Source organism: Chryseobacterium taeanense (genome assembly GCF_900099685.1).
GTDB classification, from domain to species: Bacteria; Bacteroidota; Bacteroidia; order Flavobacteriales; family Weeksellaceae; genus Chryseobacterium; species Chryseobacterium taeanense.
Window position 1 is genome coordinate 230686 of sequence record NZ_FNDW01000005.1, and the last position, 57671, is coordinate 288356.

General features: G+C 33.8%; 20 protein-coding genes (2 of these 20 only partly in view). 19 read left to right on the forward strand and 1 reads right to left on the reverse strand.

Annotated elements, in window-relative coordinates:
- The 7 genes from BLR30_RS09505 to BLR30_RS09535 all read left to right on the forward strand — a co-directional run.
- On the forward strand, positions 1-806 hold the 3' portion of the coding sequence (locus tag BLR30_RS09505) for a sensor histidine kinase (protein ID WP_089857549.1). The gene continues 286 nt to the left of window position 1, outside the view; the window shows 806 of its 1092 coding nt (coding positions 287-1092); its start codon lies beyond the left edge, outside the window; the stop codon is at positions 804-806.
- Positions 793-1557, forward strand: a complete 765-nt coding sequence (locus tag BLR30_RS09510; RefSeq protein WP_089857551.1) for a LytR/AlgR family response regulator transcription factor — start codon at positions 793-795, stop codon at positions 1555-1557. The genes BLR30_RS09505 and BLR30_RS09510 overlap by 14 nt, the downstream gene beginning before the upstream one ends.
- Before the next feature lie 9 nt (positions 1558-1566).
- Positions 1567-1932 carry a DMT family transporter gene (locus BLR30_RS09515; protein ID WP_139164613.1) on the forward strand — a complete coding sequence of 122 codons (366 nt, stop codon included), beginning with the start codon at positions 1567-1569 and terminating at the stop codon, positions 1930-1932.
- Between the two features lie 193 nt (positions 1933-2125).
- Positions 2126-3241 (forward strand): efflux RND transporter periplasmic adaptor subunit, encoded by a 1116-nt coding sequence (locus BLR30_RS09520; RefSeq protein ID WP_089857553.1) that lies wholly within the window; start codon positions 2126-2128, stop codon positions 3239-3241.
- Between the two features lie 25 nt (positions 3242-3266).
- A complete protein-coding gene (locus BLR30_RS09525) occupies positions 3267-6428 on the forward strand; it encodes an efflux RND transporter permease subunit (RefSeq protein WP_089857555.1) in 3162 nt (1053 codons plus the stop codon).
- Positions 6415-7830, forward strand: a complete 1416-nt coding sequence (locus tag BLR30_RS09530; protein WP_089857607.1) for an efflux transporter outer membrane subunit — start codon at positions 6415-6417, stop codon at positions 7828-7830. The genes BLR30_RS09525 and BLR30_RS09530 overlap by 14 nt, the downstream gene beginning before the upstream one ends.
- 1038 nt (positions 7831-8868) lie before the next feature.
- Positions 8869-9618, forward strand: coding sequence for a ThiF family adenylyltransferase (locus tag BLR30_RS09535; protein ID WP_089857557.1), 750 nt, complete (start codon positions 8869-8871; stop codon positions 9616-9618).
- Between the two features lie 6 nt (positions 9619-9624).
- Here BLR30_RS09535 and BLR30_RS09540 read toward each other — a convergent pair whose 3' ends face one another.
- The gene (locus BLR30_RS09540) at positions 9625-10389 is read right to left on the reverse strand and encodes a response regulator transcription factor (protein WP_089857559.1); all 765 of its coding nucleotides are present in this window, start codon (positions 10387-10389) and stop codon (positions 9625-9627) included.
- A gap of 244 nt (positions 10390-10633) precedes the next feature.
- Here BLR30_RS09540 and BLR30_RS09545 point away from each other — a divergent pair, with 244 nt between their 5' ends.
- The 12 genes from BLR30_RS09545 to BLR30_RS09600 all read left to right on the forward strand — a co-directional run.
- Positions 10634-11272: a hypothetical protein gene (locus BLR30_RS09545; RefSeq protein ID WP_089857562.1), complete on the forward strand. Its 639-nt coding sequence runs from the start codon at positions 10634-10636 to the stop codon at positions 11270-11272.
- Between the two features lie 4 nt (positions 11273-11276).
- Positions 11277-11531 carry a hypothetical protein gene (locus tag BLR30_RS09550; RefSeq protein WP_089857564.1) on the forward strand — a complete coding sequence of 85 codons (255 nt, stop codon included), beginning with the start codon at positions 11277-11279 and terminating at the stop codon, positions 11529-11531.
- A 353-nt stretch (positions 11532-11884) separates the two neighbouring features.
- The gene (locus BLR30_RS09555) at positions 11885-14104 is read left to right on the forward strand and encodes a TonB-dependent receptor domain-containing protein (RefSeq protein WP_089857566.1); all 2220 of its coding nucleotides are present in this window, start codon (positions 11885-11887) and stop codon (positions 14102-14104) included.
- Positions 14105-14324: 220 nt separating this feature from the next.
- Entirely contained in the window at positions 14325-20765 is a 6441-nt protein-coding gene (locus BLR30_RS09560; RefSeq protein WP_089857568.1) for a non-ribosomal peptide synthetase, read from the forward strand.
- 51 nt (positions 20766-20816) lie between these two features.
- Complete coding sequence (locus BLR30_RS09565; protein WP_089857570.1) at positions 20817-21773, forward strand: TauD/TfdA family dioxygenase; 957 nt, start codon at positions 20817-20819, stop codon at positions 21771-21773.
- Positions 21774-21863: 90 nt separating this feature from the next.
- A complete protein-coding gene (locus BLR30_RS09570) occupies positions 21864-29561 on the forward strand; it encodes a non-ribosomal peptide synthetase (RefSeq protein ID WP_089857572.1) in 7698 nt (2565 codons plus the stop codon).
- 6 nt (positions 29562-29567) lie between these two features.
- Positions 29568-39899, forward strand: coding sequence for a hybrid non-ribosomal peptide synthetase/type I polyketide synthase (locus BLR30_RS09575; RefSeq protein WP_089857575.1), 10332 nt, complete (start codon positions 29568-29570; stop codon positions 39897-39899).
- A 268-nt stretch (positions 39900-40167) separates the two neighbouring features.
- Positions 40168-40374, forward strand: a complete 207-nt coding sequence (locus BLR30_RS09580) for a hypothetical protein (protein WP_089857578.1) — start codon at positions 40168-40170, stop codon at positions 40372-40374.
- 52 nt (positions 40375-40426) lie between these two features.
- Entirely contained in the window at positions 40427-46546 is a 6120-nt protein-coding gene (locus tag BLR30_RS09585; protein WP_089857580.1) for a non-ribosomal peptide synthetase, read from the forward strand.
- Between the two features lie 15 nt (positions 46547-46561).
- The gene (locus tag BLR30_RS09590; protein WP_089857581.1) at positions 46562-55447 is read left to right on the forward strand and encodes a hybrid non-ribosomal peptide synthetase/type I polyketide synthase; all 8886 of its coding nucleotides are present in this window, start codon (positions 46562-46564) and stop codon (positions 55445-55447) included.
- A gap of 63 nt (positions 55448-55510) precedes the next feature.
- A complete protein-coding gene (gene asnB / locus BLR30_RS09595) occupies positions 55511-57409 on the forward strand; it encodes an asparagine synthase (glutamine-hydrolyzing) (protein WP_089857583.1) in 1899 nt (632 codons plus the stop codon).
- Positions 57410-57447: 38 nt separating this feature from the next.
- On the forward strand, positions 57448-57671 hold the beginning of the coding sequence (locus BLR30_RS09600) for a non-ribosomal peptide synthetase (protein ID WP_089857585.1). It continues 2887 nt past the right edge of the window; only the first 224 of its 3111 coding nucleotides appear in the window; the start codon lies at positions 57448-57450; the stop codon falls past the right edge of the window.

The window sequence follows — 57671 nt, forward strand, 5'->3', positions numbered from 1 at the left end:
TCATCGGGAGTGTCGCAGTAGTTATTCTTATTAATTTTATTTTTGAAAGTTTTTCAGATTCAACCAATGTTGATTACCGAAAAGAAATTGTACTCATTTCACAGTGGATTGCTACCAACATCGTCGTTTCATTATTGATAAGTGCCATCAATACAGGAAATTTTCTTTTAGAAAACTGGAAAAAAACTGCCTTGGAAGCCGCTCATCATAAGTTAAAATCTTCCGAACATAAAAGAGCTGCAATGGCAGCCGAACTTCAGGCATTAAAACTTCAGATTGACCCTCATTTTATATTTAATAATTTAAGCGTTTTGTCTGAGTTGATTCTGGAAGACCAGCAACTAGGTTACGAATATTCTGAGAGTTTTGCAAAAGTTTACCGTTACCTTCTCGTCAATTCAAAAAAAGATATAATTACGCTTGAGGAAGAACTGAAATTTTTGAATTCCTACATTTATTTAACTCAAAAAAGAATTGGCGAAGGAGTGCATTTCGATATTTCTATAAATGAAAATTACAAGCAGTTCGTGCTTCCGCCTTTATCGCTTCAGTTTTTGGTAGAAAATGCATTGAAGCATAACCAGACATCAAAATCAAATCCTTTAAAGATTAACATTTCAACTACAAATGATAAGTATTTATTAGTGTATAATACATTAGTGCCATTAATTAATAATAGTAAATCTGCTGGTTTAGGAATAAAAAATATAATTAATCGTTTTGAATTTTTAGGAGACAGAAAACCAATTATTCTGAAGACTGATAAGGATTTCATTGCTAAAATTCCATTATATGAAAATCAATAAGATATTGATCGTTGAAGACGAAAAACCGAATGCAGACCGGCTTAAAAGATTACTGCTGAAACTTCGTCCTTCGGTAGAAATTCTTTCCGTGGAAGATTCTGTTTCTTCAGCGGTAAAATGGCTGGAAAATAACATTACTCCCGATATCATCATGATGGATATTCGTCTTTCAGATGGTTTGAGTTTTGAAATATTCAATCGGTTTGAAGTGAAAAGTCCGGTTATTTTTACGACCGCTTATGATGAATATGCGGTGAAAGCTTTCAAGTATAACAGTGTGGATTATTTGCTGAAGCCGATCGAAGAAGAAGAGCTTGAAGGTGCCTTAAAAAAGTATGAAAGCTTAGTTGAAACTTCTCCTTCGTATTCCAATGCCATCGAAGGTTTGCTTAATTATATTCAACCTAAAGAATACAGAAAGCGTTTTCTTCTGGCGCATCGTGATGGTTATAAAACGGTTTTGACAGAAGATGTTTTGTATTTTTACACAGAACACGGTGTCAGCAAAACAATGCTTAAAACAGGAATTATAGAAACCGTTCCGCAAACTTTGGAAGAACTCGAAAAACAACTTGACCCGAAAGTCTTTTTCAGAGCCAACCGCCAGTTTATCATTCACATCGATTCTGTACAGCAGGTTTTTAATCATTTTAACGGAAAACTGAAACTCGAACTCAAAAAACATCCTGAGATAGACATTATTGTAAGCCGTGAAAAAGCTTCTGTATTTAAAACCTGGATGGATTATTAATAATATGATATGAAAAATTACATATTCTTGGCATTTGCCATACTTTGCGAATCTGTGGCGACATCGTTTTTAAAAGCTTCGGAAGGTTTCACAAAACCTTTACAGACCATAATTTTCGTGGTTGCAATGTCGGCTTCGTTTTATCTTCTCACACACGCCATCAAAGTTATTCCGATAGGAATTGCTTATGCAATCTGGTCTGCCGTAGGAATTGTTCTGATCTCTCTAATCGGATATTTTGTATATAAACAGACTTTAGACCTTCCTGCAATTTTAGGAATTGTATTGATTGTGATTGGTGTTATTGTGATAAATGTTTCTCGAAATCAACCTCCCATTAAAATATTGCTGAAGAGCAATTTATACTTCGTTTAAAAATGAATGCCTCTGTAAAAATCTATAGAGGCCTTCTGTTTTAGTCAAAATTCTGTCTTGTTAATAAAGATACAAATTTTCATTTTGAATATGCTACGTTTCATGTACAAATAATTCCGTTTCACTTTAATTGTTGATTAAACGAGCTGTTTTGTAAAGTTATTTTGCAGACGAAAAGCAGTAAACAATTATTATGAAATATAAAACAGGTTATTTAGCATTGTCAATTTCCCTGGCTGTGATAATGTATTCCTGCAATTCGGGAAATGCACAGGACAATCAAATTCAAACTACAGCAATACCGACAGATTTTATTCAGTTAAAATCAGGAAATGCTGATGTTTCCACAGGTTATCCAGGAAGTATTGAAGGTCAGGATAACGTAGAAATTAAAGCGCAGGTTACAGGTTATCTGGATGCAGTTTACGTTAAAGAAGGTCAATATGTGAATAAAGGACAGGCTTTGTTTAAAATAAATCCTTCCGTTTACAACGAACAGGTCAACAACAGCGAAGCAGCTCTGAAAGCCGCTTTGGCAAGTCAGGCAACCGCAAAACTGGAAGTTGATAAATTAAAACCTTTGGTGGCGGGAAATGTAGTTTCTGATATGCAGCTTAAAACGGCTGAGGCAAATTATCAGTCAGCTTCAGCGCAGGTTGCACAGGCAAGATCCGCTTTAGGTTCATCTAAAATAAATGCTAATTTCACTTATATTAAAGCTCCTGTAAGTGGTTATTTGGGTAGAATTCCCAACAGAATCGGAAACCTGATTTCGCCGTCAGACACTTCGCCTTTAACCACCCTTTCAAATATTAATTTGGTGAATGTTTATTTCACGATGAGCGAGGCCGATTTTATCACATACAGCAAAATGTCAGCCTCAGAACATCACACAGGAAACATAGATCTCCTTCTTGCAGACGGTTCCATTTACAATTACAAAGGGAAATTAGAAAACGCAAGCGGAAATTTCGACAGAACAACAGGAAGTATTCAGATGAAGGCTGTTTTTCAAAATCCTGACAAACTTTTGAGAGCCGGAGGAAGCGCAAGAGTGTTGATTCATAGAAATGTAGATGGCGTTTTAAAAATTCCGAAAACTGCTGTAAAAGATATTCAGGATAAATTTTTCGTCTATAAGCTCAATGGTAAAAAAGTACAGATGATTCCCATTGAAGTTTCACAAACAACGCCGCAGGATTACTTCGTTTCATCTGGAATAAAGTCGGGTGACAAGATTGCTGTCAATAGGATTGATGCACTGACAGATGGTGCGGATGTCGTTCCAAAAGTTGTTTATGCAAAATAATTAATCATTAACAAAGAAATTTAAGATGTTAAAAAAAATAATAGACCGTCCTGTCTTAGCGACTGTAATTTCCCTTATTATTGTGATATTGGGAATTATCGGGCTTAATCAGTTGGCGGTAACCCGTTTTCCGGACATTTCACCGCCTACGATTACCGTTTCCGGGTCTTATCCGGGTGGAAACAGTGAAACGGTGATTCGTTCAGTTGTAACACCGCTTGAGGAACAGATTAATGGTGTTGAAGATATGGTTTACATCAAATCAAATGCGAGCAATGATGGCTCTTTTTCGATTTCCATTATCTTTAAACAAGGTGTCAATGCAGACCAGGCCGCGGTCAATGTACAGAACAGAGTTCAGCAGGCAACACCAATTCTTCCGCAAGAGGTTGTGAGAACTGGTTTAACGACCTCGAAGCAACAAAACAGTATGGTGATGATTTTCAATATCTATACTGATGATAATAAAAAATATGATGAGACCTTTCTTCAGAATTATGCCAATATCAATCTGATTCCTCAGGTGAAAAGGGTGAAAGGTGTTGGTCAGGCTCAGGTTTTCGGGATGAAAGATTACTCGATGAGAATCTGGCTGAATCCTCAGAAAATATCTTCTTACGGTCTTGAACCGGCTGATATTTCCAATGCCATTGCCGACCACAGTTTAGAATCTGCACCCGGAAAACTGGGTGAAGAATCTGACGCCGCTCTGGAATATGTAATCCGGTACAAAGGAAAAAAGAACAAACCCGAAGAATATGAAAACATCATTGTAAAAAATAATGGGAATCAATTAATCAGGCTGAAAGATGTTGCAAGGGTAGAATTCGGTTCGATTTCTTATAGTGGAGATAATCTTTCCAACGGTCAAAATGCGGTTACCATTGCGATTTTGCAGACCACAGGTTCCAATGCCAATGAAATCGAAATCGGTATCGATAAGACCATTGAACAGCTCTCAAAATCATTTCCTCCGGGCATAAAGTTCACTAAAGTGATGAGTACTAAGGACAAACTGGATGAAGCAACCGGTCAGGTAAAATCAACATTGGTTGAGGCATTTATCTTAGTTTTTATTGTCGTTTTACTATTCCTCCAGGATTTCAGGTCGACGATCATTCCTGCGATTGCTGTTCCTGTTGCGATTATCGGGACATTCTTTTTCCTTTTGATCTTAGGATTTACCATTAATGTTCTGACGCTTTTCGCATTGGTTTTGGCCATCGGAATTGTCGTGGATGATGCAATTGTGGTCGTTGAAGCCGTTCACAGCAATATGGAAGGAACCAATCTTTCCGGAAAAGAAGCGACGCATAAAGCCATGAACGAAATTACGGGAGCGGTCATATCGATCACCTTGGTCATGTCAGCGGTATTTATTCCGATTGGATTTATGTCGGGTTCAGCTGGATTATTTTACAAACAATTTGCCTATACTTTAGCGATTGCCATTATTATTTCGGCTGTCAATGCATTGACTTTAACGCCAGCTTTATGTGCTGTTTTTCTTAAAAATAATCATCCCGGAGAGCATCATGAAACTCCAAAAAATTTTACGAAAAGGTTTTCAATCGCTTTCAATGCAGGTTTTAACAATATGACCAACCGTTATATTGGCGGATTAAGATTTTTGGTAAAAAGAAAATGGATTGCCGCAGGTTTGGTTGCAGGAGTTATTGGTGTGTCAGCCTGGTTGATGACTAGCACACCGCGAAGTTTTGTTCCGATGGAAGACGATGGATTTATGATGTATTCCCTGAGTATGCCTCCAGGAACAGGTTTGACAAAAACTACCGAAGTTACCAATCGTGTCAATACTATTTTTAAAAGCATTGAGGCTGTTGAAACCAATACATCCATCAGTGGTTTTAATCTTCTAAGCAACGGTTCCGGTCCTGCTTATGCAATGGGATTTGTAAAGCTTAAACCTAAAAAAGAGCGTGGCAAAATTCAGGATATTGATGAGGTGATGAACCTTATCAATGACAAATTATCTGTAAGCAAAGAAGGCAGTATTATGACATTCAGAATGCCTCCGGTAGAAGGTTATGGCGTAACCAATGATGCAGAAATTGTTTTGCAGGACAGAATGGGAAGAGATCCACAGGTTCTGAAGGCAAAAGCTGATGAATTAATCGGACAACTGATGCAATTGCCGGAAGTCGGCTCTGCCTATACAACATTCCGTGCAGATTATCCTCAACTTGAACTTGAAGTGAATGAAGATAAGGCGAAACAGTTGGGCGTAAGTATTTCAGGATTATTGGGAACAGTTCAGACTTATTTTTCGGGAGACCAGTCGCAGAATTTTTCACGATTTGGTAAATTTTATAGGGTCAATATCAAAGCAGACGGAATTTTCAGAATGGATGAAACGGCTTTCAACGATATTTTTGTGAAGAACAATAAAGGCGAAATGGTTCCTGCAAGTACTTTGGTAACACTTAAAAAAGTCTATGGACCTGAATCGGTTGAAAGATACAACCTATACAACTCTCTCAATATTTTGATTACCCCGAAACCGGGAGTCAGCAACGGAGAGTTATTAGGAAAACTTGAAAAAACCTTGGACAAATTACCATCAGACTACAGTTATGAATGGACAGGTTTAAGCTTGGAAGAAAAATCCTCAGGAAATCAGACGATCGCTATTTTCGGGTTGTGCCTGTTGTTCGTTTATCTTTTATTGGCAGGACAATATGAAAGTTACATCCTTCCTTTGGCGGTAATGCTTTCCATCCCAACCGGAGTTGTCGGTGCATTCTTAGGAATTAAAGCCATTGGACTGGACAATAATATCTATGTGCAGGTCGGTTTGATTATGCTTATCGGACTTTTGGCTAAAAATGCGATTCTGATTGTAGAATTTGCCGTTCAGAGACGAAAATCAGGATTATCCATTGTTGAATCGGCCTTGGAAGGTGCGAAAGCAAGATTGCGTCCGATTATTATGACCTCATTAGCATTTATCGTTGGAATGATTCCTTTAATGCTCTCGGCAGGCGGAATGGCTTCAGGAAACAAATCCATCAGTGTAAGTGCGGCAATGGGAATGTTCAGCGGAGTCATTCTGGGAATTTTTGTCATTCCGGTTTTGTACATGTTTTTTCAATATTTAGATGAGAAGATTTCATCAAAAAAAACTCCTTTCACACCTCAAAATCAACTTTCAAATGAAAATGTTTAATATCAAACAAATTCTTTTTGCAGGTGCGGTGACATCAGTTTTGGTGTCATGCGCCATCCAAAAAGATTATACAAGACCGGAACTCAACATCCCTGAAAATTATAAACAGCAGGTTCAGGTTACAGGCGACACCATCGTTTTGCCGTGGAAAACATTTTTTAAAGATCCGAAATTGGTTGCTTTAATTGAAAAAGCGTTAGATAAAAATAATGAAATCAATGTTGCCTTAAAAAATATAGAGCAGCTCGATTTAGCTTATAAACAGGCAAAAAATACATTGATGCCGACTTTGAATTTTAACGCAGGAGCCAATAGAACCTGGGCCTCCAAGAACAGTTTGAATGGTTCACTGAATGAGCAGTTTACCGGTACAAAATATCTGGATGATTTTAATGCTAATTTGAGTTTGTCTTGGGAAGTTGATATCTGGGGTAAAGCAAAAATGCAGAAAGAGTCTGCGGCAGCCGAATATTTTGCTCAAAAACAAAATAGAGATGTTGTAAAAAGCCGAATTATTGTGGAAGTTGCCAAAGCTTATTACAATTTATTAAGTTTAGATGAACAGTTGAAAATTGCCCGGCAAAATATTGAGTTGAGTGATAAAACACTCACAATGATGAAATTGCAATACACTGCCGGACAAATCAATTCTTTGGCGATACAACAATCTGAAGCACAGAAGAAAACGGCAGAACTTCTGGTTCCTTTGGCTCAGCAAAATATTTCTGTTCAGGAAAATACATTGAGTATTCTTTGTGGAGAATATCCAGGTTCTGTAGAAAGAGCTGGGAATTTTGGAACTTTAGTTATTGATAATAAAATATCTTCCGGAATTCCGGCTCAATTATTAAGCCGAAGACCAGATTTAAAAGCGGCAGAATTAAATATTGTAAGCCTGAATGCGAAAACAGGACTGGCAAAAGCAGCAATGTATCCGAGTATAAGTTTGTCGCCATCAATAGGTGTTAATTCAAATAAGGTTAATACCTGGTTTGACCTTCCTGGCTCTATTACAAAAACGTTGGCAGCCAATTTAACAATCCCTCTTCTGAACAAAAGACGACTGAAAACAGGCTATGAAACGGCAATTATTGAACAGGAAAAAGCCGTCATTAACTTTAAGCAGACTTTATTGACAGCGGTTGGTGAAGTTTCTGATGCAATGGCAAAATCCCAGGGAAGCAGCGAAAGATTAAGTCTTCTGGAACAACGGACAGCCATTTTGGAAAAGGGAATCAATGATGCGATGAAACTTTATAAAAGCGGAATGGCAACTTATCTTGAAGTGATTACCGCCCAGAATAATAAGTTGCAGAATGATTTGGAATACGTCAATGCCAAAATTGAAAAACTTAATTCAGATATTGACCTTTATAGAGCTTTGGGTGGAGGGATTGAGTAAAACAAAAACTTTTTAAAATTTTTCCCTTGTTAAATTGCAGTTTTCATATAAGTCTAGTGAAAAGATTTTAATAATTCCTTCATCGATTTGTCTTTCATTAAGAGTCTTGAAAGGTTGAAAATGAATATACAGGAAATATCAAAAACTATTAATTGATTATGTGATAAATGTTTTTTGTATTGAAAATAATTTGTCTTGTAAAGCTAATTACAACTGAGAATAAATAAAAAATTGGCGCCAACTGAATACAGTTAGCGCCTTATGGCTTGTTTGTGACCTTGACGAGCGTATCTTCAAACACTTTTATTGATGATTTACTTCGATTAAGCCAAATTAAACAAGAATTGGCAATTCCGAATCGAAGAATTAATTTCTTAAAGTTTTGAAGTTTTCGTCAAATTAATTTTAAGCATTTGAAGTACTCAAAATTAGAAAAGTTTGACATTATTTTACTTCGATTGTCTTCTAACTTTTCATAAATATTTTGCTAAGAATATTTACTTTGTATGTAATTAAAATGGTTTATATAACGAGGAAACTTGGTATAATAAAGTATTTCTTATTTACTTATAATCATATAATATACCTAAACTATCATCCAACTTTTCTGTTGTAATATTCTTTTCAGGAAGTATATCCAAAATTTCCTGATGTATATCTCTTTTCTCAAATTTTTTTTTAAGGACATTCAATAATGTTACCCGAGTTGTCTAAAAATCAATCCTCGACATGAAATTTAATACGAGATTCTCTGGACGAATATTTGCAAAGAATTGCCAAACTTGCAAAAATAAGGAGAATGTAAAATGCATATTTCAAGATATAAATTTGAGAGTATTTCAGATGATGAAATTTCTTTGTAAATGCTTTAAAAATTATCCTGCCGCTACTGTATTACTAATGGGATAAATTAGAAAATGAACTTCATTAGCAAAGAATTAAATGATAATATGCTAGATTTTGTGAATGATTTTATAAATATGCAGAACTACACTTTTGTGTAGTTTTTAGTTTGTCTCGATTAATTAAATTTGTTATATGGAGAAACGTTACAGTAGAAATAGACTTTATTTAACAAGTGATGATCAGGATTTACTTAAAAATTATCCAATTTTTTTAGGAGGTGCCGGAATAGGTAGTATAATTGCAGAAACTCTACTTAGATTTGGTTTTGAAACTATTACCATCGTTGACGGAGATACCGTTGAATTATCAAATCTGAATAGACAAAATTATACCGAAAAAGATATTGCAAAACCCAAAGTTGAGGCCTTAAAAAAAAGATTGCTTTCAATCAATAGTCATGCAAAAATTTCTATCCATAATTGCTTTATCAATTCGAATAATTTGCATGAGCTTATAAAAGGGCATAAAATAGCTATTAATGCATTAGATTTTTCTTCTGACATCCCTTTGTTATTTGACCAAGTGTGTCAGGAAAACGGAATTCCTGTTTTACATCCTTATAATTTAGGCTGGGGAGCTTTAGTAATGGTAATTTCTGAAAATTTAGGGCTGGATTCTCTAAAAAAAGAGAAAGTTATTTTTAATGAAGTAAATGTGGTACAATATGTTTCTAGTCATATGAGATATTGGGGTAATCCTCAAAAATGGTTAGAAGATATCATTGATAAATATGTAAATGAAAATAAACAACTTCCACCTCCTCAATTGTCAATTGCTTCTTTTATGGCTGCTGCAATATGTACTAAAATAGCTTTCAATATTGCTACAAACCAACCAGTCAAAAAATTTCCTGAGTTTTATTTAACAACTTTAGACCTTTAGATTTTGTTATATTAATTTATTATTCACAGCATAGGAAATTGCTTCTGTAATGTTGCCTACCTCTAATCTTTCAAATAATTTTCTGCGATGGAACTTTACAGTATCGGGAGAAACAAATATAGTTTCTGCTATTTCATTAATAGTAAAACCTCTTGCGCAGAGTCTTAATATTTCGAGTTCTCTTTTAGATAAAGTTACTTTTTGTTCAGCCTCCCAAATATCTCTTTCTAATCTATAGTGATAGACTTTATTCTCCCCATTCCTATATATTTTAATATTTCCGGCTTCTTTCTCAGAAGAAAGTGAAATTAGGCATATTGCCTTCCATATTTTTCCTTCCTTGTTTAAAAGCAAAGGAGTCAACTTTTGATTAATTAATATTTTATTTCCCTCTTTGTTGATGAGGTGAAAGTCATACGAAATGGTATACTCCAAACGATTTTCTAAGGGAATGGTCTCATAAAAACTAAATCCAGCATCATTTATTTTTAGTAAAAGCTGTAAATCTTTTTCCGGAACATTTTTAAAATAAAAGGCATACCCCATATCCAATACCTGTTCCGGCGTGTTTCCGCTTAAAAACAATGGATTATCAGATACATATTCAAATCCCTGTTTTATGTAATCTATCACATAAATACTTGTATAAGTTGCTCTTGAAAAAGCCTTTATGGAATCTAAATAACTGAATTTTTGTTGACTTTCTTCCTCAGATATGTCATTAATAATATTTCTGTGATCAAAGAAAGAATTTACATCATCTTTACTCATTTATCAATTTTGTACAAATATAATATAAAAGCAATATAACTCAAACAATTTGTGATATATACGTTTAATAGATTTGTAATTTCTCTCAATTGTGAATAATATTAAATATTAATAGATTCTATTTTCATTACAAATCAGTAAACTACACAAAAGTGTAGTTTGCTGATTTACAATGAAATACTACAATTTAGGGTAGCGTGAATGATAATCTTGCCAAGTAGTTTTGTAAAAAAAATAACCCGATATGAGAATCACACAAAATTACTTAGAACAACTGGAGCTAAACCAACTTTCGGAGCTTGCAAAATTCGTAGTAGAAGAAAATTTCAATCATCATTGTGATGAGGATATTGCAGCGATACACAGTTTTAATCAAGATATATTGAATACATATTATGAAGAACTAAGTTATTTTGAAGATTCTAAAACTTTTGTTTCCAAGGATGAAGGCGGAAATTTTTACGGATCAATCAGGCTGATTAAATGGAATTATAAAATACAACTTCCAATACAAAAATTATTCAATATTAATTTATTGGAAATCATAAAGCAAAAAAGTATTTCTTCCGTATGGCATATCGGTAGGTTTGCAACAAGTAAGAATAATTCAGATCGCTTTTTATTTAAAAAACTGATGATGTATGCTATAGCGCCTATATGTACATCCAGTAATAGTATTGGATTTGCAGAATGTGACAATAAACTTTTAAGAGCAATGAACTTAATGGGAATACAAACAGAAACTTTAGGTAATTCTATTACCTACTTGGGATCGGAAACCATTCCAATATCAATTGAAAAAGAAGGTGTAATAGATTTTTTTAATACAAATTATAATTTACTAGACACTAACTATTTGGATCAACTGACGAGAAATCAATAATATAATGAAACTTACTGAAGAACAAAGAAAGGGACAAAGGATATTATTTAAAATAATACGCGAAGCATGGGAAAATGAGAGCTTTAAGAAAGCACTTATTGATAATCCAGAAGAAACAATATCAAAGTTTTTAGGACAAAAAATACCTTTTAGAAAAAAAATAATAGTTACCGATCAGTCTAATCAAGATTATTTATATATAAATATTCCAATCAAACCAAATGATAAGGATGTTGATGACCATTTATTTAATGAATAGATGATTATAAAAAGAGCTAAATAAAGTGTATTTATATATAATCATACTAAACCACTAATTTGTGTAGCAGTTGTGATATTTTAAGTAAATATCTTTGGATTGTGAAAGTTAATGAAATTTAGCTGTTTAAAAGAAGCTTAGATAACTTAAAAAATTAAATTGAAATGAATATCCTTTTTTATAAAATGAGAAAAAACTAAAAGAATATCATTGTGTTGATGATTAAACACTTTTAAGATTATTTCTTTAAATATAAAATTCGTAAAATTTTTTCAATAAACTGATTTTTTAAAATTCATAAAAATATTGCCTACTAAAAATTAATAATTATACAATTAAGATTCCAAGTTAACATGAAAATACAAAAAACACAGCTTATTCTTCTTTTTCTTACTTTGGGTACAATTACGTATGCACAAAAAGCTAAGAAAGATACTATAGAAAGTATCCAGGAAGTTACATTAATTAAAAGAGCATTTGTAAAGAAAAATGATAGATATGTTTTTGATGTTGCACAATCTCCATTAGCAAAGGGAAACAATGGTTTTGATCTACTCAAAAGTTCTCCAATGGTTTCCAGTATTGATAATAAAAACTTAACAATTTTAGGTAAATCTAACGCTGTCATCTATATTAATGGTAAAAAATCGCAACTAAACGGTGAGTCCTTATTAGAATTACTTAAAAATACACCAGGTGAAAATATTTCGAAGATTGAAATAATAACTGTTCCTGGAAGTGAGTTTAACGTTGGTGCAAATGATGGAATCATCAATGTAGTGATGAAAAAAAGAACTTCAGACGGAATAAACGGAACATTGAGAATGACAAATAATCAAGGTTATTATAACAACCCATCTTCCAGCGTATCTGTGAATTACAGAAAAAATAAGCTTGGTATTAATGTCAATACAAATTATTCTCAATATACTTTAAGACAGGCTTTTGTGTTTTCTAACGGAAATCAACAAAACTTTACAACATCGGAAGGTTATATTATGGTTCCTACCAAAAGCTTCGGAGGAAATTTTGATGTTAATTATGACCTAAACGATCATCACTTTCTGTCCCTCTCTTTTGATTCGCGCGAAGGAAACAGAAACGGACAGATTACAGATCTCGTTAATAATGAGTACAGCTTCAATGGAAGTGGTTTTAATCTTAACAGAAACAGAACTTTATCCAATACAGATGAAACCTCTGCAAGTAATTCGGCTAACCTGAACTATGAGTGGAAAACTGATGATAATGGCAGTAATTTTAATGCCAATATAGCTTACCTTCATTATACAAATAAAAATCATGCATACAATAACATTTATTCCATTAATGATCAGAATGAAAATATTACACGTATAAAAGCTTTTAATCAGTCAATCCCTCAAATTATCGATAACTTTTCAGGAACATTAGATTATGCAAAAAAGTTTAAAGATGAGCTTTCTCTTTCTGTAGGTGGAAATTTTAATTCTACAAAAACAGATAATGATACTCGTTTTACTGATTTTGTAAGTGGGAATTTTGTAGAAAACCAGCAGCAGTCTAATCATTTTATTTATAATGAAAAAATAACGGGGCTTTATGCAACTTTGGCAAAGACATTTAATGAGAAATTCTCAGGGAAAATAGGTTCAAGAATAGAGTTTACCAATGCAACAGGTGATGTGGTGAATAAAAATGAGAGTTTTACAAATAACTACAGTAATATTTTGCCTTATCTGAATTTCAATTATGAGATTAATAAAGATCACAATATTTCATATACTTTTTCAAGCAGGGTAAGCAGACCTTCTTTCTGGGCAATTAATCCTACAAGAATTTATCTTACACAAAATAATTACGCTCAGAATAACCCGTTCATAAAAGCATCATCTTACTATAGTCAGGAATTGAATTATATGTATAAAAGTGCTTATTTTCTGACATTGGATTATATGTATGTAAAAGATGCTCAAGGACAGGTTCCTCTACAGAGAACTTTACCGGATGGCACGGTGCAGATTCGATATCTTGGTACAAATTACGGAGACCACACACAGTTGACAGCAACAGTGGGATTACAAAAACAGTTTTTCAAAAATATATGGAATGTAAACGGATATTTTAATTTCTATTATGTTACATACAAAGGAAATGTAGACACAGATCCTACAACCGGGGATGTTTTTTCTCCTTATATTTTAGATCTTAAAAAAACATACGCATTTTTTCAGATTAATAACAGTATAAGACTTTCTTCCAAAAAAGACTGGTTTGTAGATGTCAATTACTTTTATCAGACACGAAGACAAATAGAATACGGAAAGCAGATTAAATTATCTTCATTGGATATTGGAATAAAGAAAATATGGGATGACTGGACGGTTATGATTAAAGCCAGCGATATCTTTAGAAACTTCATTTTTGCAATTGATAATCTTCAGACCAATACGGGATCTTTTAATAATGTTTATCAGAATCAATATAACAGACAGGTTACTTTAACAGTAACTTACAATTTCGGAAATCAGAAAGTAAAGAGGATAAGAGATGTTGAAAGTGCTGATAATTCTATAAAATCCAGAACAAAATAATTTCAACGATAAAGTGATCTTAAAGCTGCATTCTTTATTGTAGCCAGGGATTTTTGTGCCATATTTTTTAAAAAAAACCTGAATTTTAAGTATTTAAATTATTGATAATTAGTTGCTTGTAATAATTCATTGTTTTTCGCTGGAAAATAGATTGTTCTTTTAAAATTACAGTTTCTGCTTAAGGAAATTCTAAAAACTAACCCATTCAAAAAACACCAATATGCTATCAGAAAGAATATTGCCTAATATTAAAACACTAATTCAATTATTAGAAATAAGAAAAAAATCATATTCATTAGGTATTACATGTATCGAAGGTGGAGATGAAGAGAATTTTCTGTCATATCATGAATTGTATGATCAAGCACTTAAAGCACTTCATTACCTGCAAAGCAAAGGCTTAAAGCCTGGAAGTGAGCTTGTTTTTCAGATTGATAATAATCAGATTTTTGTTACTGTTTTTTGGGCATGTATTTTAGGAGGTATTTATCCGGTTCCTCTTACAGTAGGTACTAATGAAGATCATAAAAATAAATTATTAAACATTTGGCCTGTCTTAAATGATCCTTTTCTTATAATCTCCGAACATAATTTTAAAAAATCAGATCTGCTGTCAAAAACGGACATATTAGGAGATATTGAGGAAAAGATAGTTTATCAGGAAAATATAATGTCTTCAGAAGATTTCGGTTCTGTTCACAACGTAGAGGAAGATGATATTGCATTTATACAGTTTTCTTCCGGTTCTACAGGAAATCCAAAAGGAGTAATGCTTACTCATAAAAATTTAATAACCAACGTAAGAGCAATCAGTGAGGCTTCAGGATACTCAGATGCAGACAAAATGATAAGCTGGATGCCTCTTACTCATGATATGGGACTTATTGGCTTTCATATCAATCCATTATTTATTGGGATGTCTCAATATCTTATTCCTACAAATGTTTTTGTAAGAAGACCTTCTTTGTGGTTGCAAAAAGCAGATGAACATCAATGTACTATTTTGTGTTCTCCCAATTTTGGATATAATTATACTTTAAAGCATTTTAACCGCGATAATGATACTTTGGATCTTTCTTCCGTAAGGTTGATTTATAATGGAGCAGAACCTGTATCTATAAATATCATCCAGGAGTTTCTGGAAGTATTTTGCCAATACGGATTGGATGAAAATGCGATACGTCCTGTTTATGGTTTGGCTGAAGCGAGTCTTGCAGTATCGATTCCTGATATGAATGATAAGATTACCTACTTCAGTTTTTCCAGAGATCACCTGAATTTCGGAGATAAAGTAGTAATCACCCAAGAAAATGAAAATTCTCTTTCTTTTGTAAATGTGGGAAAAGCAATCAATTATTGTCAGGTAAGAATTACAGATGAGTACAATAATCCTGTTGATGAAGAAATTATAGGTGAAATACAGATTAAAGGTGATAACGTTACAGGCGGATATTATAATAATGTATCAGAAACCGAAAATATTATTACTTCTGATAAGTGGGCGAGAACAGGTGATTTAGGATTCATTAAAAACGGATCTTTGTACGTAACCGGAAGAATGAAAGATATTATTTTCATTAACGGGCAAAACTATTATCCGCATGATATTGAAAGAGTAGCTGAAGCAGTTGAAAGTATAGAACTTAATAAGATTGTTGCAGTAGGTCATTACAATGAAACAGCGCAGAAAGAAGAGATCATCACTTTTGTATTTCACAGAGGAAACCTGGAAAACTTTATTCCAATTGCTAAGGAATTAAAATCAAAGATAAATATTGAAATGGGAATTGATATAGACAGGGTTATTCCTGTAAAAGATATTCCCCGTACAACAAGTGGTAAACTTCAGAGGTTTAAATTGTTGAATGACTTCAAAAAAGGAAAATTTGAAGAAATACAAAACCGCTTCGCCGAAGTAATAAGTAAGATAAAGACGGAAGAAAAAGAAGAACCGGCAAATGAAACTGAACAATATATATTAGATATCTGGAAAAAGATTCTTAAGCAAGAATCTTTAGGAGTTACCGACAAGTTTTTTGAATCGGGAGGTAATTCACTTAAGGCTGCAGAATTATCCATGATTTTATTTAAAGAACTGCAGGCTGAACTTCCTATTAGTACACTTTATACATATCAGACTGTAAAAGAACTAGCAGCCATTATACAAAAACTTGAAAAGAAAGCTTATATAAGCATTCCTAAAATTGAATCTGAACTGTATCCATTGGCTTCGACGCAAAAGAGACTGTATTATGCTTGGGAAATGGATCAGCAATCTACCGCATACAATACTCCTTTAGCATTAAAGATTAAAGGGAATATAGATATTCTTAAATTGAATAAAGCTGTGGGGCAAATCATCAAAAAGCATGATGCTTTAAGAATAACATTTGAGAACCATTCCGAGCCTGCTTTTAAGATCAATGAAATAATAATCCCTGAAATCGTACAGCATGACAATGTCTCATTAGAAATAAATTCTTTATTAAGAGACAGTGTACGTCCGTTTGATCTTATTAATGGACCTTTATTCAGAATAGAAATTTTTAAAGATGAAACTGAAACAATATTATTTTTAGATTTTCATCATATCATCTCAGATGGTTTATCCATTTACAATTTTCTTAATGAATTGATGATAGCATATGATGGCAAAGAACCTGAACAGTACTCTGTAGGTTACGGTGATTTTTCTTATTGGGAAAAAGATTATCTGAAGTCTGATACTCTGAATGAGCAGAAAGAATTTTGGATGAAAGAGCTGGAAGGAGAATTACCTGTGCTGGATTTTCCTTTAGATTTTCCACGTCCTTCTTTACTTGATTATAACGGACAAAGGTTAGAGTTTGTTATTGATAAGAAAAAATCTGACCAACTGAAGAAAATTGCTCTTGAACATAAATGTACATTACATGTTCTGCTTTTTTCAATATACAATATTCTTGTTGCCAAATATACCGGGAAACAAGATATTATTGTAGGAATTCCTGTAGCAGGACGTAAACATCCCGATTTACAAACAACTCAGGGAATGTTCGTGAACAATCTTGCGGTAATCAATACAATTGATCCGGCTGAAACTTTAGAATCTTTCCTGAAGAAAGTTAATAGTAAAGTTGAAAAAGTTCTTCTTAATCAGGAATACCCTTTTTCTTCATTATTGGAAGAGTTGGATTATCAGAGAGACAGCAGCAGAAATCCTATTTTTGATACAATGTTTGTTTATCAGAATATGGGCTTTCCTGATTATACTCCAAATGATTTTTCTTTTTCAAGATATTTCTTTGATTCAGGAACATCAAAGTTTGATATCTCAATGGAAGTATTTGATTATGAAGAATCTCTTAAATATTATATAGAATATGCTACTCATCTTTTCAGAAAAGAAACTATTCTTGAATTTCAGAAACATTTTGAAATACTGACAAATAAGATCATTTCAGATTCGCAGTGTCGATTACAAGATATCATTTTGCTTAGCGAAGAAGATTACAAACAACATATTATTGATTTTAATGATACGAAATTAGCATATCCTAAGCAAAAAACAGTTGTAGATTATATTGAAGAACAGGCACAGAATAAACCAGATAAAATAGCTTTACGATTTGAAAATCAAAATATTAATTATTCTGAACTTAATACAAAAGCAGATCAGTTATCCTGTCTTCTGGATTATAAAGGAATCAAAGAAGGGGACATCATAGGAATTCTGATGAAAAGATCTCCGGAATTTATAATTTCCATGTTGGCAATTCTAAAATCGGGAGCTACTTTCCTTCCTCTGGATAGTGATTTGCCGGAAGACAGATTACATTTTATCTTGCAAAATAGCGGAAGTGTAATGGTTATCACTGATCAGAATCACAAAATCCTTATTCCGGATGATATTCAGACTTTAATATATGAAGAAGCAATTTGTCATCAGAATGAAATAAAAAAAAATAAAAAGCTGTATAATTCTGAATCAACAGCTTACGTAATTTACACTTCGGGTACAACAGGCAAACCAAAAGGAGTAATGATCTCTCAAAAATCATTACTTAATTATACACTTTGGGCTGCAGAAAAGTATATTAATGAAAGAGAAGTAAGTTTTCCATTTTTTACTTCTGTTTCCTTTGATCTTACGATTACATCTTTGTTTACTCCGCTTATAACGGGAAATACAGTTATTGTCTATCAGGAAGACCCGCACAATATGCTCATCGAAAAAGTAATTTTCGAAAATCAGTCGGATATCATTAAACTTACTCCTTCGCATCTTAAGATAGTTGATCAGCTGGATCTTAAATCTTTAAACGAAATCTCTGTCAAAACATTTATTGTAGGAGGTGAAGAATTAGAACAATCGCTTGCTCAGAGAATTTCTACAAAATTCGGATCTAAAATAGAAATTTATAATGAATATGGTCCTACAGAAGCTACAGTCGGATGTATGATTTATCAGTTTAATCCTCAGGATTCTTATATGACGGTTCCAATTGGTGTTCCTATTTATAATACACAGATTTATCTTCTTGATGAATACCTGAAACCTGTTCCTGCTGGCGTAAAAGGAGATCTTTATATCGCAGGAGACGGATTAGCGCAAGGATATCTGAATAATGAAGCTTTAACTCAGGAAAGATTTATTGATAATCCTTTTGTTGAGAGTACAAAAATGTATAGATCAGGAGATACAGCCAGAAGACTTTCGGATAATATGCTGGAATATATCAATCGTACAGATAATCAGGTTAAGATAAACGGATACAGAGTTGAGCTTTTAGAAATCGAAAACAGTATTAAACAGAACACTCAGATAAAACATGTTGTTGTGATATGTAACAATACGAATGGTGGTTCAAAGAAACTGGAAGCGTATTATTTATCACCTTCTGATCTACACATAGATTCTCAGGCTTTAAAAAACATACTTTCCGCGGTATTACCTCATTATATGATACCTGCAGTCTTTGTTGCGGTGGATGAAATACCGTTGACAAAAAACGGTAAGGTAGATCACTCAAAACTTATACAGTTGGGTTCTGCAAAAGCGGTTGTAAATAAAACAATCCCTGCCAACAAAATGCAGGAAATTTGTGCAGAAATATGGATGCAGCTCTTTAATGAAGAAAATATTTCCATTACCGACAATTTTTACGAATTGGGAGGAGACTCTATCAAAGCTGTGCAGATATCATCAAGATTATTGGAAAGAGGAATCGTTCTGAAGGCAAAAGACATACTTCAATATCCTACCATTGAATTATCTTCATCTTATGCCAAAGTTCAGGAGTCAGAAACTCAGTATGAGCAAGGTTTAGTTGTTGGTAAAAAAGGATTTACATCTATAGAATCTTGGTTTTTCGAAAATAAATTTGAAAATCCCAATTACTTTAATCAGTCTTTGGTTCTTACGGTAAAAAAAGATGTTACTATTTCATATTTAAGACTTGCTTTTGAAAAACTTATTCAGCATCACGATGGATTAAGATTGAAATATAATGCTGATGAAAATATTTTGTTTGTCGACGAGTATCATGCAGATAGTTTTTCTTTAAGTGAATATTCTGCTCAGTCACAGAAAGAATTCGAATCTTTCGCTGCACAAATGAAAAATAGTCTTAATCTTTCAAATGGACTATTAATCAAAGCTGGTATAATCTATCAGGAAGGCAAAGATCCTTTGTTATTAATTACAGCTCATCATTTAGTGATGGATGGTTTTTCCTGGAGAGTATTACTTGAAGATCTTTTTACATCTTATTCTGCAATAGAAGAAGGTAGAGAGATTGCCTTACCAAAAAAGACCATTTCTTTAATAGAATGGAAAAAGGAGATAGATTATTATAGTAAACTTCAAAACTCCCAATTACAAGAAGAATACTGGAGAAATACAGAATCTTCAAATACTAAACTTCCTCAGGATTTTGCTGAAGAAAACATATTTATCCGAGATGCAAATAAAATTTCAGAGGAATTATCAGAAGAAAAAACAGATTTCTTATTGAAAGTTCAAAATGCTTATAAAGTTGATGTAAATACAGTAGTGATAACCGCTTTAACACTTTCTTTAAAAGAATGGACAGGTAAAAATGATTTCGTAATAGAACTTGAAAATCATGGAAGACATCTTGAGAATGCAGATGCTTCGAGAACGATTGGCTGGTTCACGGCGATGTATCCTGCAAAAATTGAAATAGCAGACAATAATATCGGAGCGAATATTATTGCCGTAAAAGAACAGCTTTCAAAAATTCCTGACTCGGGAATAGGATACGGAATTAATAGATACATGAACCAGTCTCTAAATAACGGAAGAGAATATATACCGGAAATAAGATTCAATTATCTTGGACAGTTTGGTCAGGAGCTATCTAATTCTCTGTTTTCTTACTCCGCTATTCAACACGGGATGGAGTCTGATCCGGATAACAGAATGACAGCCAAAATAGAGATTAATATGTTCGTCATCAAAGGGAAGTTCTGCACAGAGATTATCTATAATTCAATGCAGTACCATAAAAAAACAATGTCATGGCTTCTGAGTTCATTCTTTAAAAATATCATTAACATAATAGAGTACGTCAAAACTGAAAACAATGTCTATTTAACTCCGTCAGATTTCGATTCTGTAGAGTTAGATCAACAGGAACTAAACTCTCTGTTTTTCTAGGACTTATCTATTTATCATATACAATATTATTAACATCATAAAATACAAAATATGAATCTTCAAGATTTGCAATTAGTTGGAAATAAAAAAATGTTATTCGAAGTAAAAGATAACAACAGTGATTATTTCAAATGGTTATATGAGAATAAATCAGCAATTGATGATTTTATCTCTAAAGAAGGCGCACTACTTCTACGTGGTCTTCCTGTACAAAATGACGGAGAATTTGCTAAAATTTTAGAGATTCTTTTTGGTGAAGATCTTGTGAATTATACCTATAGATCGACCCCAAGAAAACAGATTAACAATAATAATGTTTATACAGCTACAGAATATCATGCATCGGAAATTATTCCTCAACATAATGAAAATGCTTATTCTAATAAGTGGCCTATGAGAATAGGATTCTTGTGTGTAACTCCTGCTTCCAAAATGGGCAATACTCCTATTTCAGACAGCCGTGTTGCTTATCAGCAAATTCCTTTGGAAATCCGTGAAGAGTTTGAAGCAAAAAAAATCATGTATGTAAGAAACTACTCTGAAATAGATTTGCCTTGGGAAGAAGTATTTCAGACAGATAATGAAAAAGAGGTTGAAAAGTTCTGTACAGATAATGATATTATGTACGAATGGACAGATAACGGGTTAAGAACAAAGCAGATTAACCAGGCAACTATGATACATCCTGTTACAAAAGAGAAAATATGGTTTAATCAGGCTCATCTTTTTCATTCCAGCAGTTTAGGAAAGGAAGTTGAAGAAAGTCTGATAGATCTTATAGGTGAAGAAAATCTTCCCAGAAATACATTCTTCGGTGACGGAACTCCTATTAATTTAGAATATCTGGATATTATCCGCGATGTTTTTGAGAAAACCAAATTTTCTTTCGATTGGCAGAAAAATGACGTTTTACTGTTGGATAATATGCTATATACCCATGGAAGAGACCCTTATGAAGGAGAAAGAAAAGTCTTGGTAGGAATGGCAAGACCATTTCAGGAAAATTAATTATATCCTCTGTATTCAAAGACAGATCTTGAAATCTGTTATACATAAACTAATATCATCATATCTCATCTATTGCTAAAAAATACTCAGATGGACACTAAGCTAGACAAAAGGAATGTACAGGATATTTTTGAACTGAGTATGGTTCAAAAGGGAATGCTGTTCCATTATCTTAACGAAGATAATAATATATATAATGCACAATTAAGCCTTAAAATAGAAGGAATATTAGAAGTTGATATTCTAAGGACAGCTTTTAATACTCTTCAATCTAATAATGAGGTTTTAAGATCTGTTTTCAAATGGGAAGGACTTAGTAAGCCTTTGCAGATTGTACTTCATGAGTCTCCTGTAAATTTTATTTATCATGACATCTCTTCTAAAAGTGATAGCGAAATATTACAGCTTGTCTCAGAATATGCTCAAAATGACTTTAATAAAAGATTTTCTTTGTCAGAAGTTCCGTTTAGAATCAGCATTATAAAGACAGATAATACATCTTTTACACTTTTTATCACTCATCATCATATATTATATGACGGATGGAGTACGGGAATTCTTTTGAAAGAATTATTTGGTTATTACCAATATTTGCTGGAATCCGGCCCCAATCCTAAACTTTTAGTAAAGCCAGGGTATAAAGAATATATTAATGGCTTAACGAAGAAGGAAAATGCAGAAAGCGAAGAATCATATTGGAAAAATTATCTTAATGATTTTGAACTGCAATCTGTTTCTGTAAGCAGCCATAATAACGCTTCTGAAAATATAGTTACCAAAATAACTTCTTTGCTGGATGCTAAATCTCTTGAAGAGTTCTCTGTAAAATATCAGGTAACAAAAGCAGCAATTGTATATGCAGCTTTGGGAATTCTTCTTCAGAAACTAAAAGGAGAATCGGATGTTGTAATCGGAACAACCGTTTCAGATCGTGACTCCTCTGTAACAGGTTCTGAAAATATAATAGGGAATTTTATCAATACCGTTCCGTTAAGAGTTATTTCTGAAGAAGCTGAATCTTTTTTAGATATAGTAAGAAAGATACATTCTGATATTATCAATAGAAGTCAGTATAAAACTTCATACTATGAGGTGAAAAAGATCATGAAGCTTAAAGCATCCGAAGAGTTGTTTGATACTTTGGTGGTTGTAGAAAATTATCCCATAGATGAAGAAGCCATTAATTCTCATAATGCGTTTTCCGTAAAGTTGAATTCCGTACATGAAAATACGGGAATTCCAATGGTTGTTACTGTTTTTTTTAAAGAACAGCTGGAAATAGAAGTTATTTATCAAAATCATATGGTTGATAAAAATTACGCTGAAACATTTTTGGATCATATTCCTGCTTTTTTAAAGACACTTATTGCGAATCCTGATCATTCTTCAGACCGTCTCTCGTTTCTTTCTGAAACTGAAAAAGAGAAAATACTGATTGATTTTAATAATACAGCTACTAATTTTAAAACTGAAGAAACGATATTGTCGCGTTTTGAAAAAATAGTTAGTACTCATCCTGAAAAAATTGCGGTTATATGTGGAAATGAATCTATCTCGTATAAACTTTTGGATGAAGAATCCAATAAAATAGCTGCCTATCTTCGACAAAAGAAAGGAGTGAAGAAAGGAGATCTTGTTGGACTTTTACTAAACAGAGATCGAAATATCATATCCGTAATTCTTGGAGTTTTAAAAGCAGGGGCGTGTTATGTTCCTATAGATCCGGCTTATCCATCAGACAGAATTCAATACATTATAGAAAGTAGCAATTTATCCGCAACGATAGCACATAATAAATCTGAAACTGTTCAGAATGCCATTCTGATCGAGGAGATTTTTAATGAAAACGAAATATTACCTTTATCTTCAGAGGTTGAACAGGATGATCTTGCTTATATTATATTCACATCGGGTTCTACAGGCAATCCGAAAGGAGTAATGATTTCTCACGGTGCACTGATGAATTACATCGGTTGGGCGTCAGAAAAATATGTTGGAAATGATACGACTGCATTCCCGCTATATTCTTCTATTTCTTTTGATCTTACGATAACCTCAATATTTACTCCTTTAGTTACAGGAAATACTATTGTTGTCTATGAAGATGATGATTCTGTTACTTTGATTGAAAAAGTTTTAAAAGACAATCAGGTAGACATCATAAAACTTACTCCTTCACATCTGAGAATTATCAATGATAACGGATTGCTTGAAAAATATGAAAGCAAACTGAAAAAAATGATTGTAGGAGGAGAAGATCTTGATTACAATCTTGCGCAGGATATCTGGAATAAATTTAACGGAAAGCTTACAATCTATAACGAATATGGTCCTACAGAAGCTACAGTTGGATGTATGATATATACTTTTGATCCTTCTTGCAAATTCCACTCTGTACCATTAGGAAAGCCTATTTCCAATACTCAGATCTATATCCTTGATAAATATCTGAATCCTGTTGCTTTCGGAGTAAAAGGAGAAATATATATAGCCGGAGATAGTTTGGCTAATGGATATTTAGGCAGAGAAGACCTTACCGCCGAAAGATTTTGCAGTAATCCATTCATACATGATAAAAAAATGTATAAAACCGGAGATTATGCAATACGACAAAAAGACGGAAACATTATCTTCTCGGGAAGAATTGATGAGCAGGTGAAAATTTCAGGTTTTAGAATAGAACTGAAAGAAATAGAGCATCAGTTAAATAGCCATATTGATATTACCGGAAGTGTTGTAACAGTAAAACAAAAAAACGGAAGCAAATTCTTAGCAGGATATTATATTGCTGATAATGAAATTGATTCTTTATCATTAAGAAACTATGTATCCGGTAAGTTACCGCAATATATGGTGCCATCTTATTATGTGAAAATTGATGCATTTCCATTGTCTGCCAACGGAAAGCTTAATCTAAAAGCTTTACCTGATCCGGAAATTAAGATCAATGAACAATACGAAGAACCAAATACAAAGGAAGAATATCTTTTGGCAGAGCATTTTGCAAATGTTCTTGGTCTTTCAAAAGTAGGAATTACAGATAATTACTTTTCTATCGGCGGAGATTCAATCAAATCTATACAAATTAGCTCCAGAATGCGTAATGCGGGTTACCAGGTATCTGTTCAGGATATTTTCAAAAATCCGACGATTAAACAATTAGCATTAAAAATAAAACCTCTGGTTATTCATACAGGTCAGATGGTGATAGAAGGAAAAATAGAGCCAACTCCTATACAGAAATGGTTTTTTGAAAACTCAAATGTAGACCGTCATCACTTCAATCAGTCTGCAATGTTACATTTTAATACCGGAATTTCCTCAGAATCAGTAAAGAGAATATTCGCTAAAATCATTGAGCATCATGATGCATTGCGTATAATATTTACAAATGAGGAAGGAGAGATAACTTCTTATAATAAAGGACTAGTTTTTCCTGTTTCGTTGGAAGAACATTATATTGATGAATATGAAACTGATCTGTTATCTGATCTTAGCAACAGAATTCAGGCAGCGATCAGTTTGGAGAATGGACCGTTAATCAAATTGGGCTTATTTCATAGCAGCGGAAGCAGCAGATTGTTGATTGTTATTCACCATCTTGTTGTTGATGGTATTTCCTGGAGAATACTTCTTGAAGATGTTAAGAACTTATATGATCAGGATATCCAGGGAAAAAATTTAGCTCTTCCTTTAAAAACCGATTCATTTAAAGACTGGTCTGAAAAACTCACTGATTATTCTAAAGGAAAATCATTTGAAAATTCAGTTTCTTACTGGGATTCTACATTTGCTCATAATGCGGTCGTTTCATTAAAGAGAGATCATGAAAATGAAGAAAATAGATTCTCTGATCAACAGGAAAAATCATTTAGATTAAATAAAAACTACACTGGAAAACTACAGGGAGAAGTTCATGAAAGATTCGGTACGCAGATTAATGATATTCTTTTAACCTCATTAATACTTAGTTTTCAGGAAACTTTCGGCATAGATGGTATTGCTTTGGATCTGGAAGGTCATGGTAGAGAAGAATTTATCAAAAATGTTAATATTAACAGAACTGTAGGTTGGTTTACCTCAATATATCCTGTTTTTTTAAATTATAAAGGAAATTTAAGAGATACGATCAGACACGTAAAAGAGACACTGAGAAATATTCCAAATAATGGAGCAGATTATCTTCTTTATAAATACAACAGTAAAAATAATTCCTCAGATAAAGCAAACAATATCCCTTTAAGCTTTAATTATTTAGGAGAATTTGAAACTGAAAACCAATCATTCTTAATTGTAAATGAAGGAAAAGGTGAAGATGTTTCTCCAAAAATGATTCAGCATTACGACTGGAATGTTATTGGAATGATTACTGACGGATTTTTGCAGATTAGTTTAAGATACAGCAATAAACAATACGAAGCTTCTACAATAGATCGTTTTATTGAGGTCTATCACCAAAATCTTCAGAATCTTATTGATTATTGTATTGAATATCCTGTGAACGAAATGACTCCTTCCGATCTGATCTTTAAAGAAATATCTCAAGCAAAGTTAGACGAATTCCAGAAGAATTACCAGATTGAAGACATTTATCCGCTTTCTTCTATGCAGGAAGGTATGTTATTTCATTCAGTCTTGGGATCTGATCATTCGGCTTATTTGGAACAGAAAGTTCTGAGTCTTCAGGGAAATGTGAAGCCGGATGCAGTAGAAAAAAGTATGAATGAACTTTTGAAAAGATATGATCTTTTCAGAGCTGTGTTTCATCATCAAGGGTTGGAAAGACCTGTTCAGATTATTCTGAATGAAAGATTGGTAAAGTTTACATTTAAAGATATTAGACAGGAGTGTTTTGAGGAAACAGAAACTGAAGTAATAGAGTGGTACAGGAATCAGGATGCATCAGAACCTTTTGATCTTCAGAAAGATGTTCTTATGCGCATAATGCTTCTGCAGACGGGAGAAGAAAGATTTGTGCTTATCTGGTCTCATCATCATATTCTTATGGATGGGTGGTGTACAAGCATTATCTGGAATGATTTCAAGTCACTTTATATAAATAATATCAATGACGAAAAAGTTGTTTTAACACCCGCAAAAAGGTATTCAGATTATCTTCAATGGATGGAAAGCCTGGATCAGCAACCTTCCGCAGAATATTGGAAAAATTATCTGAATGGATATACTATTCCGGCAAAAATTCCGGAAAAGAGCGCTTATTCTTCACAGAAAGAAATGTCGGGCTTATTGTCAGAAGAATTTACAATAGAGAAGGACGTATTTCAAAAATTGAAAAATATCTCCGAATCACATCAGATCACCCTTAACACAATTATTCAGACAGCTTGGGGAATGGTGTTAAGCAGATATAACAATACCAATGATGTAATCTTTGGTTCTGTATTATCGGGGAGAAGTTCTGAAGTAGACGGAATTGAGCACATGGTCGGGCTATTCATCAATACTGTACCTGTAAGATTAAAATATGAAAGTGAAGAACCTCTTCTTGAAATATTAAAGAGAGCTCAGGAAGATGCCTTGAAAATCAATGAACACCAATATTTTTCATTATCAGATATTCAGGGACTTAGTGAGCTTGGAAACAGGTTGTTTGATCATATCATGATTTTTGAAAATTATCCGATCTCTGATAAACTGGTTATTCCTGAAGATAAGGAAACTGTCGGTTTCACAGTCGAAGATATTCAGGTTTATGAAAAGACCAACTATGATTTGGTTATACTTATTATTCCGGGAGATAATATCAGAATTCAGGCAGATTATAATCCGGGCAAATATTCTCGTAAGATGATTGTGCAAATGATGGATCATTTGAAAAATACAATAAATTCAATACTTGAAGACTGTACTATTCCTTCGAAAGAACTGAATTTTATCAGCGAAACAGAAAGCATAAAGCTTCTGAATCAATTTAATAAAAAAGAAGTAACATATCCTTCGGATAAAACCATTATCGATTTATTTGAAGAGCAGGTTTTACGTACACCGGATGTTGTAGCGGTACAATGTGAGGATCAGCAAATTACTTATTCTCAATTACATAAAAGAAGTTCGGAAATTGCACTTGTACTAAGAGAAAGAGGAACAGGAAGAGACAGCATCGTAGGATTGCTTATGCATAAAAATATTGATACGGTGATAGGTATGTTGGCTATTTTAAAGGCAGGCGGAGCTTATCTTCCGATAGATATAAATTATCCTGAAGCAAGAAAAGATTATATTATTGAAAACAGCGGCCTAAAGATTATTCTTACAACATCTGAGTTGCAGCCGATGAGAAAAGACAATATACAATCTGTACTCATTGATGATATACCTTCTTCAGAAAGCCTACCTGAAATTTCTTACATAAATACACCTACAGATCTTTGTTATGTAATTTATACATCAGGAACTACAGGAAATCCGAAAGGAGTGATGATCGAGCATAAAAATGTCGTGAGATTATTGTTTAATAATGATTTTCAGTATAGTTTCTCTGCCAGTGATGTCTGGACAATGTTTCATAGCCATTGCTTTGATGTCAGTGTCTGGGAAATGTACGGAGCTTTATTATATGGCGCAAAGCTGATTATCATTCCGCCAATGTTGGCAAAAGATACCAAAGCGTTCCTACATCTTTTGAATGAAGAAAAAGTAAGCGTACTCAGCCAGACTCCAAGCGCATTTTATAATCTTATACTTGCTGATTCGGGACACTGTTACGGTGAAAGCATCCGTTATGTTATTCTGGCCGGTGAATCCGTAAGTCCTATAAAACTTAAAGAATGGACTTCGAAATATCCTGATGTAAAGATCATAAATATGTACGGGATTACAGAAACTACAGTACATAATACCTATAAGGAGCTTGGTACTTTTGAAGTTGAGAATAACATAGCAAACATAGGAACTCCTATTCCCACACTTTCCATGATTCTTTTAGATGAAAATAAAAAACTGGTTCCTAATGGAGTGGAAGGAGAAATATATGTAGGTGGTCAAGGTGTAGCAAGAGGATATCTTAATAATGAAGAGCTTACGAGTCAAAGATTTATAGCTCATCCTTATTCACCGTCGGAAAGATTGTACAGATCAGGTGATTTAGCGGTAGTAAATGAAATAGGCGAGCTGGAATACAAAACAAGAATGGATCATCAGGTTCAGTTAAGAGGATTCAGGGTTGAACTTGAAGAAATACAATATCAGTTGTTACAGTTTGAAGGAATAAAAGAGGTAAATGTTCTGGCAAAAGAAATTAATGGAGAAGCCTGTCTGATAGCTTATTATATAAGTTCTGAAGCAATTGAGACAGCCTTGCTAAGAAAATATCTGCTAAACAGATTGCCGGATTATATGGTGCCAAGTTATTTCATAGCTATGGAAAGCTTTCCTCTCACCTCAAATGGAAAACTCGATAAAAGGGCATTGCCTGAACCTCAGCTTGAAAGTGTGGAAATATCTGCACGACCAACAAACCAGATACAGAAAGAACTGATTGCGATCTGGGCAGAAATGTTCATGATCAGTGAAGATAAAATAGGAATTAATACAAATTTCTTTGAAATAGGCGGAAACTCGCTTAAGCTTATGAAAATGGTAGATAAAATTAATCAGCATTTTAATACTGATATAACGGTTGCAAAAGTATTTGCATATCCTGTCATCTCATCACTTTCAGTATTCTTGAGTGACGACAATAATAAAGAATCTGAAGAAGCAGATATGCAGCTTGATACAGATTTGGAACAAATGAATGATACAATGAACCTTTTAAACCTGATTTAATTGGAAATGGAAAAATATACAGGATTAGAAATAGCAATAATCGGAATGGCGGGACGATTTCCGGAAGCAGATAACATTACACAATATTGGAATAATTTGCAGAACGGAAAAGACTGTATAAGCGATTTTACGGAAGAAGAAATTATTCTAGAAGGAGAGCCGGAAAGTCTTGTAAAATCTTCGGCTTACGTCAAATCCAATGCTTATATCAAAACTAAGAAATACTTTGATTCGGAATTTTTCGGATATACTCCACATGAAGCAGAGTTGATGGATCCTCAGGTAAGAATCTATCACGAATGTTGTTGGGAAGCATTGGAAGATAGTGGTTATACATTCTCTGCTAATGATAAAGTAGGAGTTTTTTCTGCTGCATCACCAAGTGTGGCATGGCAATTATTTTCTACCAAAAACAATCAGGATAATTTTGTTGACGGGTTTACGGCTTCACATTTGAGAGATGCGACTTTTCTAAGTTCCAGAATTTCATATAAATTTAATCTCAAAGGTCCGGCTATTCTTGTACATACAGCCTGTTCATCTTCATTGGTGTCTATTCATCAGGCTTGCAGCAGCCTTCTTTTGGGAGAATGTAATATTGCAGTTGCAGGAGGGGTTAATATTGTCAATTATTCAAAAAAAGGGTATCTGTATCAGGAAGGAATGATCCATTCAAAAGATGGAAGATGCAGACCTTTTGATGCAGAGTCAAGTGGAACTGTTGGTGGTGAAGGAGCCGGTGTTGTAATTTTGAAAAGGCTTAAAGATGCTATAAAAGATAGAGATAATATTTATGCTATTGTCAAAGGAAGCGCCATAAATAATGATGGAAGTAACAAAGTAGGATATACTGCACCGAGTGTAAAAGGTCAGGCTGAAGTAATCAGAAAGGCTCATAAAATGGCAAGAATTGAGCAGTCAACAATAGGATATATTGAAACCCACGGAACAGCAACTTCGTTGGGAGATTCCATTGAAGTGGAAGCTTTAAATGAAGTATTTGGAAGTTGTGCTCTTAATAGTTGTGCAATAGGTTCTGTGAAGTCTAATATAGGGCATTTGGATACAGCCGCCGGTGTCGCAGGATTTATAAAAGCTGTTTTAGCAATTAAAAATAAAAAGATACCTGCAAATTTACATTTTGAGCAGCCTAATCCAAGAGTTGACTTCAAAGGAGGTCCTTTCTATGTAAATAATAAACTGAAAGACTGGAATGGTAACGAACCATTAAGAGCAGGAGTAAGCTCATTCGGAATCGGTGGAACCAATGCTCATATTGTTTTGCAGGAAGCTCCTGAAACTGCTGTTTCTTCGGAGAGCCGTAAAGACCAGCTTTTGGTATTATCTGCCAAAACGCCCAACAGTCTTAATGAAAATATTATTCGTCTTAATGAATTTCTGAAGAATAATAAAAATATAAATCTTGCAGATGCAGCTTTTAGCCTTCAGAAAGGAAGAGAAAGATTCAAATACAGAAAGACTGTAATATGCAGCAATATAGAAGATGCTTCTGATAAATTGGCAGAAAGTCTTTCTTATAACAGTGTAGAAGCTCATGCTAAAGAAGATGTACAAAATATCATTTTTATGTTTCCTGGTCAGGGAACGCAATACAGTGATATGTGCAAAGATCTTTATCATTCTGAAAAGACTTTCAGAAATAAGGTGGATGAATGTCTTGCCATTGCTTCTCAGTATTCATCAGAAGATTTTTGTGGAATTTTATTTCCGGACGGAGCTTCTGAAAAAAATATCAATAATACTGAAGTTGCACAGCCGCTTTTATTCATTATTGAATATGCTCTTGCTCATTTACTGCAGGAATGGGGAATAAAACCGGATTACATGATTGGACACAGCATCGGAGAATATGTAGCGGCTTGTGTGAGTGGTGTTTTTACACTAAATGATGCTATAAGGCTTGTTATCAAAAGGGGAGAACTCATGGCAAAAGCCGAAAAAGGAAGCATGTTGAGCATCGAAATAGAAAGTGATAAGCTGAATTTACCTTCTGGTATTGATATAGCGGTTATTAACAGCGAAAAATCTACAGTTGTTTCAGGAACGGAACAGGATATAGAAGAGTTCAGCAATGAGCTTAGAAAAAAAGGAATTACTAATAAAAAAATTCATACATCACACGCTTTTCATTCTTATATGATGGATTCTATTTTGGACGAGTTTGAAAAAGAGTTCAGTCATATCAGTATCCAGAAATCACAGATTCCATATATTTCTAATATCACCGGAGATTTTGTGGATGATCATCAAATTTCTCAACCTTCATATTGGAGCAGACATTTAAGAAATACGGTCAATTTCTTTAAGGGAACAGAAACTCTGCTTAAAACCGGAGGAGCTTGTTTTATTGAAGTAGGTCCCGGAAGAAGTTTGAGTAATTATGTTTCTGACAGCAGTTCAATGGATGAATCTCATGTTATCATTAATATGGTAAGACATGCGAAGCAGACAATCGGTGATCAGAAATACATATTGGGAAAATTGGGAAGTCTTTGGGAGCATGGTGTGAACATCAATTGGGATCAGTTTTATTGTGGAGAAGAAAGAAATAAAGTCTCTTTGCCTACTTATGCGTTTGAGAAGTTAGAATATGTTACTGATTTTAATCTTAATAAATTACTTAATACCCAATTAAAGCAAGATAATTTTTCAGAATCATTTACTAATATCGAAGAATATATTAATGTTCCTTATTGGAAGCGTTCTGTACTGCCAAACAAAGCTGTTGAACTTTCAGAATCTTCATCTACATTTTTAGTGTTTTCAGGAGATAAAGAAAAATTCAGTGATTCAATAATTAAGAATTTACGCTCTTACGGACAAAACGTTATTGAAATACAAAAAGGTGAAGGATTTTCAGAAGTTAATCAGAATACTTTTAAACTTAATATTGGTTCTTCGGAAGAGGTCTCAGAATTATGGAAGCATTTCAGACAAAAAGAAATAATTCCAAATCAGATTATTTATTGTCTTACACTGGATGAAGAATATCAGAAAGGAATTTATGATGCAATTGATAAAAAGATCAATGACGGATATTTAGGATTGTGTAATATAGTCCAATCTATTGCGGGAAGCGGACAATCAGAAAAAATCAGCATTAGTGTAGTGGGAAATCATCTTGCTCAGGTAACACAGCAGGACGAAATAGATCCTTTAAAAGCAATGATTTATTCACCCGTACAGATTATTCCTTCGGAGATCAGCAATGTACGGTGTAAAATCATAGATCTACCATATCCTTTCCAAAATGAAAATGAAGAGGATGAATATATTTTAAAAATTGAAAATGAGGTTTTCTATGAAGTTTCCGAGTCACCATGCGTTGCCTATAGATATAATGAAAGATGGGTACAGACTTATGAACAACTTCAGAACAACCCTAAAACGAATTCTGATGTTAAAATTACTGAAAAAGGTGTTTATTTAATTATAGGCGGAACCGGAGGTATAGGATTATCTATTGCCGAAAAACTGGCGGAAGATCACTGTGCAGATATTATTCTTGTTCACAGATCAGAATTTCCGGAAAAGAAAGAGTGGAATGATCTTTTAAAATCAGAAGAAACAGATGAGGCTCTTCGAAGAAAGATTCAGAAAATTAAGAATATAGAAAATTCCGGAAGCCAGGTAAAATTATATCGTTCTGACATTACGGATGAAAAACAAGTTCAGGAACTTACACTGAAAATAAAGGATGAATATTCTTCTGTAAACGGAATTATCTGGGGTGCAGGTGAAGTGGATTACGGAGGTATCATTCTGAACAGAGCTAAAGAAGATTTTATATCCTACAGTTCTGCAAAAGTACATGGCTTACTTCTTTTAGAAAAATATTTTGATTTCAGTCAACTTGATTTCTTAGCTCTGTTTTCTTCTGTAGGAAATGCTATTTATCAGGTTAAATTCGGACAAATAGCCTATAATGCAGGAAACGAATTTCTTGAACATTATGCGTATGCAGCAAGAAAATCCGGCATCAATGCCATTACAATCAATTGGTGCGACTGGTTTGATACAGGACTGACTTATAATTCGGTAAGAAAAGCAGAAAATATTCAGGAAAGAGATCTTATAAATTCAAAAATCCATAATGGGATCTATCCAGAAAAAGGAATAGAGATTTTCTTTAAATGTCTTCAGAATAAAGGAACGGTTTACACTATTTATCCTCAAGATCTTAACAGGAATATTGATCAGCAAAGAAAGAAACTTGCCGATACTCAACAGGAAATTTTCAGTGTAACAGATTATAATCAAGAAGAGGGATTGATAAATTTGGAGGACGTGCTTGTTGATCTTTTCTCTGCTTTCTTCGGTAAAAAAGTGAACCGAGAGAACAACTTTTTTGAACTTGGAGGAGATTCTTTGAAGGCAATGAATCTGATTGCAAGAGTCAACCAGAAAATCAGCTCAAATCTTACGATTAGCGATATTTATAAGTGTCCTACTGTAAAAGAACTTACAGAAATGTTGGGAGATCTTAATCCATCTGAACAGGATAACAGAATTCCGCAAGCTCCTGTACAGAAATACTATAAGACTTCTGCAGAACAAAAAAGAATGTATTTTTTACAGGCGATTGATGAGCAGAGCACTTTATATAACGAAACGGAGGTATTAAGAATCTTTGGTAAAATAGATAAGCTTAAAGTTGAAAATATTTTCAAAAAGATCATTACCAGACATGAAAGCCTCAGAACTTCATTAACGGTTGTAGACGGAGAATTGATGCAAGAGATTCTCACCAATTTTTCTTTCAGGCTGGAAATTCTTCCATATGAAGAAAATAGGGAACATGAGACAATCCAGTCTTTTGTCAGACCCTTTGATTTACAGAATGCTCCTTTAATTCGTGTAGGATTAATAGAAAAAAATTCCGAAGAGTGTATTATGGTGATCGATTCGCATCATATTGTTCTAGATGGAGTATCAAGATTTGTTCTGAGAGAGGAGTTTAATATTCTTTATAACGGTGGAGAACCGGAACCGATGGTTTTGCAGTACAAAGACTATGCAGAATGGCAAAATACTCCTGCTCAGAGAGAGAAACTGGATAGCCAGAAAAAGTTTTGGATCAATGAATTTTCAGAAGAAGTTCATCCTCTGGAACTGCCTACAGATTTTCCAAGACCTTTTGAAAGAACGAATGAAGGAGATTTTGTAAAATTTATAATCGGAAAAGAAGATTCAGGAGCATTACGAAAAATGGCATCCGAAGTCGGTGGTACAATGTACACTGCATTATTGGCTGTACTCAATATTTTCTTAGGCAAACTTGGGAATCAGGAAGATGTTGTAATCGGGACACCTGTTTCAGGAAGACAAAATGCTGATCTGGAAAATCTTATAGGAATGTTTGTAAATACAGTTTGTTTAAGAAACTATCCTAAAGGAGAAAATACTTTCAGAGATTTTCTGTCTGAAGTAAAAGAAAAAACTTTAATAAGTCTGGAAAATCAATCCTATCAGTTTGAAGAGCTGGTAAATGATCTGAAAATAGAACGTGACGAGAGAAGAAATCCTCTTTTTGATACAATGTTTGTATATCAGAATTATGAAGAATCTAAACAGGTAACCAACGGATTAGTGATAAAACCGGAGAATTTTAAGATTAATTTTTCCAGATTTGATTTAACGTTATTGGTAATCGATGAGAATGAAGAGCTTCATTTGAGACTGATTTATTCTACAGAAATATTTAAGAGAGAAACGGCAGAAAGATTTGTCAATTATTTCAGAGAGATAATAAAGCAGATTACCGAAAACCAATCTGTAACGGTATCAGAAATTACGATAATTCCAGCGGAAGAGAAACAAAAATTACTGTTTGATTTTAATAATACTGCGGTTGAATATCACGGAGAAAAAAATGTTCTTGATCTTTTTTTAAGAAACGTAGAAAAAATTCCTGATGCTACTGCTCTTATACATGGAGACGAAGAGGTAAGTTTCTCTGAGCTGAATGAAAAAGCGGATGCTATTGCATTTAAAATAAATACAAAGCTGGAAGGTACAGATCATAAAATAGGATTGATTTTTAAACAGTCTGTAGAAATGATTGCTACCATATTGGCTGTTATTAAATCAGGAAATACTTATATTCCTTTATCTCCCGAAGATCCTGCAGAAAGGAAGAAATATATTTTGGAGGATTGTCAGGCGGATATATTGATTATTCAGGATATTCTTAAAGATGAGAACCGGGGAATAATTTCAGAAGAAAAAATCTTGGTGGTACAACCGAATGAAGAAAAGATTACAGAGCAATACCCTAAAGTTACTGTTTCTCCGGAATCTCTGCTGTATATCATTTATACATCAGGAACTACAGGAAAACCAAAAGGTGTTGAGATCAGACACAGAAATCTGGTTAATTATGCACTATGGAATATAGATTGTCACAATTTATCTTCAAATGATGTAGGTCTTCAGTTATTGTCATATCATTTTGACGGTTTCTGTCATACATTTTATGCATCACTGTTATCGGGCGCGGCAATGGTAACTTTACCAGCAGAACACCGTATGAACACTCAATACATTGCTGATTTAATCGTAAAACATGAAGTTACTTTCTTTGGTCTTCTTCCTGCTCTATATAGTATTATTTTGGACGAATTTGCTTCAAAAGATATTAAAACAGCTTTGCGTTTTGTAGTTTTAGCAGGAGAAAAAACGCCGAAAAGCCTACTTTCTAAAAGTAAAAATATCTTTCCCGAAGTACATCTGGAGAATGAGTACGGACCGACTGAAGCTACTGTGGGATGTATCCATAATCAAAATCTTTCAGAAAACAATATATCATTGATAGGGAAACCGATATCAAATACTTCGGTCTATATTCTTGGAGATCAGCAGCAGCTTCTACCTATAGGAGTAAGTGGAGAAATATGTATTTCCGGGGAAGGCGTTGCAAAAGGATATGTAAATAATCCTCTTCTTACTTCTGAAAGATTTCTAAAAAATCCATATTCTTCTCACGAAACAATGTACAGAACCGGAGATGTAGGAAAATGGCATTCAGACGGAACTATCGAAATTCTTGAAAGAATAGACGACCAGATCAAAATAAGAGGATACAGAGTAGAATTGGAAGAAATCGCCGGGGAAATAATGAATTACGGTTCTGTTGCTAAATGTGTGGTTTTACCAATATATAAAAACGGGACACCTCAACTTACAGCTTATTTTACTTCGGAAACAGAAATTAATACAGACGATCTTCAAAGCTTTCTTGCTCTGAGAATCCCTAATTATATGATTCCGGTATTTTACGTAAGAATGTATGAGTTTCCTTATACAATTAACGGGAAACTGGACAAAAGAGCATTACCGGAACCTATTGAACAGGATTTTGGTAAAGCAGAGCCTAAAACAGAAAAAGAAAGACTGATTTTAGACATTTGGCGACAAGTTTTAGTTTCTGATGAAATAGGAGTTACGGACAATTTCTTTTCTGTCGGAGGAGATTCTATCAAATCAATACAGGTAAGTTCAAGGTTAAGAGCTAAAGGATATGAAGCTTCTGTAAAAGATATTCTGAAAAGTAAAAATATCAGAGCATTGGCAGATAAATTGGATATTGTAAAAACGAAATCCGATCAGGGAGAAATAGTAGGTGAGATACCTTTAAGCCCAATTCAAAAATGGTTTTTCTCAAATACAGGACCGGAGGAAAATTATTTTAATCAATCGGTAATGATTAATTTTCCTGAAGGAATTGAAAAAGAAACGGTTGAAACGATCTTTAATGCTTTACAGGTTCATCATGATGCTTTAAGAATGACTTATAGCATAGAAAACGGAAGCTTTTCGCAAAGAGCTAACCCTGCATCTGGATTTCCTGTTTCTTTAAGAGAATTTGATTTAAAGGGAGAAGAGAATAGAGAAGAAATATTATTGACCGAAAGTGAGAAAATACAATCTTCTATTGACCTTAAAAACGGACCATTGGTAAATCTGGGCTTATTCCATATGAATAACGGAAGCAGATTACTTATTGTGATCCATCATTTGGTGATTGACGGGGTTTCATGGCGTATTTTGTTTGAAGATATTGAAACTCTTTATCAGCAGACTTTAAAAAATGAAAAATTTGTTCTACCGTTAAAAACAGATTCTTTCAAGAGCTGGATCGAAAATCTTAAAGCGTATCAACAAACTAAAAATTACAAAGAAGGTTCTCTGTATTGGGATAATATTCTGCAAAGACCTGTAAAACATATTAAAAGGGATTATCCGGAAGGAAGCAATTTATATAAAATAAAAGCGACCGAAGTTTTTAATCTTGATAAAGAAATTACATCAAAATTGCTTACAGAAGTACATTTCCCTTTCAATACGCAGATAAATGATATATTACTGACAGCTTTTCTTCTTTCTGTAGAAAAAGTATATGAACAGAATCATATATTTTTAGATCTGGAAAGCCACGGCAGACATTATTTAGGACAAAATGAAAATGTAGATCGTACAATTGGATGGTTTACAGGTTTCTATCCTGTTTTGTTGGAAAAAGAGGATGTAAGTACAGCAGCTATTATTAAAAATGTAAAAGAAACGCTCTGTAATATTCCTAATCAAGGGATTGATTATATATTGAAAAAATACTACTCGGAAGCAGAAACAGAAAGTCATTCAGAAAATACTCCTCGTATTAGTTTTAATTATTTGGGACAATTTGATGCTGAATTTGATAAAAGTTCATTTGGTATCGCGAATGAAGAGAAAGGTGAAGACATATCCGGTAATAAACGAAGAGACTATGATTGGGATATATCCGGAATTATAACAGACGGAAAACTTTCCCTGTCTATTATATATAGTAAAGAGCAATATACTCCTGAAACGATACAAAAGCTTATGTTGTCTTATCAGGAAAAGATATTTGAGATTGTAGAGTATTGCTGTAATTATCAAAAAAGAGAGCTTACTCCTTCTGATCTTTCTATTAAAAACATTTCTCAACAATATCTTTCAGACTTACAGGAGAAATATAATATTCAGGATGTCTATTCTTTGTCTCCGATGCAGGAAGGAATATTGTTTCATTCCGTTTACGAATCGGGTTCCACAAGTTATTTCGGACAAATGACTTTCGAGATTGAAAAAGAATTGGATTTTGAAAACTTTGAAGACAGTGTGAATGAACTTGTTGCAAGACATGATATATTCAGGACAGTATTTTTACATGAAGTATATGATAAGCCACTTCAGCTGTTACTGAAAAGCAGAGCTGTAAAAGTGGAGTTGAATGATGTAAGAAACGAAATGCATCATAAGAGCATTCCGGAAATTATCGAAAAGTATAAAGAGTTTGAAAAAAACAAAGGATTTGATCTTCAGTCTGATATATTGATGCGTTTCAGAATATTACAGACAAACGAAAATCATTATGCGGTTATCTGGAGCTATCATCATATACTTATGGATGGATGGTGTACAGCAGTGATATTGGATGAATTCAGGCAGATTTATTCTAAGAAAATAAGAAAACAACCTCTACAATTACCACCTGTTAATCCTTATCTGAATTATATTCAATGGTTTGAAAACAGAGACAAAGCAGATTCTGAAATCTATTGGAAAGAAAAGCTAAGTGATTATACTCATGCTGTTTCCATGCCTAAAAAAGATCTTTTTGAAAACGAAAAGCAGGAATATATATATGATTACCAAAGTTCTGTAATAAGCTCGGAAGATGCCGAAATATTAAATGAAATGGCATCTCAGTACGGCGTTACGCTGAATACAATCATACAGTTTACATGGGGAATGCTTCTTGCCAAATATAACGGAACGGATGATGTAGTTTTTGGAACAGTGGTATCCGGAAGACCTTCTGATATTCAGGGTATTGAAAGTATGATAGGATTGTTTATTAATACGATACCTGTAAGAATTAAATATTCTTCAGAAGATAATCTGGAAAATATTCTGCAAAAGATCCAGGCAGATGCTATTGAGACAAACGACCATCAGTATCATCCGTTATCTGAAATTCAGGTTTTAAGTCCGTTGGGAAGAAATTTACTTGATCATATTGTGATAGTAGAAAATTATCCGGTATTGGATGAATCTGATATTTCTGAGAATGCATTGAATTGCAGACATGATTTTCCTGTTAAAAATGTTGAAATGTATGTGGAATCCAACTATGATTTGATGTTGGTAGTATCACCTCACAAAGAGATTGAAGTAAAGCTGGAGTATAATTCCAGGGTGTATGATCCTGAAACTATTGAGACTATTCTAGTGCATTTTAATCAGATTATTCAGCAGGTCGTACTACAAAATGTAAGACAAACGGTATAAACTAATAATATCCCGGAAATTCTCCGGCACATTTTACAAAATCATAATAAATATTGAAGATCTAAGAATTCTAAAAACAGGAACGGCTTAAATAGATTCGTAATTTATCTCTATTGTAAATAATATTAAATATTAATAGGTTCCTTTTTCCATTATAAATCAGCAAACTACACAAAAGTGTAGTTTGCTGATTTATAATGGTATACTACAATTTAGGGTAGCGTAAAAGATAATCTTGGCGAGTAGTTTTGTATAAAAATAATCCGAGATGAGAATCACACAAAATTATTTACAACAACTGGAGCTAAACCAACTTTTGGAGTTTGCAAACTCACAAACTCACAAAGAGATTGAAGTAAAGCTGGAGTATAATTCCGGTATGTATGATACTGAAACTATTGAGACTATTCTAATGCATTTTAATGAGATTACTCAGCAGGTCGTACTACAAAATGTAAAACAGCAAACTGTATAAACTAATAATATCCGGGAAATTTCCCGGTACATTTTACAAAAACATAATAAATATGGAAGAACCTAAGAATTCTAAAGTTGATATTAAAGATCAATTTTTCAATATTGATTTATTATCAGGCGCAGAAAAAAATAAATACTTATACGAATTTAATGATACAGCATGCGATTATCCTAAGGATAAAACTATAATAGAGCTTTTTCAAAAGCAGGTTATAGAAAATCCGGATAATATTGCTTATCAGTCGGATTCCTTTTCCGTTACCTACAAGGAACTGGATGAAAAGTCGAATCAGTTTGCATTATTCATTACTGATAAATACAATGTAAAACAAGGAGATATTGTAGGAATACTTCTTGATCGTGAAGAATATCTTATACCTGTTATTTTAGGAATTCTAAAAATAGGAGGTGCTTATTTACCTATCGATACCATATATCCTTTAGACAGAATTATAGATATCGTTGAAGACTCACAAATGAAACTTCTTGTTTCAAGAGGAGTACAGAGCGTAACTGAAAAAGTACAGTGCAGCTATGTAGATCTTAATCAATCAGAAAAAGATATTGAAGATCAATCAGGAGCTTTTGTAATACAGCAACCAGATAGTGATAATTTGGCTTATGTTATTTACACATCAGGTTCCACAGGAAAACCGAAAGGGGTAATGATCCGTCATTATAATCTGATCAATTATATTTTCTGGGCAATCAGACAATATGCAGAGAATGGCAAAATAATAATGCCTTTATACTCTTCTATTTCTTTTGACCTTACTATTACTTCCATTTTTGTTCCGCTTTTATCTGGGAATAAGATTGTTTTATACAAAGAAAATGATGATGTATTACCTATTGAAAAAGTAATACAGGACAACCTTTGTGATACCATAAAACTTACTCCTTCACATCTTACGATCCTTAAAGACAGCGAAATACTGAGAGAAAATATTTTGTCGGGAACAAATATTAAGAGCTTTATTGTAGGTGGTGAAAATTTCCCTTCAGCTCTTGCAAAATCAATTCATGATCTATTTGGAGGTAACATCAAAATATACAACGAATATGGACCCACTGAAGTTACTGTAGGATGTATGATTTATACATTCAATCCAGAGGACGGCAGTTCTTCCGTACCTGTAGGTGTGCCGATAAGCAATACGCAGATTTATCTGCTGGATGAGTTTCTTAAACCTGTTCCGAAAGGAGTGTTGGGAGAGCTTTATTTATCTGGTGACAGTTTAGGATTAGGATACCTTAATAATGAAATCCTTACTAATAATGCATTTGTTTCCAATCCTTTTATTGAAGGTAAGAAAATGTATAAAACAGGAGATTTCGCTAAACGTAATAACGATGGAAATCTGGTGTATGCGGGAAGAAAAGACGAACAGGTGAAAATCAATTCGTTCCGTATAGAACTTGGAGATATAGAAGCCAAAGTTTTGCAGCATGAAAATATTATTGAATGTATTGCAACTGTATATGAAAAGAATGATGACAAACATTTGACAGTATATTACAGATCAGACAATACAATAGAACCATCAGAAATAAAATCATTCTTATCAGGCAGACTTCCGAAATATATGATTCCTGCATTTTTCGTGAGAGTGGAAACAATGCCATTAACATCAAACGGAAAGATTGATAAAAAGAAATTACCTGATCCGATCATGAATGCTGATGAAAGCTATGTAAAACCAACAACTCTAACCGAAGAAAAGTTATTGGAAGTATGGGCTGAAGTTTTAAATACGGATCATGATAAAATCAGTACAACAGCAGATTTTATGGATATGGGAGGGCATTCTATAAAGATTATGCATATGCTTAACAAAGTTTTCAGAGAATTCAATGTTAAGATTTCAATCCATACTGCTTTTGATTATCTTACCATCAAAAAGCTTGCGGCTTACATCGATACTCTGAAAAAAGATAATGTCTTTGTTGCTATTAAACAGGCTGATCATAAAGATCACTATTCACTTTCTTCATTACAAAACAGAATGTACTTTCTGCATGAATTTAATCCGGATTTGCTTATTTATAACCTTCCTAAAGTCTTAAAAATAAAAGGTAAAGTAGATATGGACAGAATGCAGTCTGCAATTTCTCTCCTTATACAACGACACGAGTCTTTACGCACATCTTTTCATTTAGTTAATCAAAGTCCGGTACAAAAAATTACTGATGAAGTAGATTATAAAATAGAAAGATTCCGTTCTTACGAATCTGATGCGAAAGATATTGTAAACAATTTCATTCGTACTTTTGATTTATCTGTTGCTCCTTTAACGAGAGCCGGTATTATTGAAATGGAAAATGATGAATATATTCTAATCTTCGATCAGCACCATATTATAACAGACGGAGTTTCGGAAAGTATTTTGATAAAAGAATTCCTTTCTTTATATGCAGGAGAAGAATTGTTACCTGTTAAATTACAATATAGAGATTATGTAGAATGGCAATATTCCGAAGCTCAACAACAGGAACTTAGCAGACAAAAAGACTTTTGGATTTCAGAATTTAAAAATGAAATATCAACGCTTGATCTTCCTTCAGACTATCCAAGACCGTTGATTAATGCACAGGAAGGAGCTGCCGTTGAGTTTGAAATAAATGGTGCAGTAACATCTGATTTACGCCAGCTAGCCAAAAAAGAAGGTGCTACATTATACATGGTAATGTTGTCAGTATTTAATATTCTTTTATCTAAATTAAGCAATGAGGAAGATATCGTTGTAGGAACTCCGGTTGCTGGAAGACAGCATGTGGATCTGGAGAATGTGATAGGAGCATTTGTAAATGTTTTGCCTGTGAGAAATTTTCCTGAAAGCAAGCTGAAATTCAACGAATTTTTACAGAATACAAAATCAAAAACTCTTGGAGTTTTCAATAATCAGGATTATCCTTATGAGCAGTTAATTGACGATCTTGAAGTAGTGAGAGATACAAGTCATAATGCGCTTTTCGATGTTATGTTTGCTTATCAGAATTTTGATAATGTACAATTTGAGATTCCGGGATTACAGATTACAGGATATCCTTTAGAAACGAAAGTATCAAGGCTGGATTTGAGTTTACAAATATTTGAAAATGGAGATAAGCTTCAGTTACAGTTTGAATATTCTACTTTATTATTTAAAAAAGAGACAGTAGACAGATTCATTTCTTATTTTAATAAGATCATTTCAAGCATTCTTGAAAATAAATATATCAGACTTGCAGACATTGAAATTATTTCACAGGATGAAAAAAATATGTTGTTGGAAAAATTTAATGCAACTTCCGGAGACTATCCTAAAAATGCGACAATTGTAAGCTTATTTGAACAACAGGTTCAAAAATCACCTGAAAAAGTCGCGATCGTATATGAAGGGACAGCTTTAACTTATCACGAGCTTAATAATAAAGCTAATCAGCTGGCTCATTTACTTAAGAACAAATACAATGTAAAAACTGGTGATGTTGTAGGAGTTATTGCAGAACGCTCGGAAAAATTAATCTTTGCTTTACTGGGAATACTTAAATCAGGAGCTGCTTATTTGCCTATAGATCCTGCTTATCCTAAAGAAAGAACATCTTTCATTTTGGAAGAAAGCAATGCAGATATTGTAATTGTTGATATCTCTGAAAATGTCCAGTTTGAAGGTACTGTTATAAAATTTAATGATGCAGAAAACGAAGAAATATCTAATCTTGTTTCTGCCCCTCAATCAGATGATCTTTGTTACATGATCTATACTTCGGGTTCTACAGGTATGCCGAAAGGAGTAAAAATATCCCATCAGAATGTGGTGAACTTTATGTACGGAATGAATCAGAATTTAACTGCAACTGAAAATGATTGTATGCTTGCTGTAACGAGTACTTCATTTGATATTTCGGTTTTAGAAATTTTCTGGACTCTTTGCAATGGTATCGAAGTAGTGTTGCATCCCGGAGATATTGCTTTGACGGGACTAGACAGGTATCTTGTAGATGAAGATCAGTCTGTAGATTTCAGTTTATTTTTCTTCTCGAGTTATAACAACAGAGAAAATAATAAATACGATCTGTTGCTGGAGTCGGTAAAATATGCAGATCAGGCAGGATTCAACGCAGTCTGGACACCTGAAAGACATTTCCATGAATTTGGAGGACTGTATCCTAATCCGTCAGTAATGAGTTCTGCTTTGGCTATGATAACCAAACAGATCGAACTAAGAAGCGGAAGTATAGTGTCTCCTTTACATGATCCTATAAGAATAGTAGAAGAATGGTCTGTTGTAGATAATTTATCCAACGGGCGTGTTGGATTATCATTTGCTTCAGGTTGGAATGCTAATGACTTCACTCTGAATCCAGGCTTATTTTCCGATCGACATTCAATAATGTACAGTCAGATTGATGTCATGAAAAAGCTCTGGAGGGGAGAACCTGTAAAAAGAAAGAATGGACTTGGAGAAGAAATAGACGTTAAAGTTTATCCAAGACCTGTACAAGAAGAAATGCCTGTATGGATCACATCCAGCGGTAACGAGGAAACCTTCAGAAGTGCCGGTGAAATTGGCGCGAATCTGCTTACTCACCTTCTTGGTCAGAGTATTGAACAACTTAAAGATAAAATTCAGATATACAAAGATGCGAGAGAGCTAAACGGGCACGGAAGAAATTCTGGTAAAATTGCAATAATGCTGCATGCATTTATTGGTGAAGATATCGATGAGGTTGAGAGAATAGTGGAGGAGCCTTTTACAGAATATTTAAAATCTTCAGTAGGAATTAACAGAATCTTAATGGAAGAGGCAGGTCTTAGCGTTGAGGATATGGATGGAGATATGATGAAAGTTTTGCTCAAGAATGCCTTTAAGAGATATTACAATACAAGTTCACTAATCGGAACTAAGAACAAATGTCGGGAAATGGTACTCCAATTAAAGGAAATAGGGGTGGATGAAATCGCTTGTTTAATAGATTTCGGAGTTGAAAAAGACAAAGTTTTAGAAAGTCTTGAATATATTAAAGATTTAAAACAGTTATTTAATAATCAGAGCCATAAAAATCATAGACCAATCACTATGATGCAGTCTACACCTTCATTTATTAAAATGTCGGTAGAGAGTACAGGGTCAGCTAATTTCCTAAAATCCCTGAATACATTATTACTTGGAGGCGAAGGATTGCCATATTCACTTCTGGAAACTTTAAGAGAAAACACTTCTGCTAATATTTATAATATGTACGGACCAACAGAAACAACAATATGGTCTGCAATGCATAAAATCAGCAATGAAGATACTGTGGTAAGTATAGGAAAGCCAATACTGAATACACAAATCCTTATTTTAGATAAAGACATGAAATTGGTTCCTGTGGGAGTAAAAGGTCATTTATTCATAGGTGGAGACGGAGTTTCAAAAGGATATTGGAAACGCGAAAGTCTGACCGGCGAAAGATTTGTTGATAATCCTTACAATCCCAGAAATAAAATATACAACACCGGTGATATTGCAAAATTTAATGAAGATGGGACAATAAAACTTATAGGTCGAGAAGATAATCAGGTAAAAATAAGAGGACATCGTATAGAATTAGGAGACATAGAAAGCTGCCTCAACAGCCATACAGATATTAAGCAATCTGTTGTTATTGTAAACGGAGAATACGAAAACAAATCTTTAGCGGCTTACTACGTGTCGGATAAAAATATAGATTCGACATTACTAAGGGATAAACTTCTTGAAAGTCTTCCCGCTTACATGTTGCCTGCTTATTTTATAAAGCTAGAAAGTCTTCCGCTTACTCCAAATGGTAAAATAGACAGAAAAAAATTACCAAATCCGGCAACAGTAATTCAGGATAGCTATGTAGCTCCGTCCAATGATACAGAAGAAATTTTGGTTTCTATCTGGTCCGAGGTTCTAGAACTCAATAAAGAGCTTATCAGTGTTAATAAAAGCTTTTTTGAATTAGGAGGAAATTCGCTCAAGATTTTAAAGTTGAATGCCTTAATGAATGAAAGACTGAATTGGAATGTTTCGATACCAGAAATTTTCCGTTACCCATCAATTGCATCACTAATTGATCACAAAACCAACTCAAATAATAGTACAGAAGAATACAAAGCAGCTGCAGATATTGAAATCTCAGAAATGCAGGACATGTTTAACATCTTAGAACATTAATAACCATTTATATTTATGCATAATTACAGCGGTATCGAAGTTGCCATTATAGGAATGGCAGGACAATTTCCCGGAGCAAACAATATCAATGAATTTTGGGACAACCTTAAAAACGGCGTTGAATCTATTAAATTTTTTGAAGATGAGGAATTGCTCGCTGAAGGTGAAGACAAAAATACGATCAAAAATCCGAACTATGTAAAAGCGAATGCTTTTCTCAGCGATAAAGAATATTTTGACGGAGCATTTTTCGGATATACACCGGCAGAAGTAAAATTAATGGATCCTCAGATAAGACTGTTTCACGAGAATTGCTGGAAAGCTCTGGAAGATGCAGGATATATTAATACAGGTAACCAAAAGATAGGCCTGTTTGCAGGAGCTTCATCTAATGTGAACTGGCTTAATTATTCCATGTTTACAAATCTTGATAATGAAGTCGATCATTTCAGTGCTTTCAGGCTTAGAGACGCTACTTTCATGTGTTCAAGAGTTTCTTATCTGATGAATTTGCAGGGACCTTCCATCTATGTAAATACAGCTTGTTCTACTTCTCTTGTTGCCGTACAAAGAGCTTGTATGAGCTTATTATTGAGAGAATGTAAAATAGCTCTTGCAGGAGGAATAACAATTAAAAATTATTCTAAAAAAGGATATGTATATGAAGAAGGAATGATAGATTCCAGAGACGGACACTGCAGAGCATTTGATAGTGAAGCTGATGGAACAGTAGGAGGTGAAGGCGTCGGGATTGTAGTCCTTAAAAGACTTGCTGATGCAATTGAAGACGGAGATCATATCTATGCAGTAATCAGAGGAAGCGGGGTTAATAATGACGGTTCTCAGAAAATAGCATACAGCGCGCCAAGTGTTGATGGACAATCACAAGCTATCTTAAAGGCTTTGAGTATGGCAAAAGTACCGGCTGAAAGTATCAGTTATGTTGAAGCTCACGGGACAGCTACCAAATTGGGAGATCCGATTGAAATAGAAGGTCTGAATAATTCTTTTGGTCTTAGCGAAAAAAAATATTGTGCAATAGGATCCGTAAAAACGAATATTGGACATCTTGATATCGCAAGTGGAGTAGCCGGACTTATAAAAACAGCCATGAGCCTTGAAAACAGACAGATTCCTGCAAGCTTAAACTTTAAAAGTCATAATCCGAAGATCAATTTTACCGAAAGTCCATTCTATGTAAATACAGAACTGACAGAGTGGAAAAACGATCAATATCCTTTACGAGCAGGTGTAAGTTCTTTTGGAATTGGTGGAACAAATGCCCATGTTATTTTGGAGGAAGCTCCTTCACCTAAAATATCTTCACGGAGTAGAGAGCATCAGCTTCTTGTTTTTTCTGCTAAAACGAAAGCATCACTGGAAAGAAGTTTAAATGAATTTAAAACATATTTTAAAACAAATCCGAAAGCAAAATTAGCAGACGTAGCTCATACATTACAATTTGGCAGAGTACCAATGAATTACAGGATTTCTGTTGCCGCTAAAGATTTTGAAGATGCTGTGGAAATGCTGGATGCCGTGAAAGTTAAAGATCGCGGAATTTTAGAAAATCAGAAACAGACGATAGCTTTTATGTTTCCGGGTTATGGATCTCAATATGCAGGAATGTGTAAAGATTTATACGCATCAGAAGCTGCATTTAAAAAATCTGTAGATGAATGTATAGCTATTGTTAAAAATAAATTCAATAAAGATTTAAGTCCGTTTCTTCTTGCGGATGAAGGTTCTGAATGGGCAGGAAAAATTAATGAGATCGAATTTTCTCAGCCTATGCTTTTTGTTATTGAGTATGCACTTGCCCAAACTCTTATCCAATGGGGAATAAAACCTGATATTGTGGGAGGCCACAGCACAGGGAAATATGTGGCAGCATGTATCAGCAATGTATTTTCTCTGGAAGATGCTTTAATGCTTATTGTAAAAAGAGCAGAACTGATGCAGAAGGTGTCAAAAGGCAGTATGCTTAGTGTTTCCATATCAGAACAAGAATTATTACCGTTATTAAAAGATTTTAACGACATTTCTCTTGCCGCAGTAAACAGTTCAGAGCTTTGTGTCGTTTCCGGAAAAGACGAAGATGTTGAAAATTTCTCGCATTTCCTTGAACAGAAAGGATATATGTGCAAACCACTTGCAGCATCTCATGCATACCATTCTTATATGATGGATGAAATACTTGAAGAGTTTGAAGCTGTTATCAAAAAAATTAAAATTTCTCCGCAACAAATTCCATTTTTATCGAATCTTTCCGGAGGATTGGCTACAGATGATGAAATAGCACAACCTGAATATTGGGTAAAACATATCAGAGAAACAGTACGATTTTCTGATAATGTAGAAGAAATTTTAAAAAATAAAAAAGCGGTTATCTTAGAAGTAGGACCAGGAAAAGTACTCACTTCACTTGTAAACAGTAACAAGTTTAAAAATGACGGACATACAGTAATCAATCTTGTAAGACATCCCAATGAGGAGATCGACGATCAGAAGAATTTAATTTCTGCATTAGGAAAAATGTGGGAACAAGGAGTTGATATTGACTGGAAAAATCTGTATAATCCGGATGAAACACGTCTAAAAGTATCTCTTCCTACTTATTCATTTGATAAAGTATCTTATCCAGTAAATGTAGATGCATTCAAGATGATATTAAATCACTCTGTACATACAATAGGAGATTCCTCTTCGTGGTATTATGCATCTTCATGGAAGAAGGTTTCTCTTTTGAAAAAAGAATATACTCATGACGAGCATACTCTTATATTTTCTGACAATTCAGGAGTAGGAGAACTTTTATTCCAAAAACTGACTATGGAAGGCGAAAAAGTAACCATGGTAAAGAAAAGTGATAAGTATAGTCAGGATAAGCAGGAACTGTATCACATTGATCCTGAAAATGAAGATCATTATCAGCAGCTTTTTAATGATCTTACAGGTGAAGGTAAAAAGGCTACCCAAATAATTTACGCTTGGCCGGTTGCAAAAACTGAAAGCCAAAATCAGGATACTGCAGATAAGGAATTTTATCACTTGGTAAATGTGGCAAAGTATATCAAAAATACTGTTCACGCCGAAAATAAAAAACTGGTTCTTATTACAAATGATCTTCACAGTATCACAGGTTATGAATCTCTGGAAATTAAAAAATCTGCTCAATTAGGTTTATTGAAAGTGATCTCTCAGGAATGTATTGGTTTTTCGACCTCACATATTGATATCTCTTTACATCATATGCTTAATGAATCGGATATTCAGTGTCTTACCGATGAAATTAAATATATACAGACAGGGAAAACAGTTTCATTAAGGAATTCAAACAGATGGGAACAGATTTTTGACCGTCATAAAATAGAAGAAACTACAGAACAAAAAGCTTTCAGAGAAGGCGGAGTTTATATGATCTCCGGAGGATTGGGGAATCTTGGTTATAATCTTTCAGAATATCTTATTAAAAATTATAACGCAAAAGTAATTTTGCTGGGACGCAGCATTTTGCCTCAAAGAGATCAGTGGGACAGTGAAAAAAATAATCTGGCTGTGAACAGAATGCTTAATCTGGAATCATTAGGAGATGTATTTTATTATGACTGCAATATTGCTAATGAAAATTCTCTTAAAGAAACGGTTCATAAAGCAGAAGAAAAATTTGGAACTATAAACGGAATAATCCATGCTGCAGGTATTGTAAGTGAGAGTTCGATTAATATGTTTGATTTGCTTAGCAAAGACGGTTACCAAGAACATTTCGATGCAAAAATTAAAGGTATTGTTAATCTTGATATTGCTTTCAAAGATAAACCATTGGATTTTTGCTTTATCGTATCCTCTTTATCGTCAATACTCGGAGGACTTGGATTTGGAGGTTACGCTTCTGCCAATACTTTCATAGATTATTTTGTAAGTGAAAAAAGAAACGTAAAAGATCCGAGAAACTGGATATGTGTAAATTTTGAAGCATTGGATTTTGCTGAAATTCCTGAAGATCCTAATAATCTTAATATTTCTGAGATATTCGAAGTTGTAGAACAGTCTCTGGTAATGAGCGAGCTTTCACCAATTGTTATTTCTAAAAGAGATTTGCAACTGAGAATTGATGAATGGGTTACTAGAAATGGTAATAATACGAAGGAAAATGATGCTTCAGATCATAATGCTTTATACGAGAGTTTAGCGATTGCAGGAGGTGATATATCAAATGCTATTGAGTTTACAATGAGAACTTTATGGGAAGACTTCTTCGGGAAATCTGTAGAGCCGGAAGATGATTTCTTTGAAATTGGAGGAGATTCTTTAAAGGCATTAACTGTCATCAGAAAGATTCTTGCTGTTTTCAGTATAGAAATTTCAATTAAGGAGTTTTTTGATAACAGTACCTTAGAAAAAGTAAGCAAGCTGATTTTAAATAGAAAAGAACAAGGCATTGCAGAAATCAAATCTATGCCAATTCCTAAAGCGGAAGCGAAAGAATATTATCCGTTGAGTTCTGTGCAAAAAAGATCTTACTTTATCCATGAGTTTTCAAAAACTTCTTTAGCCTACAACTTACCAAGAATTGTAAAGCTGAAAGGAAAAATAGATATCAATCACATTACAGATATATTCAGACAGTTATTTGACCGTCATGAAAGTTTACGTACCTATTTTGTTCAGGAGAATGGTGTTCCTGTACAGAAAATACAAGACAGTGTTTCCTTCGGAATTTCAATCTACAAAGCAGAAGAAAATAATGAATCTGATATTATTAATGAATTTATAGCACCTTTTAAACTGGATAGTTGTCCTTTGATGAGGGTAGGAATTATAGAGCTTGGTCCTGAAGAGCATATGCTTATGGTTGATAATCATCATATCATTTCAGACGCTATTTCGCAGGGAATTCTGATATATGATTTCATGAGATTATACAATAATGAAACATTACCGGAACTTAAAATACAGTACAAAGATTATGTAGAATGGCAGCTTAGTGAAGAGCGTATGCAGAAAATAATCGAGCAGAAATATTTCTGGAATGATCAGTTTTCCGATGAGTTTTCGTATCTGGAACTGCCGACTGATTTTGCAAGACCATTGGTATCCAGTTACACAGGAGAAGCTATAAATATAGAACTTACTTCTCAGGAAACGAAAGGATTGAAAAAACTTGCCGAAAAAGAAAAAGTTACCAATTATATGTTGCTTTTATCTGTTTTCAACATTTTCATGAGTAAACTTTCCAATCAGGAAGATATTATCGTGGGTTCACCGGTTGCAGGAAGACAACATTCTGATCTGGATAATGTTATAGGGGATTTTGTGAATGTTTTACCTATTAGAAATTTCCCGAAAGGAAACTTGAAGTTCAGCGAGTTTTTATCAGAAGTGAAAACAAATGCAATTGCATGTTTTGATAATCAGGAATATCCTTTTGAAGAACTTGTAGATGATCTTAATGTAAAAAGATCAACAAATAGAAATCCTTTATTTGATGTCTTCTTCGAATATCAGACTATTTCGGAAGATACAGAGTTGAAAATTCCGGGATTGGAATTAGCCAACTTTAATAATTTCGAAGAAAAAGCACTTACCGTTTCGAAATTTGATATGATGTTTTCTGCGGTGGAAAGCAGTGATGGAAGCGAGCTTTATTTAAGACTGGAATATTCTTATGATCTTTTCAAAAGAGAAACAATAGAAAGATTTATCGGGTATTACAAGAAAATTGTAAATGCAGTAGTTAATAACCCTGAAATTTTAATTTCAGATATTATTCTCCATGAGCAGGAAGATCAGGAATGGATTTATAACGAAAATAAAACTTCCACAGCCGAAAGTAAAGAAACAATTGTAGAACTTTTTGAAAACCAGTTTATCAGAACTCCAGAGCAAATTGCAATACAGGATGATTCAAAGGTTTTAAGCTTTGAAGATCTTAAAAAAGCATCAGATCGCATTGCAGCTTATCTTACTGAAGTAAAAGGTATCAAACCGGGCGATCTTGTAGGAGTAATGTTAGACAGAAATATTGATCTTGTTCCCACTATTTTAGGAGTTTTAAAAACAGGAGCTGCATTCGTTCCGATAGATATAAAATCTCCGGCAGAAAGAGTGAACAGCATTGCTGCTGAGTCAGAGCTTAAGCTACTGATAACAATGAGCAAATATATAGACTCAGTAACAGTTCATACTCTTAAACTTGATGAAGAAGCAAATCTTATTAAAGAATATAAGTCAATTCCTTATAAACCGGATTCTATAGATCATCAATCAATAGCATACGTCCTATTTACGTCCGGATCTACCGGAAAACCGAAAGGGGTTATGATAGAACATCATTCTTTGGTTAATTATATCAAATTTGCAGAATCGCAATATGTGAATGGGCTTAAATCTACTTTCCCTCTGTTTACATCTATCTCTTTTGATTTGACTATCACTTCAATTTTTACACCTCTCGTGACGGGTAATACAATTGTGATGTTCCCTGAAGACGAAAATGAATCGCTTGTAGAAAAGGTATTTCAAAATAATGAAATAGATGTAATCAAGCTTACTCCTTCTCACTTAAAAATAGTAAAGGAAATTAATTTTGATAATTCAAACGATTCAAGAAGAATTATTGTAGGAGGAGAAGATCTGGAAACAAGACTTGCACAGGAAATCTTCAATAAATTTGAAGGAAGTATTGAAATCTATAATGAATATGGCCCTACAGAAGCAACAGTGGGATGTATGATTTGTAGATTCAGACCGGAAGAAGATTTCCATAGTGTTCCGATAGGAGTTCCTGTTGATAATACGCAGATATATCTGTTGGATGGTTCTTTAAAACCTGTTCCTGTGGGAGTAAAAGGAGAATTATACGTTGCAGGAGCCGGAATAGCAAGAGGATATTTAAATAATGAAGAGCTTACGCAAGAGAAATTTCTTGAAAATCCTTTTATAAAAGGACAGAAAATGTACAAAACAGGAGATCTTGCAGTGCGTTTGGCGGATGGTAATATTCTTTTTAAAGGAAGAATAGATGATCAGATCAAGATCAGAGGTTACAGAATAGAGCTTGGTGAAATTGAAAATAAAATGTTCGGTTTTCAAGGTATCAAAGAAGCGGTGGTAATGGCAAAAGAAACAGACAATGACAAATCTTTGGTAGCATACTATGTATCAGATGTTGAAATAAATGATGAAAATCTTAAGAATTATCTTCTGACAGTTTTACCTGATTATATGATTCCTGTGAATTATATCGCATTAGATAAATTACCACTTACCAAAAACGGAAAACTTGATAAAAAGGCATTACCTGATGTTGATGTAGAATCTGCGTATAAAGCTCCGTCCAATGAACTGGAATATATGCTGGTGGATATTTTTGCCAATATTCTGAAATTGGAAAAAGATACGATAAGTACTACCAAAAGCTTCTTTGAATTAGGAGGAAATTCTATTAAAGTGATTTTGCTTATCAGCAACATTAAAAAAGTTAAGGATATAAAACTTACCTTAAAGAATGTTTTTGATCATCCTTCGGTTGAAGAGATTGCCAAAATTATAGAACAATCAAAACAAGAGAATATTACAAGTATTCCGAAAGTTGAAAAAAGAGATTTTTATCCGTCTTCTTCGGCTCAGGAGAGAATGTATTATCAACAATCATTAGATCCCGATAATCTGGCATGGAATATTTCAACAGCATTACAGATTAATAATGAGGCAGATATACCGAAACTTTCAGATGCTTTACAGAAACTTATCGACAGACATGAAGCTTTAAGAACAAGTTTTAGTCTCTCAGAAGATGGAGTTGTACAAAAAATAAATAGCAGTGTATCCTTAAAGCTTGATGTTATTAAAGAAAATGACTTTATCAGCCAATCAGATGCATTCATTGATTTCGTACGTCCGTTCAGTCTTTCCGAAGAAAGTCTTTTACGATGCGCATTATTCATTACTAAAGAAGGAGGAAATATACTCTTTATAGATGTACATCATATTATTTGTGACGGGATTTCTTTAGACATTCTTATTAAAGATTTTAAAGCTTTATACGAAGATCAGGAACTGAAACCTCTGGATTTACGATATATTGATTTTGCTGTGTGGCAGAGAAATGTTAATGGGCAAATGGAGAAACATAAAGATTACTGGAAGAAAAAATTATCCGGGCAATTACCAAGACTGGAGCTTCCGACATTGCAGGACAGAGAAAATGTTGAGGTATTTACAGTTTCTACAAGCGTATTGGAAATAAAAGGTGAGCTTTATGAAAATATCAAAAGATTTACTAGTGATACTAAAGTTTCCAACTTCATGTTTTTACTGTCTGTTTACTATTTACTTCTGTCAAAAACTTCTCAGAATCCGGATGTTATCATAGGAACAGATGCCATCGGAAGAACGCACCCTGAACTCAATAATCTGGTAGGAACTTTTGTAAATATTCTGCCTTTGAGAATTCATGTAGATTCTGACACTTCATATCTGGATTTTCTGTCTAAGGTGAAAGAGTGTGTCTTAGGAGCGTTTGATCATCAGGATTTCCAGTTTGATCAAATGGTAGCTTTAATTGATGAGACACAGAAAACTTTAAGAAATCCTATCGTAGATGTACACTTTGCCGTTTCTGATACGGTAGATGGAGAAGAAGAACTTAATGCTTTACATCTTACTCCTATCCTTATTCAGAAAGAAGTCAGAACCTCACCATATGAATTTAAAATTGAGGCTAATGAAAATAACTCCCAGATGAATATTGTTTTCATTTACAGTGATGATCTGTATGACGAAAATATAATCAATATACTGAAGAATTATTTTTACAATATTCTAAATTCTGTCCTTCAGGATGTTTCTGTACAAATAGAAAATATTGAACTGGACTCTTGTAGCATTCTCAGCTAAATCTTAGAGTAATCTACTTATTAAAACAAAAAAATAAACTTTAACCTTTAAAAAATTAAAAGGATGTGCGGAATATGTGGCTTTATCAGATTTGATAGACGTACAAGTGAAGACGACAAAAGAATTGTCAGAAATATGAACGAAAAACTTCTTCATAGAGGTCCTGATGCTCAGGATGTGGCGGTTTTTGAAAATATAGCTCTTGGATTTACAAGATTGAGTATTATAGGACTTGAAAACGGAATGCAGCCTATTTATAACGAGGACGAGTCTGTTTTAATCATTTGTAACGGAGAGATATTCAATTATATAGAGCTTCGTGAGGAACTCAAAAACAACGGGCATACTTTCAGAACTGCATCAGACGTAGAAGTTATTGTACACTTATACGAACAATACGGAATGGAGTTCCTGAATATGCTTAATGGGCAGTTTGCATTCGCGTTATATGATAAAAGAAAGAGAAAATTATTTTGCGCAAGAGATCAGATGGGGATCATACCTTTCCATTATACTTTTATCGACAATACATTCATTTTCGGATCCGAAGTGAAAGCGATACTTGAGCATCCTGCCGTAAAAAGGGATGTTGATCTTACAGCATTGGACCAAGTCTTTACGTTTCCGGGATTATACAGCCCGAGAACAATGTTCAAAGGAATAAACAGCCTTGAAAATGGTCATTACCTTACCATTGATGATGATGGAAAAATAACCAACACTGAATATTGGGATTTAATATATCCTGAAGGTGAAGACGATGAAGATATCATCTCTGAAGAACATTATATAGATGAGCTGGAAAGACTTTTTGAAAGAGCAATTAATTTAAGACTAAGAGCAGATGTACCTTCAGGACTGTATCTTAGCGGAGGATTGGATTCTTCAATGATTACCATGAAAGTCAATCAGCTAGCTCCTGATGCAAGAAAAGAATCCTTTTCAATAGATTTTATTGATTCTCAGTACTCGGAATCTATCTATCAGAAACTTATTGCTAAAGAAGGAAATGCAAAGCTTAATCAGAGAACGTTTTTTTATGACGATATAATTCAGAGATTACAGCATTCGGTTTATCATAGTGAATGTCCTATCAAAGAAACGTACAACACAGCGTCATTATCACTTTCAGAATCTGTAAGAAATAAGAATATAAAAGTAATTCTTTCCGGAGAAGGTGCAGACGAGTTTTTCGCAGGATATGTAGGTTATCGTTTTGATAAAATGAAAGCCATGAATATCAGTAAGAACAACGGATATTCTGCTGAAGATGAATTAAAACAAAAATTATGGGGAGATAGATCATTCTTCTACGAAAAAGATTACACCCAATTCACAACGCTGAAAAGAAGCCTTTATTCTTCAGAAATGAATGCATCTTTTGATGAGTTTAACTGTCTTAATCATCCTGTTATTAATAAAGAAAGAATAGAAAACAGGGATGTACTTAGAAAAAGAGCTTATATAGATTATAAGTTAAGATTGGTAGATCATTTGGTTTCCGATCACGGAGACAGAATGGCAATGGCAAACTCTGTGGAAGTAAGATATCCTTTCCTTGACAAAGACCTTATAGAATTTTCGACAAGAGTACCATCTGGTCTTAAGCTTAAAGATTTTACGGAAAAATATATCCTGAAAAAAATGGCAGCCAGATTTGTTCCGCAAGAGGTATTCAATAGAGAAAAGTTTCATTTTATAGCTCCGGGAAGTCCTTATCTGCTTCAGAAAAATATAGAATACATCAACGATATTTTGTCTTATGATCTCATCAAAAAGCAGGGATATTTTAATCCGGATGAAGTGGAAAGACTTAAAAAACTTTACAGTCAGGATGGCTTTACAATTAATGCCCCTTTTGAAAGTGATCTGTTGATTATCGTCATCACATTCGGAATTCTGCTCGATACATTCTTTAGTAATAAAACAAGCGAAAGCCATATGATGAAGGCATTCAGCTAAACTTAAAAGACAACTTAACCAACCAAAATTTTAACACTATGATTTTTCAAAACGCATTACTGAAAAGCTTACATACACATCAGGAAAATACAGCTATTGATAATAACGGAATATCTGTATCATATTCAGAATTAATAAAAAAGTCAGATAAAATCACCAGTTTTTTGTTAAAGCAAAATCTTGAACCCGAAACCATTGTAGGGCTTAGTTTTGACAGTAAAGAATCATTAATATATTCTATGATTGGTGCTTTAAATGCACG

Excerpts from the sequence above, each read along its gene's own strand:
- BLR30_RS09570 (WP_089857572.1), top strand. The coding sequence starts at position 21,864 with ATGGACACTAAGCTAGACAAAAGGAATGTACAGGATATTTTTGAACTG.
- BLR30_RS09585 (WP_089857580.1), top strand. The coding sequence starts at position 40,427 with ATGGAAGAACCTAAGAATTCTAAAGTTGATATTAAAGATCAATTTTTC.
- BLR30_RS09565 (WP_089857570.1), top strand. The coding sequence starts at position 20,817 with ATGAATCTTCAAGATTTGCAATTAGTTGGAAATAAAAAAATGTTATTC.
- BLR30_RS09560 (WP_089857568.1), top strand. The coding sequence starts at position 14,325 with ATGCTATCAGAAAGAATATTGCCTAATATTAAAACACTAATTCAATTA.
- BLR30_RS09580 (WP_089857578.1), top strand. The coding sequence starts at position 40,168 with ATGAGAATCACACAAAATTATTTACAACAACTGGAGCTAAACCAACTT.
- BLR30_RS09590 (WP_089857581.1), top strand. The coding sequence starts at position 46,562 with ATGCATAATTACAGCGGTATCGAAGTTGCCATTATAGGAATGGCAGGA.
- BLR30_RS09575 (WP_089857575.1), top strand. The coding sequence starts at position 29,568 with ATGGAAAAATATACAGGATTAGAAATAGCAATAATCGGAATGGCGGGA.
- BLR30_RS09510 (WP_089857551.1), top strand. The coding sequence starts at position 793 with ATGAAAATCAATAAGATATTGATCGTTGAAGACGAAAAACCGAATGCA.
- BLR30_RS09540 (WP_089857559.1), bottom strand. The coding sequence starts at position 10,389 with ATGAGTAAAGATGATGTAAATTCTTTCTTTGATCACAGAAATATTATT.
- asnB (WP_089857583.1), top strand. The coding sequence starts at position 55,511 with ATGTGCGGAATATGTGGCTTTATCAGATTTGATAGACGTACAAGTGAA.
- BLR30_RS09515 (WP_139164613.1), top strand. The coding sequence starts at position 1,567 with ATGAAAAATTACATATTCTTGGCATTTGCCATACTTTGCGAATCTGTG.
- BLR30_RS09520 (WP_089857553.1), top strand. The coding sequence starts at position 2,126 with ATGAAATATAAAACAGGTTATTTAGCATTGTCAATTTCCCTGGCTGTG.
- BLR30_RS09545 (WP_089857562.1), top strand. The coding sequence starts at position 10,634 with ATGAGAATCACACAAAATTACTTAGAACAACTGGAGCTAAACCAACTT.
- BLR30_RS09525 (WP_089857555.1), top strand. The coding sequence starts at position 3,267 with ATGTTAAAAAAAATAATAGACCGTCCTGTCTTAGCGACTGTAATTTCC.
- BLR30_RS09550 (WP_089857564.1), top strand. The coding sequence starts at position 11,277 with ATGAAACTTACTGAAGAACAAAGAAAGGGACAAAGGATATTATTTAAA.
- BLR30_RS09530 (WP_089857607.1), top strand. The coding sequence starts at position 6,415 with ATGAAAATGTTTAATATCAAACAAATTCTTTTTGCAGGTGCGGTGACA.
- BLR30_RS09555 (WP_089857566.1), top strand. The coding sequence starts at position 11,885 with ATGAAAATACAAAAAACACAGCTTATTCTTCTTTTTCTTACTTTGGGT.
- BLR30_RS09535 (WP_089857557.1), top strand. The coding sequence starts at position 8,869 with ATGGAGAAACGTTACAGTAGAAATAGACTTTATTTAACAAGTGATGAT.